General features: G+C 71.7%; 52 protein-coding genes (1 of these 52 cut by a window edge). 18 read left to right on the forward strand and 34 right to left on the reverse strand.

What is annotated here, in order from left to right; translation table 11 throughout:
* Positions 1 to 129 precede the first annotated feature (129 nt).
* The 3 genes from aspS to ABZ459_RS00015 are packed head-to-tail and all read right to left on the reverse strand — an operon-like array spanning position 130 to position 3799.
* Positions 130 to 1866, reverse strand: coding sequence for an aspartate--tRNA ligase (gene aspS / locus ABZ459_RS00005; RefSeq protein WP_357964073.1), 1737 nt, complete (start codon positions 1864 to 1866; stop codon positions 130 to 132).
* The gene (hisS, locus tag ABZ459_RS00010) at positions 1863 to 3122 is read right to left on the reverse strand and encodes a histidine--tRNA ligase (RefSeq protein ID WP_357964074.1); all 1260 of its coding nucleotides are present in this window, start codon (positions 3120 to 3122) and stop codon (positions 1863 to 1865) included. Before hisS ends, aspS begins: the two co-directional genes overlap by 4 nt.
* Positions 3122 to 3799 (reverse strand): MBL fold metallo-hydrolase, encoded by a 678-nt coding sequence (locus ABZ459_RS00015; RefSeq protein ID WP_357964075.1) that lies wholly within the window; start codon positions 3797 to 3799, stop codon positions 3122 to 3124. Before ABZ459_RS00015 ends, hisS begins: the two co-directional genes overlap by 1 nt.
* Before the next feature lie 123 nt (positions 3800 to 3922).
* On the opposite strand from ABZ459_RS00015, the gene ABZ459_RS00020 reads away from it, so the two are divergent.
* The 3 genes from ABZ459_RS00020 to ABZ459_RS00030 all read left to right on the forward strand — a co-directional run bounded on the left by ABZ459_RS00020 (position 3923) and on the right by ABZ459_RS00030 (position 7231).
* Positions 3923 to 4810 carry a peptidylprolyl isomerase gene (locus tag ABZ459_RS00020; RefSeq protein ID WP_357964076.1) on the forward strand — a complete coding sequence of 296 codons (888 nt, stop codon included), beginning with the start codon at positions 3923 to 3925 and terminating at the stop codon, positions 4808 to 4810.
* 62 nt (positions 4811 to 4872) lie between these two features.
* A complete protein-coding gene (locus ABZ459_RS00025) occupies positions 4873 to 6102 on the forward strand; it encodes a DUF349 domain-containing protein (RefSeq protein ID WP_357964077.1) in 1230 nt (409 codons plus the stop codon).
* A 40-nt stretch (positions 6103 to 6142) separates the two neighbouring features.
* Positions 6143 to 7231, forward strand: coding sequence for a cupin domain-containing protein (locus ABZ459_RS00030; RefSeq protein ID WP_357964078.1), 1089 nt, complete (start codon positions 6143 to 6145; stop codon positions 7229 to 7231).
* 19 nt (positions 7232 to 7250) lie between these two features.
* Here the strand turns inward: ABZ459_RS00030 and ABZ459_RS00035 are convergent, their stop codons facing one another.
* The 21 genes from ABZ459_RS00035 to pgsA all read right to left on the reverse strand — a co-directional run bounded on the left by ABZ459_RS00035 (position 7251) and on the right by pgsA (position 29521).
* Entirely contained in the window at positions 7251 to 9440 is a 2190-nt protein-coding gene (locus ABZ459_RS00035) for a bifunctional (p)ppGpp synthetase/guanosine-3',5'-bis(diphosphate) 3'-pyrophosphohydrolase (RefSeq protein WP_357703285.1), read from the reverse strand.
* A 172-nt stretch (positions 9441 to 9612) separates the two neighbouring features.
* Positions 9613 to 10131, reverse strand: coding sequence for an adenine phosphoribosyltransferase (locus ABZ459_RS00040; RefSeq protein ID WP_357964079.1), 519 nt, complete (start codon positions 10129 to 10131; stop codon positions 9613 to 9615).
* Between the two features lie 230 nt (positions 10132 to 10361).
* Positions 10362 to 11351, reverse strand: a complete 990-nt coding sequence (secF, locus tag ABZ459_RS00045) for a protein translocase subunit SecF (protein WP_357964080.1) — start codon at positions 11349 to 11351, stop codon at positions 10362 to 10364.
* A 1-nt stretch (position 11352) separates the two neighbouring features.
* Positions 11353 to 13149 (reverse strand): protein translocase subunit SecD, encoded by a 1797-nt coding sequence (gene secD / locus ABZ459_RS00050; protein ID WP_357964081.1) that lies wholly within the window; start codon positions 13147 to 13149, stop codon positions 11353 to 11355.
* Positions 13150 to 13192: 43 nt separating this feature from the next.
* Positions 13193 to 13579 carry a preprotein translocase subunit YajC gene (yajC, locus tag ABZ459_RS00055; protein WP_357964082.1) on the reverse strand — a complete coding sequence of 129 codons (387 nt, stop codon included), beginning with the start codon at positions 13577 to 13579 and terminating at the stop codon, positions 13193 to 13195.
* 212 nt (positions 13580 to 13791) lie between these two features.
* Positions 13792 to 14823, reverse strand: a complete 1032-nt coding sequence (ruvB, locus tag ABZ459_RS00060) for a Holliday junction branch migration DNA helicase RuvB (protein WP_357964083.1) — start codon at positions 14821 to 14823, stop codon at positions 13792 to 13794.
* A gap of 48 nt (positions 14824 to 14871) precedes the next feature.
* Positions 14872 to 15492: a Holliday junction branch migration protein RuvA gene (ruvA, locus tag ABZ459_RS00065; RefSeq protein ID WP_357964084.1), complete on the reverse strand. Its 621-nt coding sequence runs from the start codon at positions 15490 to 15492 to the stop codon at positions 14872 to 14874.
* A gap of 50 nt (positions 15493 to 15542) precedes the next feature.
* Positions 15543 to 16064: a crossover junction endodeoxyribonuclease RuvC gene (gene ruvC, locus ABZ459_RS00070; RefSeq protein ID WP_357965829.1), complete on the reverse strand. Its 522-nt coding sequence runs from the start codon at positions 16062 to 16064 to the stop codon at positions 15543 to 15545.
* 105 nt (positions 16065 to 16169) lie between these two features.
* Positions 16170 to 17321 (reverse strand): GNAT family N-acetyltransferase, encoded by a 1152-nt coding sequence (locus ABZ459_RS00075; protein ID WP_357964085.1) that lies wholly within the window; start codon positions 17319 to 17321, stop codon positions 16170 to 16172.
* A gap of 11 nt (positions 17322 to 17332) precedes the next feature.
* Entirely contained in the window at positions 17333 to 19006 is a 1674-nt protein-coding gene (locus tag ABZ459_RS00080) for a hypothetical protein (RefSeq protein WP_357964086.1), read from the reverse strand.
* Between the two features lie 166 nt (positions 19007 to 19172).
* Positions 19173 to 19922 carry a YebC/PmpR family DNA-binding transcriptional regulator gene (locus ABZ459_RS00085; protein WP_357964087.1) on the reverse strand — a complete coding sequence of 250 codons (750 nt, stop codon included), beginning with the start codon at positions 19920 to 19922 and terminating at the stop codon, positions 19173 to 19175.
* Between the two features lie 3 nt (positions 19923 to 19925).
* Positions 19926 to 20549, reverse strand: coding sequence for a pyridoxal 5'-phosphate synthase glutaminase subunit PdxT (gene pdxT, locus ABZ459_RS00090; RefSeq protein ID WP_357964088.1), 624 nt, complete (start codon positions 20547 to 20549; stop codon positions 19926 to 19928).
* A 47-nt stretch (positions 20550 to 20596) separates the two neighbouring features.
* A complete protein-coding gene (locus ABZ459_RS00095) occupies positions 20597 to 21793 on the reverse strand; it encodes an MFS transporter (RefSeq protein WP_357964089.1) in 1197 nt (398 codons plus the stop codon).
* A gap of 9 nt (positions 21794 to 21802) precedes the next feature.
* Positions 21803 to 22237, reverse strand: coding sequence for a MarR family transcriptional regulator (locus ABZ459_RS00100; protein ID WP_357964090.1), 435 nt, complete (start codon positions 22235 to 22237; stop codon positions 21803 to 21805).
* A gap of 87 nt (positions 22238 to 22324) precedes the next feature.
* Positions 22325 to 24007: an alkaline phosphatase D family protein gene (locus tag ABZ459_RS00105; protein WP_357964091.1), complete on the reverse strand. Its 1683-nt coding sequence runs from the start codon at positions 24005 to 24007 to the stop codon at positions 22325 to 22327.
* Positions 24008 to 24198: 191 nt separating this feature from the next.
* Entirely contained in the window at positions 24199 to 25104 is a 906-nt protein-coding gene (pdxS, locus tag ABZ459_RS00110) for a pyridoxal 5'-phosphate synthase lyase subunit PdxS (protein ID WP_357964093.1), read from the reverse strand.
* Between the two features lie 123 nt (positions 25105 to 25227).
* A complete protein-coding gene (locus ABZ459_RS00115; protein WP_357964095.1) occupies positions 25228 to 26232 on the reverse strand; it encodes a DUF3048 domain-containing protein in 1005 nt (334 codons plus the stop codon).
* A 79-nt stretch (positions 26233 to 26311) separates the two neighbouring features.
* Positions 26312 to 26854 (reverse strand): hypothetical protein, encoded by a 543-nt coding sequence (locus ABZ459_RS00120; protein WP_357964097.1) that lies wholly within the window; start codon positions 26852 to 26854, stop codon positions 26312 to 26314.
* 32 nt (positions 26855 to 26886) lie between these two features.
* A complete protein-coding gene (locus tag ABZ459_RS00125; protein WP_352361402.1) occupies positions 26887 to 28017 on the reverse strand; it encodes a glycosyltransferase family 4 protein in 1131 nt (376 codons plus the stop codon).
* On the reverse strand, positions 28014 to 28922 hold the full coding sequence (locus ABZ459_RS00130; RefSeq protein ID WP_357964099.1) for a phosphatidylinositol mannoside acyltransferase: 909 nt from the start codon (positions 28920 to 28922) through the stop codon (positions 28014 to 28016). Before ABZ459_RS00130 ends, ABZ459_RS00125 begins: the two co-directional genes overlap by 4 nt.
* Complete coding sequence (gene pgsA / locus ABZ459_RS00135) at positions 28919 to 29521, reverse strand: phosphatidylinositol phosphate synthase (RefSeq protein ID WP_357964100.1); 603 nt, start codon at positions 29519 to 29521, stop codon at positions 28919 to 28921. Before pgsA ends, ABZ459_RS00130 begins: the two co-directional genes overlap by 4 nt.
* 163 nt (positions 29522 to 29684) lie before the next feature.
* Between pgsA and ABZ459_RS00140 the strand changes: the two genes are divergently transcribed.
* Positions 29685 to 31835 carry an elongation factor G-like protein EF-G2 gene (locus ABZ459_RS00140; RefSeq protein ID WP_357964102.1) on the forward strand — a complete coding sequence of 717 codons (2151 nt, stop codon included), beginning with the start codon at positions 29685 to 29687 and terminating at the stop codon, positions 31833 to 31835.
* A gap of 190 nt (positions 31836 to 32025) precedes the next feature.
* Positions 32026 to 33549, forward strand: a complete 1524-nt coding sequence (locus ABZ459_RS00145) for a family 10 glycosylhydrolase (protein ID WP_357964104.1) — start codon at positions 32026 to 32028, stop codon at positions 33547 to 33549.
* Positions 33550 to 33627: 78 nt separating this feature from the next.
* Here the strand turns inward: ABZ459_RS00145 and ABZ459_RS00150 are convergent, their stop codons facing one another.
* Positions 33628 to 34953 (reverse strand): PLP-dependent aminotransferase family protein, encoded by a 1326-nt coding sequence (locus tag ABZ459_RS00150; protein ID WP_357964106.1) that lies wholly within the window; start codon positions 34951 to 34953, stop codon positions 33628 to 33630.
* A gap of 90 nt (positions 34954 to 35043) precedes the next feature.
* On the opposite strand from ABZ459_RS00150, the gene ABZ459_RS00155 reads away from it, so the two are divergent.
* The 3 genes from ABZ459_RS00155 to ABZ459_RS00165 all read left to right on the forward strand — a co-directional run bounded on the left by ABZ459_RS00155 (position 35044) and on the right by ABZ459_RS00165 (position 38796).
* Positions 35044 to 35943, forward strand: coding sequence for a branched-chain amino acid transaminase (locus ABZ459_RS00155; protein ID WP_357964108.1), 900 nt, complete (start codon positions 35044 to 35046; stop codon positions 35941 to 35943).
* Between the two features lie 107 nt (positions 35944 to 36050).
* Positions 36051 to 38126, forward strand: coding sequence for a hypothetical protein (locus tag ABZ459_RS00160; protein WP_357964109.1), 2076 nt, complete (start codon positions 36051 to 36053; stop codon positions 38124 to 38126).
* Between the two features lie 130 nt (positions 38127 to 38256).
* Entirely contained in the window at positions 38257 to 38796 is a 540-nt protein-coding gene (locus tag ABZ459_RS00165; RefSeq protein WP_357964110.1) for a GNAT family N-acetyltransferase, read from the forward strand.
* Between the two features lie 198 nt (positions 38797 to 38994).
* Here the strand turns inward: ABZ459_RS00165 and ABZ459_RS00170 are convergent, their stop codons facing one another.
* The gene (locus ABZ459_RS00170) at positions 38995 to 39624 is read right to left on the reverse strand and encodes an MFS transporter (RefSeq protein WP_357964112.1); all 630 of its coding nucleotides are present in this window, start codon (positions 39622 to 39624) and stop codon (positions 38995 to 38997) included.
* Between the two features lie 176 nt (positions 39625 to 39800).
* Positions 39801 to 40334, reverse strand: a complete 534-nt coding sequence (locus ABZ459_RS00175; protein ID WP_357964114.1) for an HIT domain-containing protein — start codon at positions 40332 to 40334, stop codon at positions 39801 to 39803.
* 83 nt (positions 40335 to 40417) lie between these two features.
* Here ABZ459_RS00175 and ABZ459_RS00180 point away from each other — a divergent pair, with 83 nt between their 5' ends.
* Positions 40418 to 41140 (forward strand): PIG-L deacetylase family protein, encoded by a 723-nt coding sequence (locus ABZ459_RS00180; RefSeq protein ID WP_357964116.1) that lies wholly within the window; start codon positions 40418 to 40420, stop codon positions 41138 to 41140.
* Positions 41141 to 41254: 114 nt separating this feature from the next.
* Here ABZ459_RS00180 and thrS read toward each other — a convergent pair whose 3' ends face one another.
* The 3 genes from thrS to ABZ459_RS00195 all read right to left on the reverse strand — a co-directional run bounded on the left by thrS (position 41255) and on the right by ABZ459_RS00195 (position 44816).
* Positions 41255 to 43216, reverse strand: coding sequence for a threonine--tRNA ligase (gene thrS / locus ABZ459_RS00185; RefSeq protein ID WP_357964118.1), 1962 nt, complete (start codon positions 43214 to 43216; stop codon positions 41255 to 41257).
* Positions 43217 to 43280: 64 nt separating this feature from the next.
* Complete coding sequence (locus tag ABZ459_RS00190) at positions 43281 to 43886, reverse strand: glycoside hydrolase family 25 protein (protein WP_357964120.1); 606 nt, start codon at positions 43884 to 43886, stop codon at positions 43281 to 43283.
* A 27-nt stretch (positions 43887 to 43913) separates the two neighbouring features.
* Positions 43914 to 44816 carry an LLM class F420-dependent oxidoreductase gene (locus tag ABZ459_RS00195; protein WP_357964122.1) on the reverse strand — a complete coding sequence of 301 codons (903 nt, stop codon included), beginning with the start codon at positions 44814 to 44816 and terminating at the stop codon, positions 43914 to 43916.
* 99 nt (positions 44817 to 44915) lie between these two features.
* Between ABZ459_RS00195 and pgm the strand changes: the two genes are divergently transcribed.
* A complete protein-coding gene (gene pgm, locus ABZ459_RS00200) occupies positions 44916 to 46544 on the forward strand; it encodes a phosphoglucomutase (alpha-D-glucose-1,6-bisphosphate-dependent) (RefSeq protein WP_357964124.1) in 1629 nt (542 codons plus the stop codon).
* Positions 46545 to 46557: 13 nt separating this feature from the next.
* On the opposite strand, the gene ABZ459_RS00205 is transcribed toward pgm, so the two are convergent.
* Complete coding sequence (locus ABZ459_RS00205; RefSeq protein WP_357964126.1) at positions 46558 to 47256, reverse strand: DUF2786 domain-containing protein; 699 nt, start codon at positions 47254 to 47256, stop codon at positions 46558 to 46560.
* Positions 47257 to 47267: 11 nt separating this feature from the next.
* Positions 47268 to 48503, reverse strand: a complete 1236-nt coding sequence (locus ABZ459_RS00210; RefSeq protein WP_357964128.1) for a hypothetical protein — start codon at positions 48501 to 48503, stop codon at positions 47268 to 47270.
* Positions 48504 to 48898: 395 nt separating this feature from the next.
* Here ABZ459_RS00210 and ABZ459_RS00215 point away from each other — a divergent pair, with 395 nt between their 5' ends.
* From ABZ459_RS00215 to ABZ459_RS00225, 3 genes are read left to right on the forward strand one after another with little or no spacing between them, the layout of a single operon-like run.
* Complete coding sequence (locus tag ABZ459_RS00215; protein WP_357964130.1) at positions 48899 to 50068, forward strand: cytochrome P450; 1170 nt, start codon at positions 48899 to 48901, stop codon at positions 50066 to 50068.
* A gap of 18 nt (positions 50069 to 50086) precedes the next feature.
* The gene (locus tag ABZ459_RS00220; protein ID WP_357964132.1) at positions 50087 to 50845 is read left to right on the forward strand and encodes an HAD family hydrolase; all 759 of its coding nucleotides are present in this window, start codon (positions 50087 to 50089) and stop codon (positions 50843 to 50845) included.
* A complete protein-coding gene (locus ABZ459_RS00225; RefSeq protein ID WP_357964134.1) occupies positions 50842 to 51111 on the forward strand; it encodes a DUF4031 domain-containing protein in 270 nt (89 codons plus the stop codon). Before ABZ459_RS00220 ends, ABZ459_RS00225 begins: the two co-directional genes overlap by 4 nt.
* A 6-nt stretch (positions 51112 to 51117) precedes the next feature.
* On the opposite strand, the gene ABZ459_RS00230 is transcribed toward ABZ459_RS00225, so the two are convergent.
* Complete coding sequence (locus tag ABZ459_RS00230) at positions 51118 to 51765, reverse strand: metal-dependent phosphohydrolase (RefSeq protein ID WP_357964136.1); 648 nt, start codon at positions 51763 to 51765, stop codon at positions 51118 to 51120.
* Between the two features lie 132 nt (positions 51766 to 51897).
* Between ABZ459_RS00230 and ABZ459_RS00235 the strand changes: the two genes are divergently transcribed.
* Both ABZ459_RS00235 and ABZ459_RS00240 read left to right on the forward strand, forming a co-directional pair.
* Positions 51898 to 52317: a hypothetical protein gene (locus ABZ459_RS00235; protein WP_357964138.1), complete on the forward strand. Its 420-nt coding sequence runs from the start codon at positions 51898 to 51900 to the stop codon at positions 52315 to 52317.
* Positions 52318 to 52564: 247 nt separating this feature from the next.
* Entirely contained in the window at positions 52565 to 53818 is a 1254-nt protein-coding gene (locus tag ABZ459_RS00240; protein ID WP_357964140.1) for a hypothetical protein, read from the forward strand.
* Between the two features lie 3 nt (positions 53819 to 53821).
* On the opposite strand, the gene ABZ459_RS00245 is transcribed toward ABZ459_RS00240, so the two are convergent.
* A complete protein-coding gene (locus ABZ459_RS00245; protein WP_357964142.1) occupies positions 53822 to 54388 on the reverse strand; it encodes a sigma-70 family RNA polymerase sigma factor in 567 nt (188 codons plus the stop codon).
* 188 nt (positions 54389 to 54576) lie between these two features.
* Here ABZ459_RS00245 and ABZ459_RS00250 point away from each other — a divergent pair, with 188 nt between their 5' ends.
* The 3 genes in view from ABZ459_RS00250 to ABZ459_RS00260 are tightly spaced (at most 22 nt apart) and all read left to right on the forward strand, a layout consistent with a single transcriptional unit that may run on beyond the window.
* Positions 54577 to 55293: a Crp/Fnr family transcriptional regulator gene (locus tag ABZ459_RS00250; protein ID WP_357964144.1), complete on the forward strand. Its 717-nt coding sequence runs from the start codon at positions 54577 to 54579 to the stop codon at positions 55291 to 55293.
* 22 nt (positions 55294 to 55315) lie between these two features.
* Positions 55316 to 56635, forward strand: a complete 1320-nt coding sequence (locus ABZ459_RS00255) for an oxygenase MpaB family protein (protein ID WP_357964146.1) — start codon at positions 55316 to 55318, stop codon at positions 56633 to 56635.
* On the forward strand, positions 56632 to 56947 hold the 5' end (the start) of the coding sequence (locus tag ABZ459_RS00260) for an AAA family ATPase (RefSeq protein WP_357964148.1). It continues 2903 nt past the right edge of the window; only the first 316 of its 3219 coding nucleotides appear in the window; its start codon is at positions 56632 to 56634; its stop codon lies off the right edge, out of view. Before ABZ459_RS00255 ends, ABZ459_RS00260 begins: the two co-directional genes overlap by 4 nt.

The raw sequence follows: 56947 nt of genomic DNA on the forward strand, positions 1-56947 counted from the left end.
CCCCGTGGGGGTGGGTGGCGCGCGCCCCCGGACTCTCAACCTTCAGATCATCCAGCCGCTTCGCGGTGGGGGGCCCCCCGGGGGGGGGGGGGGGCCCCCCCCCCGCGGGGGGCGCCCGCCGTCGTCGTGTCAGGCCTCGGACTTGGGCTGGGCGTCGACGCCCGCCTCCTTGCGCTGGTCGGCCGTGATCGGCGTCGGCGCGCCGGTCAGCGGGTCGAAGCCGGAGGCCGTCTTCGGGAACGCGATCACGTCGCGGATCGAGTCACCGCCGGACAGCAGCATGCAGATCCGGTCCCAGCCGTAGGCGATGCCGCCGTGCGGGGGCGGGCCGTACTTGAACGCCTCCAGCAGGAAGCCGAACTTGCTCTCGGCCTCCTCCTTGGAGATGCCGAGCACGTCGAAGACCCGTTGCTGCATCTCGGCCCGGTGGATACGGATCGAGCCGCCGCCGATCTCCATGCCGTTGCAGACCATGTCGTAGGCGTAGGCCAGGGCCTCGCCCGGATGGTCCTGGAAGTTGTCGGCCCACTCGGGCTTGGGGCCGGTGAACGGGTGGTGGACGGCCGTCCAGCCGCCCTCGCCGTCCTCCTCGAACATGGGGGCGTCGACCACCCACAGGAACGACCACTGCGACTCGTCGATCAGGCCGCAGCGGCGGCCGATCTCCAGGCGGGCCGCGCCCAGCAGGTCGCGGGAGGCCGAGCGGGCGCCGGCGGCGAAGAAGATCGCGTCGCCGGGGACGGCGCCGACCTTGGCGGCCAGGCCGGACAGCTCCTGCTCCGACAGGTTCTTGGCGACCGGGCCGCCGAGCGTGCCGTCCTCCTGGACCAGCACGTAGGCCAGGCCCTTGGCGCCGCGGCTGCGCGCCCACTCCTGCCAGCCGTCGAGCTCCTTGCGGGTCTGCGAGGCGCCGCCCGGCATGACGACCGCGCCGACGTAGTCGGCCTGGAAGACGCGGAAGGAGGTGGCCGAGAAGTAGTCGGTCATCTCGACGAGCTCCTGGCCGAAGCGCAGGTCGGGCTTGTCGGAGCCGTAGCGGGCCATGGCGTCGGCGTAGGTCATGCGCGGCAGCGGCATGGGGATCTCGTAGCCGAGGATCTCCCGCCACAGGCGGCCGACCAGCTTCTCGCCGACCTCGATGACGTCCTCCTGGTCGACGAAGGACATCTCGACGTCGATCTGGGTGAACTCGGGCTGGCGGTCGGCCCGCAGGTCTTCGTCGCGGTAGCACTTGGCGAGCTGGTAGTAGCGCTCCAGGCCGGCGACCTGCAGCAGCTGCTTGAACAGCTGGGGCGACTGCGGCAGGGCGTACCAGTTGCCGGGCTGCAGGCGGACCGGCACCAGGAAGTCGCGCGCGCCCTCGGGGGTCGAGCGGGTCAGCGTCGGGGTCTCGACGTAGACGAAGCCGAGCTCGTGCATCACCTCGTTGGCCAGGTAGGTGGCCTTGGAGCGGGTGCGCATGGCGTTGGCGACCTGGTGGCGGCGGATGTCGAGGTAGCGGTACTTGAGCCGGGCCTCCTCCGACACGCCGACGTTGCCCTCGATCGGGAACGGCAGCGGCGCGGACTCGCTCAGCACCTCGACCCGCTCGGCCACGACCTCGATCGCGCCGGTGGGCAGCTCGGGGTTCTCGTTGCCCTCCGGGCGCACCCTGACCTGGCCGACCACCTGCACGCAGTATTCGGCGCGCAGGTCGTGGGCGTGGTCCTCCTCGCGGAAGACCACCTGCGCCGAGCCGGAGGCGTCGCGCAGGTCGATGAAGACCACGCCGCCGTGGTCACGGCGGCGGGCCACCCATCCTGCGAGCGTCACCTGCTGCCCGGCATGCTCCTCACGGAGCGACCCGGCCGTATGCGTGCGGATCACTGCACTTTCCCTTTCAAAACGTCGGCGACCTGGGCCAGCGGCACCTGGGTCTGTTCAGCGGTGGTCAGGTCCTTCAGTTGCACGGCCTCGGCCGCGAGGTCTCGCTCGCCCAGGATCAGCGCGAAGCGGGCGCCGGATCTGTCGGCGCCCTTCATCGCTCCCTTGAGCCCCTTGCCGCCGAAGGCCATGTCGGCGCTGACGCCCGCCTCGCGCAGCTCGGAGACGAGCAGGAACATGCGGCGGCGCGCGTCGTCGCCCAGCGGGACACCGTACACCTGGACGCGGCCCGGCGCGGCCTCGCCGAGCAGACCCTCGGACTCCATGGCCAGGTAGGTGCGGTCGGCGCCGAGCGCCCAGCCGACACTGGGCAACGGCGGCCCGCCCAGCATCTCGCTGAGCCCGTCGTAGCGGCCGCCGCCGCCGACGGCCGACTGGGAGCCGAGCCCGCCGTGCACGAACTCGAACGTGGTGCGCGTGTAGTAGTCGAGCCCGCGCACCAGCCTGGGGTCGTCCTCGAAGGCCACGCCCGAGGCGGTCAGCAGCGAGCGGACCTCCTCGTGGTAGGCCTTGCAGGCGGCGCACAGGTGGTCGACGACCAGCGGCGCGCCGGTGAGCTGGGCCTGCACCTCGGGCCGCTTGTCGTCGAGCACCCGCAGCGGGTTGATGTCGATGCGGGCCCTGGTCTCCTCGTCGAGGTCGAGCCCGCGCAGGAAGTCCTGCAGCGCGGCCCGGTAGGCGGGCCGGCAGTTCTTGTCGCCGAGCGAGTTGACCAGCAGCCTGACCTGGCGCAGGCCGAGCGAGGCGAAGCCGCGCGCGCCGAGCACGATCAGCTCGGCGTCGAGCGCCGGGTCCTCCGAGCCGAGGGCCTCGGCCCCGACCTGCCAGAAGTGACGGTAGCGGCCCTTCTGGGCACGCTCGTAGCGGAACTGGCTGCCGGAGTACCACAGCTTGACCGGGAGCTGGCCGGTGTGCAGGTTGTGCTGGAGCACGGCGCGCACGACCGAGGCGGTGCCCTCGGGGCGCAGGGTCAGCGACCTGCCCGCCTTGTCGGGGAAGGTGTACATCTCCTTCGACACCACGTCGGTGGACTCGCCCACACCCCGCTTGAACAGCTCGGTGTCCTCGAAGACCGGGGTCTCGACGTAGCCGTAGCCCGCCCGCCTCAGGGGCGCGGCCAGCGCCTCGCGCACGGCCAGGATGGCCTCGGAGCTGGGCGGCAGCCAGTCGAAGGTGCCTTTGGGTGCTTGGAAGCTCATTAGATCCCTCGTGTGGGACCGGCCTGCGGCGCCGCTTCCTTCAGGTAAGGGTTGGTGGCGCGCTCGCGGCCGATCGTGGTCTGTGGTCCGTGGCCCGGCAGGACGACCGTATCGTCAGGCAGCGGCAGGCACTTGGTGGCCAGGCTGCTCAGGATGGTCGCGTAGTCGCCGCCGGGAAGATCGGTGCGGCCGATGGAGCCGGCGAACAACAGGTCGCCCGAGAACATGATCTCGTCGCCGGGCAGCCGGAAGCTCACCGACCCCCTGGTATGGCCGGGGGTGTGGTCGACCACGAGATCGAGGCCCGCCAGGCTGAGCTCCGCGCCGTCGGACAGCTCGCGCACGTCGTCGGGCTCGCTCAGCCTGATGTCGCCGAACAGCGAGACGCCGCCGCCCCAGCCGGCCGAGGGGTCGCTCAGCAGGTGGCGGTCGTCTGGGTGGATCCACGCGGGGACGTCGCGCGCGCCGCAGACCGGGGCGACCGACCACACGTGGTCGAGGTGGCCGTGCGTGAGCAGCACCGCGACCGGCTTGAGCCGGTGCTCGCGCAGCAGCTCGTCGACGCCTTCGGCCGCGTCCTGGCCCGGATCGACGATCACGCACTCCTCGCCGGCCGCGGGCGCGACGACGTAACAATTGGTCTGGAGGGCCCCTGCGGGGAAGCCTGCGATGAGCATCTGCCTCAGGTGATCTCGTCGAAAAGCCAATGGGAATGTAACCGAAGGGTACCGGTGCGGGTCGCCGGGCTGCGAATCATTACCCATTGGCCGATACGATTCGCCCACCTCAGTTGATTGACTATGGGAGGCAAAGCGGTGGCCACGGGCAAGGACCGGCAGAAGCAGCTGGCACGTGAGCACTACGAGCGGCAGATGCAGCGCCGCATCGAGCGCGAGCAGAAGGCCAAGCGCACCGCGATCATCGGCTCCACGGTCGGCGTGGTGGTCGTGGTGGGCGGCATCGTGGCCGCGGTCGCGCTGCTCGGCGGCGGCGACTCGACGACCGAGGCGTCCGCCTCACCCTCGGCCTCGGCCCCGCAGGACACCGCGTCGGCCGCGGCCAGCACGGGGCCGAAGCCGTACAACGCGGCGACCGGCACCTGCGACTACGTCAAGGAGGCCGCCGGCGGCCAGGTCAAGGACGTCGGCATGCCGCCGGCCAAGGTCAAGACCGAGCCGGCCAAGAAGACGATGACGCTCGACACGAACCTGGGCGACATCGTGGTCGAACTCGACAACGCCAAGGCGCCGTGCACGACCAACTCGCTGGCCTTCCTGGCCGGCAAGAAGTTCTACGACGGCAGCAAGTGCCACCGGCTCGGCAGCGACAAGTTCCCCATGCTGCAGTGCGGCGACCCGACGGCCAAGGCCGACGGCAAGAGCCAGGACGGCGCGGGCGGCCCCGGCTACGTGATGGCCGAGGAGAACCTCCAGGGGGCCACGTACAAGCGCGGCACGGTGGCGATGGCGAAGACCTCGGCGCCGGGCAGCACGGGAAGCCAGTTCTTCCTCGTTTACGGCGATCTCGGACTCACCCCGGATTACACGCCGGTGGGTACGATCACCAAGGGGCTCGACATCCTGGACAAGGTGAACAAAGCGGGCGTCATCGCTGACATGGGAGATGGGACCGGAGCACCGAAGCAAACCCTCGAAATCAAAGACGTGACAATCGCCGGCAAGAGCTGACGTAATACAAACTAGGGACGAAGTAGTCCCGAAGGGTCTGATGGATAGTGCGGGAGGACACGGTGAGCACCGACCCGTGGGGCCGGGTAGACGACGACGGCACCGTCTACGTGCGTACGGCTGAGGGAGAGCGGGCCGTCGGCTCCTGGCAGGCCGGTGAACCCGAAGAGGCACTGGCCTACTTCCATCGCAAGTACGACGAGCTGTCCGGCCAGGTGCAGCTCCTCGAACAGCGGGTCAAGGGCACCGACCTGGCGCCCGCGCAGGCCGAGGCGAGCATCGCCAAGCTGCGCGAGGCCGTCGCCGACGCCCACGCCGTGGGCGACCTGGCGGCGCTGACGGCCCGCCTCGACGGCCTGACCGAGCTGGTCGGCCATCGCCGCGAGGAGGTCAAGGCCGCCCGCGACCAGGCGCGTGCCGAGGCCAGGGCGGTCAAGGAGCGCATCGTCGCCGAGGCCGAGCGCATCGCCGACGAGACCACCCACTGGAAGACGGGCGGCGAACGGCTGCGCCAGCTCGTGGAGGAGTGGAAGGCCGCCGACCGGATCGACCGGGTCACCGAGGCCGCGTTGTGGAAGCGGCTGTCGGCCGCCCGGACGGCCTTCGCCAAGCGCCGCAAGCAGTACTTCGCGGGCCTGGACGAGCAGCGCGAGGGCGTCCGCTCGGCCAAGGAGCGCATCGTCGCCGAGGCCGAGGCCATCGCCGGCTCCACCGACTGGGGCACGACCGCGGCGATCTACCGCGAGCTGATGCAGCAGTGGAAGACCGCCGGGCGCGCCTCGCGCGAGGCCGAGGACGAGCTTTGGGGCCGCTTCAAGGCCGCCCAGGACCAGTTCTTCCAGGCCCGTTCGGCGGTCTTCGCCGAGCGCGACGCCTCGCTGGCGGCCAACGCCGAGGTCAAGGAGGAGCTGCTGGCCGAGGCCGAGAAGATCCTCCCCGTCACCGACGCGCGCACGGCCAGGGCGGCGCTGCGGCACGTCCTGGAGCGCTGGGAGGCCGCCGGACCGGTGCCGCGCGAGCAGCGCGACCGGCTCGAAGGCGGGCTGCGCAAGATCGACGAGGCCGTGCGCAAGGCCGAGGACGCCGAGTGGAAGCGGTCCAACCCCGAGGCCAGGGCCCGCGCCCAGAGCACGGTCGACCAGCTGCGCGCCTCCATCGAGCAGCTGGAGAAGCGGCTGTCCAAGGCGCAGGCCGCCGGCCGGGCGAAGGACGTCAAGGAGGCCGAGGAGGCGCTGGTCGCCCGCCGTTCGTGGCTGGAGGAGGCCGAGCGCACGCTGACCGAGTTCAGCTGAACCGATCTTCGGAAGGCGGCCGGGGTCCTACGCTGACGGCATGGACCCCGTCAGCGTCGCGCGCGCCCTCGTCGACGAGCTGTTCCCCGGCGCCCTGTACGCCTTCGTCGGCGGCAGCGTGCTCACCGAGCGCCGCACCAGCACCTCCGACCTCGACGTCGTGGTGGTGCTCGACGGGCTGGCCGTGCCCTACCGCGAATCCCTGCGCTGGCACGGCTGGCCCGTCGAGCTGTACGTCCACAGCGAGACCAGCCTCGACGCCTACGTCGACCGCGACCTGGCCGAGCGCAAGCCGGGCGTGGCCCGCATGTGCGCCGACGGCGCGGTGCTGGTCGACCGCACCGGCGGCCGGGCCAGCGACCTGCAGACGGCGCTCGGCGACCGGCTGGCCGCCGGGCCCGGCGGCCTGGCCGCGGCCCGCGCCGAGCAGGCCCGGTACGGCCTGTCCGACCTGCTCGACGACCTGGCCGGCGCGACCGATCCCGGCGAGCAGCTCTTCATCCGCTGGCAGGTGGTCCAGGAGACCGCCAGGCTGGCCCTCGACGTGGGCGGCAGGTGGCGGGGCAACGGCAAGTGGCTGCTGCGCGAGCTGCGCGAGCACGACCCGGCGCTGGCCGACGAGCTGCTGGCGGCCCACTCCGACCCGGCACTGCTGACCTCGGTGGCCTCAGGCGTGCTTGAACGGGCCGGAGGGCGCCTGTGGGAGGGCTACCGGGCCGAGGGCGACCCCTTCCACCTCCCGCTGCGTCACATCGCCTCAGACGCGCTGTCGGGCGACACGGCGCAGAGCGCCGGGATGCGCAGGCTGGCCGCCGTCAGCGGGGCCACGGCCGGCTCGTCGGCCCTGTGGATGGGCCAGACGCACGTCGCGCCCGCCACCCGCTCCTCCGACCACCACCACGGCGCCTCCGAGACCGCCATCTACGTCGTCAGCGGCGCCCCGCGCTTCGTCTTCCTCCAGGACGGCCGCGAGCGGCGCATCGAGGCCGCCCCCGGCGACTACGTCTACGTGCCGCCCTACACCCCGCACCGCGAGGAGAACCCCGACCCCGAGCGGGAGGCCGTCGTGGTGATCGCGCGCAGCACGCAGGAGGCGATCGTGGTCGACCTGCCGGACCTGAAGGGCTGAACCGCGAACGGCCGGCCGCTCAGCTGCCGGCGCCGCTCACCCGGTAGACGTCGAAGACGCCCTGGATGCTGCGCACGGCCTTGAGCACGTGGCCCAGGTGTTTCGGGTCGCCCATCTCGAAGGTGAACTTGCTGATCGCCACCCGGTCGCGCGAGGTCGTCACGGACGCGCTGAGGATGTTGACGTGCTGGTCGGACAGCGTGCGCGTGACGTCGGACAGCAGGCGCGGCCGGTCGAGCGCCTCGACCTGGATGGCCACCAGGAACACGCTGTCGTCGCCGGGCGACCAGCTCACCTCGACCAGCCGGTCGGGCTGCTCCCTGAGCTGCTGGACGTTGGTGCAGTCGGCGCGGTGCACGGACACGCCGTGGCCGCGGGTGACGAAGCCGACGATCTCGTCGCCGGGCACCGGCGTGCAGCACTTGGACAGGCGCACCCACACGTCGGCGTCGCCCGCCACGACCACGCCCGCGCCGCCGCCGCGCGGACGGCCGCGCAGCCGGGTCGGCAGGGACGTCTCGGCGATGTCCTCCTCGGCGCTCTCCACGCCGCCGATCGAGGCCACGAGCTTCTGCACGACCGCCTGCGCGGCGATGTGCCCCTCCCCCACGGCCGCGTAGAGCGCCGAGACGTCGGGGTAGCGCAGGTCGCGGGCGAGCGCCAGCAGCGCCTCGCCGGACATCAGGCGCTGCAGCGGCAGGCCCTGCTTGCGCATGGCGCGGCCGATGGCCTCCTTGCCCGCCTCGATCGCGGTCTCGCGGCGCTCCTTGGAGAACCACTGCCGGATCTTGTTGCGGGCCCGGCCGGACTTGACGAACTTCAGCCAGTCGCGCGACGGCCCGGCGTCGGGCGACTTGGAGGTGAAGATCTCGACCGTGTCGCCGTTGCCGAGCCGCGACTCCAGCGGCACCAGCCGCCCGTTGACGCGCGCGCCGATGCAGCGATGCCCGACCTCGGTGTGGACGGCGTAGGCGAAGTCGACCGGCGTGCCGCCCTCGGGCAGGGCGATGACCTGGCCCTTCGGGGTGAACACGTAGACCTCGGAGACCGACAGGTCGAAGCGCAGCGACTCCAGGAACTCGCCCGGGTCGGAGGTCTCCTTCTGCCAGTCGAGCAGCTGGCGCAGCCAGGCCATGTCGCTGCCCGGCTTGACCTTGCCGGTCGGCCCCGGCGCGCCGACCTCCTCCTTGTACTTCCAGTGGGCGGCCACGCCGTACTCGGCCCTGTGGTGCATCGCGTGGGTGCGGATCTGCAGCTCGACCGGCTTGCCCTCGGGACCGATCACCGTGGTGTGCAGCGACTGGTACATGTTGAACTTGGGCATCGCGATGTAGTCCTTGAACCGGCCGGGGACCGGGTTCCAGCGCGCGTGGATCGTGCCCAGCGCCGCGTAGCAGTCGCGCACGCTGTCGACCAGGACCCGGATGCCCACCAGGTCGTAGATGTCGTCGAAGGCGACGTCGCGGGCGATCATCTTCTGGTAGACGGAGTAGTAGTGCTTGGGCCGGCCCTTGACCACCGCGCGGATCTTGGCCTCGCGCAGGTCGCCGGAGACCTTCTCGATGACCTCCTGCAGGAACAGGTCGCGCCGCGGCGCGCGCTCGGACACCATGCGCGCGATCTCGTCGTAGCGCTTGGGGTAGAGCATGGCGAACGCGAGGTCCTCCAGCTCCCACTTGATCGTGTTCATGCCGAGCCGGTGGGCCAGCGGCGCGAAGATCTCCAGCGTCTCGCGGGACTTCTGGTGGCGCTTGTGCTCGGGCAGGTAGCGCATGGTGCGCATGTTGTGGAGCCGGTCGGCGAGCTTGATGATGAGCACGCGGATGTCGCGCGACATCGCCACGACCATCTTGCGCACGGTCTCGGCCTGCGCCGCGTCGCCGAACTTGACCTTGTCCAGCTTGGTGACGCCGTCGACCAGCGAGCCGATCGTGTCGCCGAAGTCGCCGCGCAGCTCGTCGAGGCTGTAGGCGGTGTCCTCGACGGTGTCGTGCAGCAGCGCGGCGCACAACGTCTCGTCGTCGGTGCCCAGCTCGGCCAGGATCGTCGCCACGGCGAGCGGGTGGGTGATGTACGGGTCGCCCGACTTCCGCTTCTGGTCGCGGTGGTGGTAGGCGGCCATGTCGTAGGCGCGTTCGATCAGGCGCAGATCGGCCTTGGGATGGGTGGCCCGGACCGTGCGGAACAGCGGCTCCAGCACCGGATTCATGGCCCCACCCCCAAACCGCCGTCGACGCACCGCAGGAACGCCGGGCGCGTCGGCATTACCAGCGTCGGTTACGTCGGGCGCGACCACATCACGGGGCACTCAGACTCCTCACGATCGAGTCCAGATCCCCCCAGTGTATCCAGGCTGTGAACCCCGACTCGCTCGGGCCGTCTCAGACGATCACCAGGGAGTGCAGGTCGACGGCCGGCAGGCGCTCGCGCCCCTTGAGAAACGCCAGCTCCATCAGCACCGCGATGCCGACGACGTGCGCCCCGGCCCGCTCGACGAGCTCGATGGTGGCCTTGGCCGTGCCGCCGGTCGCCAGCACGTCGTCGACGATGAGCACCCGGTCGCCGGGCGCGAAGGCGTCGCGGTGCACCTCGATGGTGGCCGAGCCGTACTCCAGGTCGTAGGACTCCTCCAGCGTCGCGGCCGGCAGCTTGCCCTTCTTGCGCACCGGGACGAACCCGGCCGCCGCCCGGTAGGCCACCGGCGCCGCCAGGATGAAGCCCCTGGCCTCGATGCCGACGATCTTGTCCACCTCGGCGAGGCCGGCCAGCTCGTCCACCACGGCCGCCATCGCGATCGGGTCGCCGAGCAGCGGGGTGATGTCCTTGAACAGCACGCCGGGCTTGGGATAGTCGGGGACGTCCCTGATCCGGTCCAGGATCAACTGGCTGAGCTCGCTCATCGTGCTTCCATCGCCTTCCTCGTGGGTGCCGCGCTCCATGATGGCCTACTCCGGACCCTCCTCGGACCGTCCACCGTCCCGGACGGCCTGTGACGTGCCTCAGGCGCCCGCCGGGGCCAGGTCCTGCCCCGGGGTGCCCCACGACCCCCTCCGGCGCCGCACGGCCCCCCTGAACGCGACGACGCCCCCGCCCTGACGGACGGGGGCGCCGGGACGAACCCGAAGCGGGCTCAGCCCTTCGCTACGGCTGCGCTTTTGGAACCCTTCGCCCCCTTGCCGGAGGTGGAGGCGAGCCGGCGCGCGATGGCCTGGTACTTCGGCTCCCGCTCCTTGAGCGTCACCAGCATCGGCGTGGCCACGCACAGGGACGAGTAGGTGCCGACGAGCATGCCGACGAACAGGGCCAGCGACAGGTCCTTCAGCGTGCCCGCGCCGAGCAGCGTGGTGCCGATGAACAGGATGGCCGCCACCGGCAGGATCGCGACCAGCGAGGTGTTCAGCGACCGGATCAGCGTGTGGTTGAGCGCGTTGTTGGCCGCCATGGAGTACGTCATCTTGGAGGTCGTGCCCAGCTTGGCCGTGACCTCCTTGATCATGTCGAACACCACGACCGCGTCGTAGAGCGAGTAACCGAGGATGGTCAGGAAGCCCAGCAGCGTCGCCGGCGTGACCTCGAAGCCCGACCAGGCGTAGACGCCGGCGGTGATGACGAGGTCGTGGATGAGCGCGACGATCGCCGACAACGCCATCTTCGGCTCGAACGCCATCGACAGGTACAGGATGATCGCGAGCATGAAGACGCCCAGGCCGATCCAGGCCTTCTGGGAGACCTCACCGCCCCAGGAGGCGCCGATCGACTGGACGCTGACGTCCTTGACCGGGACCTTGTAGTCCTTGGCGATCGTGGTCTGCATCTGGTTGAGCGTCGACTCCGACAGGGTCTCGGTGGTGACCCGCCAGTTGTCGCGGGCCCGCTGCACGATCACCTGGTGGGCGCCCTGCGCGCGGAAGTCCTCGCGGACCTCCTCGACGGTGCCGCTGCTGGCCGGGAACGTGAAGACCGTTCCGCCCTTGAACTCGACGCCCAGATTGAGCCCGTTGAACAGGATGCCGGCCAGGGAGACGACCAGCAGCAGGCCGGACAGGCTGTACCAGAGCTTCCACTGGCCGACGAAGTCGACATCGATCTCGCCGCGGTAGAGGCGACGCCCCAGTCCCATCTCAGGCCTCCTGCGGAGTGGTCGTGGCGGCCGGCTCGGTGCTCATGCGCTCTGCGTCGAGGCCGGACAGCGGGTGCCCCTTGGCGAAGAACTTCAGCCTCGCCAGCAGGGCGATGAACGGCTTGGTGAACATGAACACCACCACGATGTCGATCAGCGTGGTCAGGCCCATCGCGAAGGCGAACCCGGCCACACCGCCCACCGCCAGGAAGTACAGCACGATGGCGGCGATGAACATGACGGCGTCGGCGATCAGGATCGTGCGCCGGGCACGGACCCAGGCCACCTCGACGGCCGCGCGAAGCGTCCGCCGACCTTCCTTCATCTCATCACGTATGCGTTCGAAATACACGATGAAGGAGTCGGCGGTGATGCCGATCGAGACCACCAGGCCGATGATGTGCGGCAGCGAGAGCCGGAAACCGGCGTTGTGGCCGAGCACGACCACCGCCGTGTACGTCAGGATCGAGGCCACGACGAGGCTCAGCACGGCCACGATGCCGAGGCCGCGGTAGTACAGCAGCGAGTAGACGACGACCAGGGCGAGGCCGATGATGCCGGCGATCAGGCCGCCTTCGAGCTGGTCGGCGCCGAGCGTCGAGGACACGGTGTCGATCGAGCTGCGCTGGAACTTCAGCGGGAGGGCGCCGTACTTGAGCTGGTCGGCCAGGTTGGTGGCGCTGACCTGGTCGAAGCCGCCGGTGATCTCGGCGCGGCCGCCGGGGATCGGGCTGATGATGTTCGGGGCCGTGATGACCACGCCGTCGAGGACGACCGCCACCTTGTTGCGCGGCTCCTGGGCGTTGTAGGCGGTGGTGGTGAGCTTGCTCCACTCGCCCGCGCCCTTGCTCTTGAAGTCGAGCTGGACGATCCACTCCACGGTGCCCTGGCGCACGCCCGCCGAGGCGGTGTCGATGTCGGTGCCGACGACCTTGGCGACGTCGAGGACGTACTTGAAGCTGCCGTCGGTCTCGCAGGCCGCGTACTGCTTGTTCGGGTCGTCCTGGACGCCCTGGCCGCGGTTCTTGGGGTCGGCGCAGTCGAGCTTGTGGAACTGCTGCAGCACCGCCGGGTCGATGCCCTGGGTGTTGATGCCCGCGTTGGGGTCCTGGTTCGGCTGCGTGGGCGGCGTGCTCGGCGACGGCGTCGGCGTGGCGTTCCGGCCCTTGGTGTTCTGCTTCTGGCCCGTCTGGTCCTGGGCCGTCCGGTCGCGCCCGGTCTGCGTGGCCTCGGGCGTGGCGCCCGGCGTCGGCGCGGTCAGCGCGGACGACAGCGCCTTGCCCGTCGGGGACGCGCTCGGCGTGGTCGCCGACTGCGTGCCGGACGGCTTGCCCGACGGCCTGGCGGTCGAGGACGGCTTGGCAGAGGGCGAGGCGCCCGGCGTGGGCGCCTCGGTGGTCAGGTTCTGCGGGACCTGCGTGGCCTCCATGGCGAGCACCTGGCGGAAGCGCAGCTCCGCCGTGGTGGCGACCAGCTTGATGGCCTCGCTCTGTCCGACGCCCGGAATGGAGATGATGATGTTGTCGCCGGACTTGGCGACCTCCGCGTCGGAGATGCCGGTGCCGTTGACCCGGTCGCGGATGATGTTGACCGCGCGGTCGAGGATCTCTTCAGGCGGAGACTGACCGGACTGGGTCACGGGTGACAACGTCACCGTCGTTCCGCCGGCGAGGTCGAGTCCCAGCTTCGGCGTGAACGCCTTCTGCAGGAACATCGTCCCGCCCAGGGCGAGGATGAGCGCCAGCAGCACCAAGAGCGTGCGCCCTGGTCGGCTGTGGCGGCTGGTCGGTCGGGCCACTGGTCGTCGATTCTCTCAGATAGGGGTTTGTCGCAGAGCTTAGTCAGGACTGCTTGCTGCTGGAGCCCTGATCGCCGTTGGGCTCGACGGTCGCGTCGGACTCCTTGGCCTCACCGTCGGCGAGGTCGGTCGCGACCGGCTCGTCGGCCACCACCGGAGCGTCACCGGGCTGGACCACACGGCCGATGGCCGCCTTGACCCAGCGCGTCTCGATGCCGGGCGCGACCTCCAGCACGACGTCCTCGTTGTCCACCGCGACGACCGTGGCGAACAGGCCGGTCGTGGTCATGACGCGGGCGCCCGGGGTCAAGGAGTTCTGCATCTGCTGCGCTTCCTGCTGGCGCTTGCGCTGCGGACGGATCAGCAGGAAGTAGAACACCACCACCAGAAGGATCAGCGGCAGGATACTTCCGAGTTGTCCCATGTCCATAGGGGCGACCTTCCATAGTCGTTCAAGAATTTGACACCGGCCTCGCGCCGGAAATTCCGTTGCGTAGCTCTCGGGCCGCGCCGCTCAGCCCGTCAGCCTACACAGCCAGCCAAGCCACGGAGTGTAGGCGCTTGTTATGAAACGCGGCAACGAGGCAGCGATTCGGCGCGCGGGGAAGTTCCCGATTTGAAATGGTTGCAACCGTTTCGTGATCACGGTGAAACGGCGGCCCCGAACGCGTCCGGCGGTGGTGTCATACCCATGTGTGTCCAGGCGGAAGCGGTCGCGACCCGGCCGCGCGGGGTCCTGGCCAGCAGCCCCTGCCGGACGAGGAACGGCTCGGCCACCACTTCGACGGTCTCGGGCTCCTCCCCCACGGCCACGGCGAGCGTGGACAGGCCGACGGGACCGCCGCCGAACTTGCGCAGCAGCACCCCGAGCACCGCCCGGTCGAGCCGGTCGAGCCCTTCGGCGTCGACTTCGTAAAGGTTGAGCGCCGCCGAGGCGATGTCCCGATCGATCACGCCGTTGGCGCGCACGTCGGCGAAGTCGCGGACGCGGCGCAGCAGCCGGTTGGCGATGCGGGGCGTGCCGCGCGACCGCCGGGCGATCTCGTGGGCGGCCTCCTCGGGCAGGACGACGCCGAGCAGCCGCGCCGACCGGTGGAGCACCTGCTCCAGCTCGCCGACCTCGTAGAAGTCCATGTGGGCGGTGAACCCGAACCGGTCGCGCAGCGGCGCCGGCAGCAGCCCGGCCCGCGTGGTGGCGCCGACCAGCGTGAACGGTGCGATGTCGAGCGGGATCGCGGTCGCTCCCGGCCCCTTGCCCACGACGATGTCGACCCGGAAGTCCTCCATGGCCAGGTAGAGCATCTCCTCGGCGGGCCTGGCCATGCGATGGATCTCGTCGATGAACAGCACCTCGCCCTCCGTCAGCGTGGACAGGATGGCGGCGAGGTCGCCGGCCCGCTCCAGGGCGGGGCCGGAGGTGATGCGGAGCGGCATGTTGAGCTCGGCCGCGATGATCATGGCCAGCGTGGTCTTGCCCAGGCCCGGCGACCCGCTCATCAGCACGTGGTCGGGCGGACGCTGCCGGCGCATGGCGCTCTCCAGCACCAGGGACAACTGCTCGCGCACCCGGCCCTGGCCGATGAACTCGCCCAGCCGCTTGGGCCGCAGCGCCGCCTCGATCTGCAGCTCGTCGCCGCCGGCGTCGGCGGAGACCAGCTCGCGCTCATAGTCCATGGCCACCGCTCCCTCCCGCGCGCCGGGACGTCGTCTCGGACTTCATGATCATCTTACGCTGAGGGACCGGAGCGCGGCCTTCAGCAGCGCGGCCACCTGCGGCTGACGCCCGGCGGCGAGGTCGGCCTCGGCCTCGGGCGCGACCCCGGCCACGGCCTCGTCGGCGTCTTTGCCCGAATAGCCCAGGCCCACCAGGCCGGAGTGCACCTGCTCGCGCCACAGGGCGGCGCGCCGCTCACCGCCGATCGCCGCGTTGACGGCCTCCTCGGGGGTGCCGAGCCGGTCCTTCAGCTCCAGCACGATGCGCTGGGCGCCCTTCTGCCCGATGCCCGGCACCCGCGTGAGCGCCTTGAGGTCGGCGGCGGCCACGGCCACCCGCAGCGCGTTGGGCGTGTGGACGGCGAGCATCGCCAGCGCCAGCTTGGGGCCGACGCCGCTGGCCGTCTGCAGCATCTCGAAGACGGCCCGCTCGTCGTCACCGGCGAAGCCGTAGAGGGTCAGCGACTCCTCGCGCACCACCAGCGAGGTGGCCAGCCTGGCCTGCTCGCCCACGCGCAGCGTGGCCAGCGTGCCGGGGGTGCAGTGGGCGAGGATGCCGACGCCCCCGACCTCGATCACGGCTCCGTCGGGCGCGACCGACGCCACCCTGCCCGCCACCGACGCGATCACGACTCGATCTCCTTCTCCACGAAACGGTCAGCCCGCGATCTCCGCACGGGTCAGCGCCCCTTGCCGGCGCGGGCCATGGCCTCGGCCAGCCGGTGCTGGGCGCCGCCGCGCCAGATGTGGCAGATGGCCAGGGCCAGCGCGTCGGCGGCGTCGGCCGGCTTGGGCATCTCGGCCAGCCGCAGCAGCCGGGTGATCATCGTGCCGACCTGCTTCTTGTCGGCCGTGCCGCTGCCGGTGACGGCGGCCTTGACCTCCGAGGGCGTGTGCAGGGCGACGGGCAGCCCGCGCCGGGCCGCGCACAGCACGGCGATCCCGGCGGCCTGCGCGGTGCCCATGACCGTGCGGACGTTGTGCTGGGCGAAGACGCGCTCCACGGCCACGGCGTCGGGACGGACCTCGTCGAGCCAACGCTCGATGCCGGCCTCGATGCCGACCAGCCGGGCGCCGAGCTCCTCGTCGGCGCCCGTGCGCACCACCCCGACGGCCACCAGCGACAGCGGCGCGCCCGGCCGCCCCTCGACCGCGCCCAGGCCGCACCGGGTCAGCCCCGGATCGACGCCCATCACCCGCACCGGCTTGCCTCCCGCGCCGCCGAACATCTGTTCGGCACGAGACTCTACCCCGGCTGAGCTGGCCGCGCATCGTGAATCGCCCGCCGCGAACGGCGGGCGGGCCCGTCAGAAGTAGTCGAGCATGTACGGCTTGGCGGCGAAGGCCGTGTCGAGCAGCTCGTCGTGACGGTCGTCGCCGGACATGAGGCCGGTCCTGCGCAGCGTCGCGGTGGGCACCCCCGCGTACAGGGCGGAGAAGCCGCCCACGCTCAGCGCCGCGCCCCCGCCGGCGGCCGGGGCGTCCGGGACGGCCGTGCCGGCGCCGCCGGAGAACTCCAGCCGGAAGGAGCCGCCGCCGCGCAGCGGGTCGTCCACGGAGACCACGGCCCCGCCCGTCACGGCGGCGGGAAAGCCCCTGCGTTCGACGGCCGCGGCCACGTCGAGCACCCGGAACATCCAGCGCACCTGCGTGACGTGGTCGGTGGAGCGCTCACCGAGCAGCCACAGCACCGGGTCGTCGGGGGCGACCGGCGCGGTGACCTTCCTGGCGATGGACGACGAGCTGCCGACCATCGACCAGAACGCCCTGGCCGTCTCCCCGGACCCGGCGACCAGGTTCTCGACGTGCATGTCGTCGCCGTTCCAGCGGTAGACGAGGTAGCCGTCGGGGGCCAGGTAGAGGAAGTCGTCCTCGTTGGACAGCCAGACGCGCCAGGCGTTCTCGTCCCAGGCGACGGGGCCGCTGGAACGTGCCGCCTCGTGCGTCCGGTGGAGCAGGGAGACGACCTCGGCGGCGTCGCCGGGGCCCATCCGGCGCAGCTTCACCTCGCCCGACGGCCTGATGCGGCGCAGCGACTCGGCGGGCAGCGTGATCATGTGCCGGGCTCCGGCGTGCTCGTAGCCGAGCGAGCTGTACAGGGGCGTGGTGGCCGGGTAGAGCGCCGAGACGGCGTCGCCGTGGGCCGCGGCGCGGTCGATGACGGCGCGCATGATCGCGGTGCCGACGCCGTGGCCGCGGTCCTCCGGGTTGACGGTGACCCCCGCGACGCCGGCCATGGGCTGCGGACGTCCGTACCACCATTGGGTGAAGCCGCGCAGCCGGGCCGAGGCGGCGAGCCTGCCGCCCTCGAACGCGCCCAGGTAGCGGCCCTCGCCGAGCGTGGGCGTCACGGTGTGGCGCCACCGCTCGGCCTCCGCGCCGGAGATCGGGCCGAAGGAACGTTTACGCAGGTCGAGAACGTCGTCGAGGTCGTCGGGGGTGAGATCGCGAATTTCCACAACCCCTCAACCTACGGGCTGGTACGGGCGGGTCGCGAGCCGTTTACGCTGATGGCGAGCCTGTCGAGGTACAGCAGCTGGGCGGCCACGACGGCGGCCAGCGCGACCGCGACGACGAGCAGCGGGGTGCTCGCGCCGACGTCGGGGACGCCGTGGTAGCCGCCGAGCAGGCCCATCTGCGTGACGGGCACGGTGAACAGCTCCGGGCTCTGGGCCACGAGCAGCGGCCAGAGCACGTCCTGGGCGTTGACCAGCGTGACGGCGCCGGCCAGCACGCCCGCCATGGGCAGGGACGGCAGCAGGACGCCGCCGAAGAAGTCCCTGTCGTTCCGCTCGGCCAGCCCCTTGCACAGCAGCGTCAGCACCAGCAGCGCCGGGACGCTGACCAGCAGCGGCGGGAAGAGGGCGAAGAAGGTGTCCACGAGGCGCAGGTTGCGCATGTTCTGCCAGTCGGCCACGCCGAGGGGGCCGGTGCCGACGAACAGCCAGGGCGCGAACGGCAGCAGCAGCCACTCGCTGCGCGCGCCCAGGGGGCGCAGGCCCCCGATGCCGAGGGCGGCCAGGTAGGCGACGCCGACCGACACCAGCGCGCCGGCCACGGCGGGGACCCAGGTGTTGACCTGCGCCCGCAGCCCGCCGGATGCGGCGCCGTCGCCGCCCGCGAGCACGCCGGAGATCCACGGCCAGGCGCAGACCAGCCCGACGGCCACCACCAGCGCCAGCGCCACGGCCCCGACGACGACGCCCCCTCCGGCCCGCACCCGCCCGGCATCCGAGACCCGCCCGGAATCCGCGGCGGGGAACGCTCCACGCCGATTCCGCTTCGGGAGCACGGTGACACGGAGGCGGGCGGCCACGGCGACGACCACGGCGACGACGCCGAGCACGCCGAGAAGTACGCCTGTCAGAGCCGCGACGGCCGCGCCAGGGCCGAACTGGGCCATTCTGAAGGCGAAGTCGTACTGGAGGCCCGCGAGGGTCTGTGTGGCGCGCTCAGGGCCTCCCCGGGTGAGCGCCATGCCGATCGAGAACGCCTGCGCCCCCACGGCGACGGTGGCCAGCGCCACCAGCACCGCCACCACGACCGTGGCGCGCCCGGCGGTGCCGCCGCGCAGCGCGGGCAGGAACGCCGTCAGCGCCAGCGCGCACACCACCCCGAAGGTGGCGGCCACGACGACGAGCCGCAACGTCCCCGGGGCCGTGGCGGGGTCGCGCAGGCCCTCGGCCAGCGTGGCGATGCCCGGACCGTCGGGCATCGTCCCCCGCAGCCAGGCCGCCGCCATGCCGATCGGGGAGAACGTGACGATCGCCAGCGACAACACGACCAGGCCCGCGCGCCGCAGCAGGGGGCCGCCCAGGTCGAGCGCCAGCGCCAGCAGCGGCCCCACGACGACGGCCACCAGCAGCGGCCCGGCGGTCAGCGAGAGCGTGAAGCCGAGCGCCCGCCAGAACTCCTCCCCGCCCAGCACCTTGCCGTAGTTGTCCAGGCCCACGAACCTGCTCGGCTGCAGCACGCCGCCGCTGTGCAGGCTGAGCACGAGCGTCTGGACCGTCGGCAGGACCAGCGTGATCAGGGTGCCGAGCAGCGCGGGCACGGCCAGCAGCCAGCCCAGCGCGCGGTAGGACGCCGGGGGCCGGGCGGCCGGGGGCACGGGGACGGGGGTCGGTGGGATGGGGGAATTCACGTCGCCCGACCCTAGCCGCGTCAGGGCGCGGGCGCACGCGTAACGGCCGGGTGGGCATTTGGTGTCGAACGCCCCCGAGCCCGGCAAGTGCCAGGTCAAGGACGGAAACCGGCCCCGGGAAAGGGTGAGGGCCCGGGGTCGCCCCCGGGCCCTCGGTGGCGACGGGTCAGTCCAGGGCGGCCAGGACGTCGTCGGAGACGTCGAAGTTGGCCCAGACGTTCTGGACGTCGTCGCTGTCCTCGAGCGCGTCGATCAGGCGGAACACCTTCTTGGCGCCCTCCTCGTCGAGCGGCACGCTCATCGTCGGCAGGAAGCTCGACTCGGCGGAGTCGTAGTCGATGCCCGCCTCCTGGAGCGCCTTGCGGACCGGCACGAGGTCGCCGGCCTCGGAGACGACCTCGAAGGAGTCGCCCATGTCGTTGACCTCTTCGGCGCCCGCGTCGAGCACGGCCATCAGGACGGTGTCCTCGTCGAGGCCGTTCTTGGGCACGATCACGACGCCCTTGCGGTTGAACATGTACGACACCGAGCCCGGGTCGGCCAGCGAGCCGCCGTTGCGGGTCAGGGCGACGCGGACCTCGGAGGCGGCGCGGTTGCGGTTGTCGGTGAGGCACTCGATGAGCACCGCGACGCCGCCGGGCGCGTAGCCCTCGTACGTGATGGTCTGCCAGTCGGCGCCGCCGGCCTCCAGGCCGCCGCCGCGCTTGCGCGCCCGCTCGATGTTGTCGTTGGGCACGGAGTTCTTCTTGGCCTTGAAGATGGCGTCGAAGAGTGTGGGGTTGGCGTCCGGGTCAGGGCCACCGGTCCGTGCCGCCACCTCGATGTTCTTGATGAGCTTCGCGAACAGCTTGCCGCGCTTGGCGTCGAGCGCGGCCTTCTTGTGCTTCGTCGTCGCCCATTTGGAGTGGCCGGACATTACCTAGAGCTCCCTCACCATGTCTACGAAGTAACGGTGCACGCGCGTGTCCCCGGTCAGCTCGGGGTGGAACGACGTCGCGAGCAACGGCCCTTGACGGACCGCGACGATCCTATCCCCAGGCTCGGCCGTGCCCAGCACCTGAACGTCGGTGCCGACCGATTCCACCCACGGAGCACGGATGAACACAGCGTGTACGCGTTCGCCGGCGAAGTCCAGGTCCGACTCGAACGAGTCCACCTGGCGGCCGAAGGCGTTGCGCCTGACCACCATGTCGATGCCGCCCAGGGTCTGCTGGCCCTCGATGCCGTCCTCGATGCGGTCGGCCAGCATGATCATGCCGGCGCACGAGCCGTAGGCGGGCAGGCCCTCCTTGATCCGCATCCGCAGCGGTTCCAGCATGTCGAAGGTGTCGGCGAGCTTCCACATGGTGGTCGACTCGCCGCCGGGGATCACCAGGCCGTCGACCGCGTCGAGCTCGGCCGGGCGGCGCACGGCGACGGCCGACGCGCCGGCCTCCTGGAGCATGCGCGCATGCTCGCGCACGTCTCCCTGGAGAGCGAGTACACCGATCGTGGGCACAGCGATCCTTCCGTTAAGGTCCGGTTTCCGACAATTCAACACCATGATGGCCCGGCATCTTCCTACCAGAGCACTCTGGCGTAAAAGCGGGGTCAGGCGGCGGCCTGCACGGCGTCCACGCGGGCCAGGGCGCTCAGGTGGTGGCGACGGGCGTACAGGAAGGTCATGCCGATCGCGCAGCAGGCGGCGCCGACGACGTAGGGGACGGCGATGCCGATCTCCTCGCCGAGCTTGGTCGCGATGAACGGCGCCAGCGCGCCGCCCATCCAGCGCACGAAGTTGTACCCGGCCGAGGCGACGGGCCTCGGGGCGTCGGAGACCTCCATGGCCGACTCGGTGAAGACGGTGTTGTTCAGTCCGATCGGGATGCCGGACAGGACGGTGAACACGACGATCCCGGCGTGCGCCCCGGCCGTCCCCGACACGGCGATGCCGACCTGGAAGAGCGCGAGCAGGCCCAGGGCCAGGTGCAGCACGTTCACCGAGCCGATCCTGCGCTGCAGCGGCGGCGCGCCGAACACCGAGGCCAGCGCCACGCAGACGCCCCAGCCGAAGAACACCGCGCCGATGCCGTACGGCGACATGTGCAGGATGAACGGGGTGAAGGCGAGGATCGTGAAGAAGGCGAAGTTGTAGAACAGGGCGGTGAAGGCGGTCGTGGACAGCCCGCCGTGGGCCAGGGCCCGGATGGGGGCGCTGAGCCTGGTCTTCACCGCGGGCCTCGGCCCCGTCCTGAGCAGGGTGGCGATCAGCACGAATCCGGCGGCCATCAGCGTGGCGGTGCCGAAGAACGGGGCTCGCCAGTTCCAGTCGCCGAGCAGCGCGCCGACCAGGGGGCCGGCGGAGATGCCGAGACCGAGCGCGGCCTCGTACAGGATGATGGCCGACTCCGCGCCGCCGCTGGCCGCGCCGACGATGACGGCCAGCGCGGTGGCCACGAACAGGGCGTTGCCGAGGCCCCAGCCGGCGCGGAAGCCGACGAGCTCGGCGACGCTGCCGGAGGTGCCGGCCAGCGCGGCGAACAGCACGACCAGCGCCAGCCCGGCCAGCAGCGTGCGCTTGCCGCCGATGCGGCTGGAGACCCAGCCGGTGATCAGCATGGCCACGGCGGTGACCAGGAAGTAGCTGGTGAACAGCAGGGACACCTGGCTGGGCGTGGCGTGCAGCCCTTGGGCGATGGAGGGCAGGATGGGGTCGACGAGGCCGATGCCCATGAAGGCCACGACCGCGGCGAACGCGGTGGCCCAGACGGACATCGGCTGGCGCAGGATTCCGCCGCCGGTTTGCATGGTGTCCCCTTACTGGGTGGTTCTGTCGATGCCGAGCTTGGCCAGGACGGGCAGGGCCGCCGCGAGCACGTCGCGCTCGTCGTCGGTGAGCGCGGCCAGGTCCTGGGCGAGGCGGGCGATCCTGGCCCGGCGCACGGCGTACAGACGGTCGCGGCCCTCTCCGGTGAGCTCGACCGTCCTGACGCGGGCGTCGGCCGGGTCGGAGCCGCGCGCCACCAGGCCCGCGTACTCCAGCCGGTTGATCTGCACGGTCATGGTCGGCAGCTGGACGGCGTGCTCCTCGGCCAGCTCGGTCATCCGGCGCGGGCCGTGTTCGAGCGAGCCGAGCACGGCGTACTGCTGGGTGGTGACGGGCTGGCCGGCGCTGGAGCGCCGCAGCAGCAGGACCAGGTGGCGCAGCACCTTGGAGACCTGCTCGGCCATCTGGGTGGGATCGTCCCTCATGCTTAGCCCAACTAACTTAGCCTGGCTAATATTCCGGGCGAAGAAAAGGCGGCGTCCCATCCCCCGTGGACGCCGCCTGCCTCAGGGCTACGGGCGTTCGGTCTCCAGCCGGACGGTGTCCTCCACCGTCACCTGCTTCCTGGCGCCGATCGCCGGGTCCAGCGGCCGCAGGTACGTCTGCCGCACCCCCGGCACCCGGTCCTCCACCACGAACGTCGCCCGCGTGTACGCCTGCGCCCCAGGCTCGCGCACCTGCGGCACGACCTTGAAGTCGGCCGTGAGCAGGTCGCGCTCGATCTTCGTCAGCACGTAGCCGCGCTGGTTGTTGTAGAACTTCAGGTGCGGGTTGATCGTCAGGTACGGATGCGTCGCCGGATCGGAGTCCGCGCCGTCGCCGCCCGTGGTGATGGAGGTGGCCACGAGTTCGGAGCCCACGGTGGGCCCGGTCGGGTCGTCGTAGTCGAGCTTGAGGTCGCTGGCCCAGTGGGCGTGCACGTCGCCGGTCAGCACCACCGGGTTGCGGACCTCGGCGTCCACCCAGCCCTGGGTGATGCGCCGTCGGGAGGCGACGTAGCCGTCCCAGGCGTCCATCGAGGTGATCTTGGCGGGGCCGGCGTTGTTGTCGCGCTGGGCGAAGAACACCTGCTGGCCCAGGATGTCCCACTGGGCGCGCGAGCGGTGGAAGCCCTCGATCAGCCACTGCTCCTGCGCCGCGCCGGTGATCGAGCGCGCCGGGTCGATCGCGGCCGGGCAGTCGCGGTAGCCGTCGCCGCAGCCCTGGTCGTCGCGGTACTGGCGGGTGTCCATCATGTGGAAGGTGGCCATCCGGCCCCACTGGATCCGCCGGTAGAGCTGCATGTCGATGCCGCGCGGGATCGAGGTGCGGCGCAGCGGCATGTTCTCGTAGTAGGCGCGGAAGGCGGCGGCGCGGCGGGCCAGGAAGTCCGGCTGGGGCACCTCCGGCTTCTCCGGCACCTCGTCGGCCCAGTTGTTGTCCAGCTCGTGGTCGTCCCAGACGACCAGCCAGGGCGCGGCGGCGTGCGCGGCCTGCAGGTCGGGGTCGGCCTTGTACTGGGCGTGCCGCTGGCGGTAGCCGGCCAGGGTCTCGGTCTCGGGGCCCTCGTGGTCGCGGACGTTGCCGCCCGGGATGGTGTAGGTGTCCTTGGTGTACTCGTACTGGTAGTCGCCCAGGTGCAGGACCAGGTCCGGGTTCTCCTCGGCCAGCCTGCGGTAGGAGGTGAACCAGCCGTGCTCGTACTGGGCGCAGGAGACGAAGGCCATCGACAGCGCGCCGCCGTAGGACAGCGGGTGCGGGGCCGTGCGCGCCCGCCCCATGGGCGAGACGTACGGGCCGACGCGGAAGCGGTACCAGTAGTCCCGGTCCGAGCTCAGCCGGTCGACCTCGACGTGCACGCTGTGCCCCCACTCCGGCACGGCGACGGCCACCCCCGACCGGACGACGCGGCGCCCGCGCTCGTCGGCGTAGACCTGCCACTGCACCGGGAACGGGCGCTGCGGCATGCCGCCGAAACCGTCCTCGGCCAGCGGCCGCTGGGCCAGCCTGGTCCACAGCACGAATCCCTCGTGGTCGGGGTCGCCGCAGGCCACGCCGAGCGTGAACGGGTCGGTCGACAGCCCGCGCGAGGCCAGTGCCTGCGCGGTGTCTGCGGCGGGGTCGGGCTCGGCGCTCGCCGACGTGGCGGGGATCGCCGCGGCGGCGCCGGCCGCCAGGCCGGTGACCAGGAAATGCCGGCGGTTCAGCTTGGACACGGTGCGCTCCTCGGGACGATCAAGGGTGAGGGACGCCCGTAGCCTGACCGAGTCGCATGACAGGCCGGTGAACCGCGGACAACACGAAAGAGGCGACATCCTTCGCGAATGCCGCCTCTTACGAAGCTTTTCATCGTCACACGACGATCATGGACCTACGGCGGGCCGCCGACCTGCGGCGACGCGCCGGTTCACCAGCCGCGCTCGGCCAGCCGGTGCGGCTGCGGGATCTCGTCGACGTTGATGCCGACCATGGCCTCGCCGAGACCGCGCGAGACCTTGGCGACGACGTCGGCGTCGTCGTAGAACGTGGTGGCCTTGACGATGGCCGCGGCGCGCTTGGCCGGGTCGCCCGACTTGAAGATGCCCGAGCCGACGAACACGCCCTCGGCGCCGAGCTGCATCATCATGGCGGCGTCGGCCGGGGTGGCGATGCCGCCCGCGGTGAACAGCACGACCGGCAGCTTGCCGCTCCTGGCGACCTCGGCGACCAGCTCGTAGGGGGCCTGCAGCTCCTTGGCGGCCACGTAGAGCTCGTCCTCGGGCAGCGAGGTGAGGCGCTTGATCTCACCACGGATCGTGCGCATGTGGGTGACGGCGTTGGAGACGTCGCCGGTGCCGGCCTCGCCCTTGGAGCGGATCATGGCCGCGCCCTCGGTGATGCGGCGCAGGGCCTCGCCCAGGTTGGTGGCGCCACAGACGAAGGGCACGGTGAACTGCCACTTGTCGATGTGGTTGGCGTAGTCGGCCGGGGTGAGCACCTCGGACTCGTCGACGTAGTCGACGCCGAGCGACTGCAGGACCTTGGCCTCGGCGAAGTGGCCGATGCGGGCCTTGGCCATGACGGGGATCGACACGGCGGCGATGATGCCGTCGATCATGTCGGGGTCGCTCATCCTGGACACGCCGCCCTGGGCGCGGATGTCGGCGGGCACACGCTCAAGGGCCATGACGGCGACGGCGCCGGCATCCTCAGCGATCTTGGCCTGCTCCGGGGTGACGACGTCCATGATGACGCCACCCTTGAGCATCTCGGCCATGCCGCGCTTGACGCGGGCCGTTCCGGTGACGGGGGTGCTTTCAGGCGTGCTGGACACGGTCTTCCTCACGGGCTCTCAGGGCGGACGGTAAGTTATCAAACCCATCGTAGGTCCTGATGGACCCCTCCCCCGACATGCCACGATGTCAGGATTTGCCGCTCAAGTTATACAGAACGGTCATCAAGGGGTGACGGGCTTGCGGCTGGCGAGCGCGACCCAGACCTGGCCGGGGGCGAAGTTCATCGGCTCGCCGCTCTCAGTGGTGAACGTCGTACCGGTCTCCTCCGATTCCCGTTCCCAGTTGGCCGCGTAGGCTTTGCCGTCGCGCAGCACGACGGCCTTGCCCTTGCCGGTGGTGTGCACGAGCGGGGTGTAGCTCTGGTGGAAGTCGTGGAACTGCGAACGCTCGGTCTTGGTGTACTGCACGACGATCGTGGGCGCGCCGAGCTGGCCGCCCTCGGCCGCCATGTCCTTCTTGCCGTCCTGCCAGATCAGCCACTGCTTCTTGGCCTCCGACCAGGCGAAGGTGAAGCGCGCCGCGGGCCACCTGACGGTGTACGACTTCTTGTCCACGCCGCCCTCGGCGGGCGCGTCGCCGAAGGTGAAGCCGATGTCCTTGGCCTCGGTGGCCTTGGGGGCGCCAGACAGCAGCTTCTTGGTGTTGGCGAACAGGTTGTAGGGGGCGTAGCGGCCCGGCTGGCGGAAGTAGGCGCCGGGGTTGCGGGTGTCGCCCACGTCGTACAGCGGGGCCTTGGCGATGAACGGCAACATCTTGGTCTGCGCGCCGGAGTAGGCGAACGCCGGCTTGCCGAACTGCGGGACGATGTGCAGGTCGGAGATGCGGGCGCTGCGCACCGGGCCCACCTTGGCCGGGATCTTCGAGGAGAAGATCGCCATGAGCCGGGTCAGGCCGGCCTCGACCTGCTCGACGTAGACGACGTCCGCGCTCTTGAGCCCCATCTGGGGCTTGCCCGCGGCGGTGTTCTCGATCTTCACCGCGAGCACCGGCTTGAGCTCCTCGTAGGGCTGCCCGGTGAACGGGTGCCCCTCGGCCTGCTCGGTGGGCTCCTCGGAGGGGGCGGCGGTGGCCGCCTGCGGCGCCTTGCCGGACGCGGGGGGCTCGTCGGACGAGCAGGCCGCGACGGGCCCGAGCACGGCCGCCCCTGCCAGAGTCACCGAGATCATCCGGGATAGCCGCACCTTGCAACAACTCCTCGCCTTTGCCCAGAAATCGGGAGAAGCTTACCGGCCTCCCCACATTTGGTCATTCAGGCGACATAGTTGCGGGCGGATTGTCATCGATCTCGAAGAATTCCGGGAACTCGGTATGCCCGGCCAGCCGCAGCATCCGGGCCAGCCAGCGCCGCTGCGCCGTACGGGTGACCCCGACCGCGTTGTTGTAGAAGCGGCGCGAGTAGACGACCTTGGCCACCGCCGCGTCGAGCTCCTCCAGCAGGTCGCCGCCGCCGGGCGCCTCGGCCAGCTTCTCCCTGAAGCGCTCCTGGTCGGCCGCGGCCCGCAGGGCCCGCGACAGGTCGCTCTCGGCGTGCTCGCGCTCCTCGGGCCCGGCGATCCTGGCCTCGTGGGCGGCGGCGGCCAGCACCAGCGAGGTCGCGGGGTCGAGCAGCCGCGAGCCGGCCAGTTCGAGCACCACGGCCCGGCGCCGCATGAGCGCGGCGTCCAGTGCCTCGCGGGCCAGTTCGAGCCGGATGTGCAGGCGGTCGAGCCGGCCCGCACGCCAGGAGATGTAGACGGCCGTGAGCACGACGACGATGCCCACGATCAGCACGATCATGGTGGATGTCACAGCGGATCCCTACAGGAGCTCTCGGCAGACGGTCACAGGTCCTCCTCCACCCGGCCGGCGCCGCTGGTGGTCACCGTCTCGTAGACGCGCACCACGTCGCGGGCGACCGTGGACCAGTCGTACTTCCTGACCGCCACCAGCGCCTCGGCGGCCAGCTTGGCGCGCCGCTCGGGGGCGTCGAGCAGCGCGGCGGCCTCGCGGGCGAGGGAGGCGGCGTCGCCGTTGGCGAACAGCGCGCCGGCCTGCCCCTCGCCCAGCACCTTGCGGAAGGCCGGGATGTCACTGGCCAGCACCGTCGCCCCCGAGGCCATGGCCTCGGCCAGCACGATGCCGAAGCTCTCGCCCCGGGTGTTGGGGGCGCAGAACACGTCGACCGAGTGGTAGGCGCGGATCTTGTCGGCCTCGCTCACCATGCCGAGCACGGTCACCCGCTCGTGGAAGGGCTTGGGCACCTTGTCGTAGACGTCTTTGGCGTCGCCGGGCCCGGCGATGAGCAGCTTGAGGCCGGGACGCTCGGCGGCCAGCGCGTTGAAGGCGTCGAGCAGGATCGGCAGGCCCTTGCGCTCTTCGTCCATGCGGCCGAGGAAGCCGATCGTGGCGCCGTCGGGGCCCCAGCCGGGCAGCGGCTCGGCCTCGGTGTAGCGGGCCACGGTCACCCCGTTGGGGATCAGCACGGTGTCGCCGCCGAACTGCTCGACCAGGCTCTTGCGCGCCGCGTCGGAGACCGCGATGCGGCCGCTCAGCTTCTCCAGCGCGCTGCGCAGCAGCGGCTCGGCCACCGCGATGGCGCGCGAGCGGGTGAAGGAGGCGTGGAAGGTGGCCACGATCGGCCCCTTGGCCGCCCAGCAGGCCAGCACGCCGAGGCTCGGGATCAGCGGCTCGTGGATGTGCAGCACGTCGAAGTCGCCCGTACGCACCCAGCGCCGCACCCGCGCGGCCGACAGGAACCCGAACGACATCCGGGCCACCGACCCGTTGTAGGGCACCGGCACCGCCCGGCCGGCGCCCGTCACGTACGGGGGCAGCTCGTCGTCGTCGGCGGCGGGCGCGATGACCGAGACCTCGTGCCCCTGCGCCATGAGCGCCTGGGCCAGGTCGTCGATGTGCTGTTTGACCCCGCCGGGCATGTCCCAGGAGTAGGGGCAGACGATGCCGACCTTCATCTCGGCAGGTCCTCCAGCCAGAGCCGCTGCAACATGTGCCAGTCCTCCGGGTGCTCGGCGATGCCCTTCTCGAAGACGTCCGTCATGGCCTGGGCGACGGCCGCCACCTTCTCCTGCCGGGTGCCCTCGGCGGGCACCGGGATCTCCTCGTGGATGTGGATGCCCCAGTCGTCGCCCACGAAGTAGACGGTGGCCGGCAGCAGCGCGGCGCCGGTCTGGACGGCCAGCAGCGGCGGCCCGGCCGGCACCTTGGTGGTGGCGCCGAAGAAGCGCACCTCGATGCCGCTCTTGGTCAGGTCGCGCTCGGCGGGCAGGCAGACCACGCCGCCCTTGCGCACGCGGCCGGCGAGGGTGCCGAAGTTGTGGCCGTCGCCGCCGGTGAGCGGCAGCACCTCCATGCCGAGCCCCTCGCGGAAGGCGACGTAGCGGCGGAACAGCGACTCGGGCCGCAGCCGCTCGGCGACCGTGGTGAACGGGTGGCCGACGCCGACCAGCCAGGCGCCCGCCGCGTCCCAGTTGCCCATGTGCGGCAGGGCCAGCACCACGCCCCGGCCCGTGGCCAGGGTGTCGTGGATGTGCTCGGCCCCGATGACGTGGGTGCGCCGGACGATCTCCGGTCGCGGGATCGAGGGCAGGCGGAAGACCTCGTGGAAGTAGCGGAAGTAGGAGCGCATGCCGGCCCTGCTCAGCTCGCGCAGCTCCGCGCTGCCGGCGTCGATGCCGGTGACCCTGGCCAGGTTGGACTCCAGGCGGCGCACGGACTTGCCGCGCTTGCGCCACACCCGGTCGGCCAGGAGGCGGAAGACGGCCGCCGTGGGCCGCTCGGGCAGCAGCGGGACCAGCTTCCAGCCCGCCGCGAAGCCCGCCGCCACGATGCGGTCGCCGATGGAGGTCTTCTCGCTCATCGCTCCCTCGTCTGCCGGTGGACGTGCACGACCCGCTGCACGACGGTGATGGTGGAGGCCGCCGCCAGCAGCCACATCCCGAGCGGCAGCACGTACGGCACCCCGATCCCCGAGAAGAAGGTCGCGACCAGGGCCACGACCAGCCGCTCAGGACGCTCGGCCAGCCCCACGTCCGCCGTGAGCCCGAGGCCCTCGGCCCTGGCCTTGGCGTAGGAGACCAGGGACCCGGCGACGAGGCAGGCCAGCGTCACGCCGGCCATCAGCGTGTCGCCCGCGGCGACGAAGTAGAGGATCAGGCCGGCGAAGATGGCGGCGTCGGCCACCCGGTCGAGCGTGGAGTCGAGGAAGGCGCCCCAGACGGTGCCCCCCTTGCCGCCGAGCCGGGCCACGACGCCGTCGAGCAGGTCGAACAGCACGAAGACGGTGATGAGCAGCGCCCCCCAGGCCAGCCGGCCCAGCGGGAACAGGAGCAGGGCGGAGATCACCGTGCCGAGGGTGCCGATCGCCGTGACGGCGTTCGGGCCGATCCCGCGGCCGACGAGAGCCCTGCCCAGCGGGGTGAGTATCCGGGTCATGGCCGGTCGCAGGAGTTTGAGCATCGCGGTCCGATCGTAGGCCATCGCGTGAGCGGCCACTTTCTTTGCCCCGCACCCCTTGTGATATTCGCCACAGGGGTATTTGGTGAACACACCGCGTCCATGCGGTTCCTGACACCCTCCGCGCGGGCGCGGCGTTGGATGCACCGACGACGTGGGAGGCGAAGTGGCGGATAGGAACTCCGGCGGAGCCATGGGAGCCGCGGGCAGGGCACCCACGGCCGACAGGGCGGATGCGATACGCAACGTCGTGCTGGTCGGCCACTCAGGAGCGGGCAAGACCACCCTGGTCGAGCAGCTGCTCGCGGCGACGGGCATCGTCCAGCGGCCGGGCCGGGTGGAGGACGGCAACACGGTCAGCGACTTCGACGAGGTCGAGGTGCGCCAGCAGCGGTCGGTCAACCTGGCTCTGGCGCCGCTCGTGCACAACGGCATCAAGATCAACCTGCTCGACACCCCGGGTTACGCCGACTTCGTCGGCGACCTGCGCGCCGGGCTGCGCGCCGCCGACGCCGCCCTGTTCGTCGTGTCGGCCTCCGAGGGGATCGACGGGCTCACGCAGATGCTCTGGGAGGAGTGCGCCCAGGTCGCCATGCCCAGGGCGGTGGTGATCACCAAGATCGACCACCAGCGCGCCGACTTCGACGACGTGCTGGTCACCTGCCAAGACGTCTTCGGCGACGGCGTCGCGCCGCTCTACCTGCCGGTGATCACCAACGGGCACGTCAACGGCCTGATCGGGCTGCTGTCGCAGAAGTTCTACAACTACGCGACCGGCGCCCGCACCGAGAAGGAGCCGGGCGCCGAGTACGAGGCGCAGATCGAGGAGCGGCGCGGCGAGCTGATCGAGGGCATCATCCAGGAGAGCGAGGACGAGTCGCTAATGGAGCGCTACCTGGAGGGCGAGCCCATCGACACCAAGGTCCTGGTGGGCGACCTGGAGAAGGCGGTCGCGCGCGGCAGCTTCTTCCCGGTGTTGTGCAGCGGGCTGGGCAACGGCCACGCGGTGGGCATGACGGAGCTGCTGGAGCTGGTGACCCAGGGCTTCCCCTCGCCGCTGGAACACCCGATGCCCGAGATCACCGACCTGTCCGGCAAGCCGGTCGGCGGCATCGCGTGCGACCCCGACGGCCCGCTCGTGGCCGAGGTCGTCAAGACCACCAGCGACCCGTACGTGGGCCGCATCAGCCTCGTCCGGGTCTTCTCCGGCACGCTGCGCCCGGACATGACCGTGCACGTCTCCGGCCACGGTCTGGCCGACCGCGGGCACGAGGACCACGACGTCGACGAGCGCATCGGCACGCTGACCAGCCCGCTCGGCAAGACCCAGCGCCCGGCGGCCAAGGGCTCGGCCGGGGACATCGTGGCCGTGGCCAAGCTGTCGCGGGCCGAGACCGGCGACACGTTGTCGGAGGTCGACCGTCCGCTGCTGATGACGTCCTGGCAGATGCCCGATCCGCTGCTGCCGGTGGCGATCAGGGCGAAGTCGAAGGCCGACGAGGACAAACTGGCCCAGGCGCTCGGCCGGCTGGTGGCCGAGGACCCGACGCTGCGCCTGGAGAACAACGCCGAGACCAGGCAGCTCGTGCTGTGGTGCATGGGCGAGGCGCACACCGACGTGCTGCTCGACCGCCTGGCCAACCGGCACGGCGTCGAGGTCGAGCGGATCGAGCTGCGGGTGCCGCTGCGCGAGACGTTCGGCGGCAGGTGCCAGGCGATGGGCCGCAACGTCAAGCAGACCGGCGGCCACGGCCAGTACGCGATCTGCCACCTGGAGGTCGAGCCCCTGCCCTCGGGCGGCGGGTTCGAGTTCGTGGACAAGATCGTGGGCGGGGTGGTGCCCCGGCAGTTCATCCCGTCGGTGGAGAAGGGCGTGCGGGCCCAGATGGAGCGCGGCGTGGTGGCCGGCTACCCCATGGTGGACGTGCGCGTGACGCTCTACGACGGAAAGGCCCACTCGGTCGACTCCTCCGACATGGCCTTCCAGATCGCGGGGCAGCTCGCGCTGAAGGAGGCGGCCTCGAAGGTCCCGACCCTGCTGCTGGAGCCGGTGGACGAGCTGTCGGTGCTGGTGGCCGACGACTACGTGGGCTCGGTGATGTCCGACCTGTCCTCGCGGCGCGGGCGCGTGCTCGGCACCGAGCCGGTGGGCACCGGGCGCACGCTGGTCAAGGCCGAGGTGCCCGAGCTGGAGATCACCCGCTACGCCATCGACCTGCGCTCGATGTCGCACGGCACCGGCACGTTCACGCGCACGTTCCTGCGCTACGAGCCGCTGCCGCCGAACCTGGCGAGCAAGGTGGCGGCCACGGAGTGAGCGGCGCAGAGCCGGGAGGGCACCATGTCCCTCCCGGCCCGCACGTTTCATCACCACACCTACCGTTTCGTAACAGAAGCATCACGACTGCATTTCTTTTTTCAGGTCCGATCACGCGGGAGCAGCTGCCAGACTGGGTTGCACTATGCGAACTGGACGCCCACTCCTAGCCGCTGCAGCCCTCGCGGTCGTGACCACCAGCGCCGCCTACGTGTTCGGCCCCGGTGCGACCGAGAGCCCCGCGGCGACCAAGAAGACGACGACCACCGCCCCCGCCACCGCCGAGGCGACGGCGGCCTGCAAGCCCGACCCCCGCTACCCCAAGCGCCAGCTGCGCGGGGTGTGGATCGCGACGGTCAAGAACATCGACTGGCCCTCGCGCGCCGGCCTCGGCCAGGCCCGCCAGAAGGCCGAGTACGTCAAGATCCTCGACAGCGCGGTCAAGCGCAATCTCAACGCCGTCTTCGTCCAGGTCCGGCCCGCCTCCGACGCGCTCTACCGCTCCTCGCTGGAGCCCTGGTCGCAGTACCTGACGGGCACCGCGGGCAAGGACCCGGGCTGGGACCCGCTCCCGTTCCTCATCGAGGAGGCGCACAAGCGCAACCTGGAGTTCCACGCCTGGTTCAACCCCTACCGCGCGGCCGAGAGCGCCGACCTGTCCAAGCTCCCGGCCAACCACCCGGCCCGGCAGCACCGCGACTGGACGGTCAAGTACGGCGGCGGCCTCTACTACAACCCCGGCCTGCCGCAGGTGCGCGAGCACGTCACCAAGGTCATCACCGACGTGGTCAGCCGCTACGACGTCGACGGCGTGCACTTCGACGACTACTTCTACCCCTATCCGGGGGGCGGCGGCACGTTCGACGACAAGGCGGCCTTCGCCAAGTACGGCAAGGACCAGAAACTGGCCGACTGGCGCCGCCACAACGTGAACAAGCTGGTGGCCAAGGTCGACGCGGCCGTCCACGACACGAAGAACCACGTGAAGTTCGGCATCAGCCCGTTCGGCATCTGGCGCAACAAGTCCAACGACCCCGACGGGTCGGCCACGGCCGGCATGTCCGCCTACGACTCGATCTACGCCGACGCCCGCTCCTGGATCGAGGACGGCACGGTCGACTACGTCGCGCCGCAGCTCTACTGGCCGCGCGGCTTCAAGGCGGCCGACTACAAGACGCTGACGGCCTGGTGGGCGGGCGCGGTCGAGGGCACCGACGTCCAGCTCTACATCGGCCAGGCGCTCTACCAAGTCGGCACCAGGACCAACGCCGCCTGGGCCAACCCGGGCGAGCTGTCGGCGCACCTGACGGTGAACCGGCGCTACGAGCAGGTCGACGGCGACATCTACTTCAGCGCCAAGCAGCTCCTGACCAACCCGCTCGGCGCGATCGACCGGGTGGCCAAGGAGCACTACAGCCGTCCGGCGCTGCTGCCGATCATGGAGGACCGCGGCGGCGAGGCCCCCGGCAAGCCGGCCGACGTCAAGGTGAGCGGCTCCACCGTCTCCTGGACGCCGTCCGCGGGGGCGCGGGCCTACGCGGTGTACCGGGTGCCGGAGTCGGGCAAGGACTGCCACACCAGCGACGCCCGCAACCTGGCGGCCGTGGTGACGGCGGCGTCGTACCCGGCCAAGCCGGGCACGTACCTGATCACCTCGCTCGACCGGCAGCACCACGAGAGCAAGCCGGTGAAGGTGAAGGTGGGCAAGGGCTGAGTCCCGTCCCGCCACGCTCCTCCGTCGACGCCACGCCCGGGATCCGGGCGTGGCGTCGCCGTGTTCGCGGCGGGCAGCTCAGCGGCCGGTCCGCTCCCACGCGCGGGCCAGGGCGGCGACCGCCTGGTCGAGGAGGGCGGGCGGCAGGGCGAAGCTGAGGCGCAGGCGGTCGCGGTGGCGGCCGTCCGGGGAGAACAGTGAGCCAGGGGCGACGGCCACGCCCTGCTCGCGGGCGGTGGCGGCGAACCTGTCGGTGTCGGCGCCCGGCAGGCGGGCCCACACCGACAGGCCGCCCTGGGGGCGTGACCAGGTCCACGACGGCAGGCGCGCGGACAGCGCGGCGGTGAAGTGGTCGCGGCGGCGGGCCAGCTCGGCCAGCCAGGCCGGCACGGGGTCGCCGTCGAGGAGGTCGGCGGCCAGCCGCTGGGAGACGGCGCTGGTGGCCAGGTCGGCGTCGAGCTTGGCCTCCAGCAGCCGGGCCAGCAGCGGCTCGGGGGCGGTGAGCCAGCCCACCCGCAGGCCGCCCCACAACACCTTCGACAACGAGCCCACCGTCACCGTGCCGTGCGGATGGGCCAGGGCCAGCGGCCCGGGCGGCGTCCGGCCGTCGAACACCACGGGCGCGAGGGTCCGGTCCTCCACCAGCGGGACGTCCGCCGCGGCGGCCAGCTCGGCCACGTGCCGCAGATCGGCCACGCGGCCGGTCGGGTTGTCCACGGGCAGCGCGTACACGGCGGCCGGACGGTGGCGGGCCAGCGCGTCGCGCACGGCGTCGGGGTCGGTGAGGTCCACGGGCACGGCGTGGGCCCCGGCGCGCCGGAACACGCTGAGCGCGCCACCGTAGGCCGGGTCGCCGACCAGCACGCGGTCGCCGGGCCGCAGCAGCACCCGGGCCGCCAGGTCGATGCCCTGCTGGGCGCCCGAGGTCACCAGGATCTCGCGGTGCGGCCCGGCGTCCAGGGCGGCCAGCACGGCGCGCAGCCGCGAGTCGCCCATGGCGTCGTAGCCGTGGCCGCTCGGCGCGCGCATCAGGGCCGCGGCGTCCAGCGGGGGCACCGCCAGGTGCGAGGGGTCGGGGACGACCGAGGTCGACAGGTCGGCCAGCACCGCGCCGCCCTGGAGCAGGCCGCCGAACGTCGGGACGCCCAGCACGTACGTGCCGCTGCCGTGCCGGCGTTCGCACAGGCCCTCCTCGCACAGGGTGTTGAAGGCGGCGGCGACCGTCCCGCGGCTGAGCCCGACCGCCTGGGCCAGGTCGCGCTCGGAGGGCAGGCGGGTGCCCGGGGCGATGGCGCCGGTCTGGGCCAGGTCGGTCAGCGCGCCCGCGAGTCGCCGGCTGGCCGTGCCCTCGTGGAGCCGGAGCCGGTCGCGGACCAGGGTGACAAGGTTTTCTTCTCTTCCCACGCCACTATTATCCGGTTACTGTGCCACTTATCAATGAATTGGCCTACATCTTGTGATTGTTGGCGGCCATTTACGGAGAGGAGCGGCACGATGCGCGAAGCCGAGCACATCTGGATGGACGGCGAGCTGGTGCCCTGGGGCGAGGCCCGCGTGCACGTCCTGACGCACGCCCTGCACTACGGCACCGCCGTGCTGGAGGGCACCAGGGCCTTCGACACGCCCGAGGGCCCGGCGGTGTTCCGGCTGGACGAGCATCTGCGGCGGCTGGCGCGCAGCGCGCGGATCATCGGGATGCCGCTGCCGTACACGCTGGACGAGCTGCGCGCGGCCACGCTGGCCACGGTCGCGGCCAACGGCCAGTCCTCGTGCTACATCCGCCACCTGGCCCACCGCGGCTACGGAGAGATGGGCGTGGCGGCGCGCGGCTGCCCGACGGTGGTCTCGATCGCGTCGTGGGAGTGGGGCGCGCTGCTGGAGGCGGGCGTGCGGCTGATGACCAGCTCGTGGCAGCGCAACGACCACCGCGTGACGCCGACCGCGGCCAAGGCCACCGGCCCCTACCTGAACTCGGTGATGGCCAAGTCCGAGGCCATGCAGGCGGGCTTCGACGAGGCGGTGCTGCTGAACGCGGCCGGCAACGTCAGCGAGTGCACCGGCGCCAACGTCTTCGTCGTGCGCGACGGCGTCCTGACCACGCCTCCGCCGCACGCCGGCGCGCTGGAGGGCATCACGCAGGACACCGTCGCGCGGCTGGCCGTCGACCTCGGGCTGACGGTCACCAGGGAGGATCTGCTGCGCACCGACCTGTACACGGCCGACGAGATCTTCGTCTGCGGCACGGCGGCCGGGATCGTGCACGTCAGCGCGGTCGACCACTGCGAGTTCGGCGGCCCCGGGCCGGTCACCGGCAAGCTGGCCGACGCCTACGAGGCGGCCGTGCACGGGCGCGACGACCGTTACCGCCACTGGCTGACCCCCGTGCGCGGCTGACGGACCGCGCCCGCCGCCGCCCGTGAGAAGGTAGGGGAACCGGTGGCGCCGGATCGCGACGTGCTCTAGCGTGCCACGGACGTCATCGAACGCGGGAGGTCGTCGGGGTGAGGCGCGCGCTCGTGGTGCTGGCCGTTCTGGCCGGTTCCGTACTGCTCGGCCTGCAGGGCACGGCCACGGCCGGCGGCTCGGCTCCCGGCGCGGGCAGGGTGGCGCTCATCGGCGTCTCCGGTCTCGCCTGGGACGACGTCAACCAGGCCGACGCGCCCAACCTGTGGGAGCTGACGCGCGGCAGCGCGATCGGCTCGCTGTCGGTGCGCACGGTCAGCAACATCACCTGCCCCTACGACGGCTGGCTCACGGTGTCGGCCGGCACCAGATCGGCCGCCGGATACGCCTGCGGCGCCCCTCCCGCCCCCGAGACCCGGGGCGCGGGCGCGGCCATCCCCGACTACCGCTACCTCATCGACGTGGCCGGGCAGCGCAACGCCGGCACGCTGGGCGAGGCGCTGAAGGCGGCGGGCCGGTGCTCGATCGCGATCGGCCCGGGCGCCGCCCTCGGGCTGGCCGACCGGCAGGGCGCGGTGCAGCGCTACCACGCCTCCCCCCTCCAGGTCCGCACGGCCGACCTGGAGCAGTGCCCGCTGATCGCCATGGACGTCGACGACCTCGTCCACCCCTACCTGGCCAGCGGCAAGCTGCCCAAGGTGCCCGAGCAGCTCGGCCCCAAGGAGCGCCGCGACGCGCTGCGCCTGGCCGACGCCAAGGCCGGCGCGCTGCTGTCGATCCTGCCGCCCGGCACCACCGTGCTGCTCGCGGGCCTGTCCGACCATGGTTCTGTGCCCCACCTGCGGGTGGCCGCGCTGCGTGAGCCGGGGGCGCAGGGGCGCTTGCTGGGCGCGGCCTCCACCCGCCGTGCCGACATCTCGATCCTGCCCGACCTGACCGCGACCGTGCTCTCCCGGCTCGGCGTGCCGGCGCCGGCCACGGTCGTCGGGGTGCCGCTGCAGGTGGGCGAGGCCGGCGCGACGATCGACCGGCTGCGCCGGGCCGACTCGACCGCGCAGGCCATCCGGTCGGTCAAGGGCGTCTACTTCACCGTCGTGGCGGTGTTGCAGGTGCTGTTCTACGTGGTCGCGTTCCTGCTGCTGCGGCGGCGCAGGGGCCTGTCGCCGGTACGCCTGGCCGCGGTCGCGCTGGCCGCCCTGCCGGTGTCCAGCTACCTGGTCAACCTGCTGCCCTGGTCGACCCTGCCGCAACTGGTCGCCGGGGTGCTGGGCTGGGTCGTCGCGGTCACCGCGCTGGCCTTCGGCGGGCCCTGGCGGCGCCGTCCGCTCGGCCCGCTCGCCGTGGTGGCCGGCATCACCGCGCTCACGCTCGCCGGCGACCTGCTGACGGGCACGACGTTGCAACTCAACAGCGTCATGGGCTACAGCGCCGAGGTCGGGGCCCGCTACTACGGCCTGGGCAACATCCCGTTCGCGCTGCTGGCCACCGGCACGCTGCTGGCCACCACCGTGATCGCCCACCGCTGGCCGGGGCGGCTCGGGGTGGCCGCGATCGTGGTGCTCGGGGCGTTCGCGATGGTGCTGGGCGGCTCGGGCATGGGCAGCGACTTCGGCGGCGTGATCGCGTTCGTGCCGGGCATCGCGGTGACCGCGCTACTGGTGGCCGGCAAGCGGGTCTCGATCGTGAAGCTGGGGGCGTTCTGCGTGGCCGGGGCGGTGATCGTGATGACGTTCGCCGTGCTCAACTACCTGCGTCCGCCCGACGAGCAGACGCACCTGGGCAGGTTCGTGGGCCAGGTGCTCAGCGGCGAGGCGTTCGAGGTGATCTTCCGCAAGCTCCAGGCCATGCTGGCCACGCTGCTCAGCCCCAACCTCATGCCCATCGTGATCGCGGCCGTGGCCTTCCTCGTCTACGCGATCCTGCGGCCCGAGCAGGCCAGCGCGGGCGTGGTGCCCGCGGCGTTCCGCCACTCCCCCGCCCTGCGGGCCGGCCTGATCGGCACGATGGTCAGCGGGGTGATCGGGATGCTGGTCAACGACTCGGGCGCCGCGGTGTTGTCGATGGCTCTGGCGCTGGCCGTGCCGCTGCTGCTCGCGGCGGGCATCGGCGCGCTCGGCCGCGAACAGCCGGCCGAGGCACCCGCCACCGCCCACCTGGCCCGTACGGCCGACTAGCGCGCTGATCGCATACGTTCGCCGGATCGGTGGTCGCTCCGTTCGCCCTGGGAGCGCCCTGTGTTTCTGGGGGCGGTGTCATGCAAAAAACGATTGCCTGGGAGCCCAGAGCTCATGTTGGCTGACCCGCATGGCTGAACTGCGTACCGATCGTCTCGTCCTGCGCCGATGGCGTGACTCCGACCTTGAACCGTGGGCGGCCATGAACGCCGATCCCGAGGTACGGGAGCACTTGGGCGGCCTGCTCACCCGCGAACAGAGCGATGCCTCCGTGTCGCGCTTTCAGGCCGAGTTCGACCAGCGAGGCTACGGGTGGTGGGCGGTCGAGGTGGAGGCCACGGGCGAGTTCATCGGCTTCGCAGGCTTGGACGAAGTGGACGACCACATGCCGTTCACGGGAGTGGAGATCGGCTGGCGGCTCGCCCGCTCGGCCTGGGGCCATGGCTACGCCACCGAGGCTGCGCTGACAGTCCTGGCCCACGGCTTCGACGCTCTTGAGCTTCCCGAGATCCTCGCTGTCACGACCGCCACCAACCTTCGTTCCCAGGCGGTGATGCGCCGGATCGGCATGACCCGGGACCCGGCCGACGACTTCGACGACCCCACCGAGCCCGAAGGGCCACTGCGTCCGAACGTGCTGTACCGCATCGCCCGAAGTGCGAGCATCTGACGTTCTCCACCAGGGTCGTCCGATCAGGCTGCGGCGGAGAGGGGGCGTCTCCTTGTCAGCCCGCACCAGCTGGGCGATCACCGGAACATGGTTCCGGCCGGCCGAGGCCGGCAGCGTCATCGCGCGCCGAACCCGTGTTGCCCCGCCGCACGATCCGCGGCAGCTTCATGCGGTCAGAGCACCGCGGCGGGCGCCGGGTCAGCGTCCGGCCTGCAGGTGACGCCGCAGCACCATGAGAACGACCAGCGCGGCGGGCACGGCCAGCGCGAAGCCGGTGACCATGCCGACGCCGAGCCCGACGGCCTCCTGGAGCCAGCCCAGAGCCGCGTACAGCGCTCCCGCCGCAGCGGCGGACACCCCGAGAACCATCCCCGCGGCGCTCGCCGGCTCGCCAGGCGCCAGATCCTGCGCGATGACGACGGTGACCGGGCTGCCGACGTACAGCAGGGCGCCGGCCAGCGCGGCGGCGAGGAAGTAGGGAACGCCGCCCGGTTCGAGCGTCACGATCGCGATCAGCGGCACCGGCGCGGCGGCGAGCGAGCCGATCAGCGCGCGCCGGCGGCCGACCCGCGGCGCGAGCACGCCACCGAGCAGCGCGCCAAGCCCCGCGGCCAGCGAGAACACGGCGAGCGTCCAGCCGAGCAGCCCGGCGTCTGCCGCCACACCGTGCTCACGGACCAGCCAGAGGGGCATCGAGCTGGTGAAGGTCACGAAGGCCAGGCTCGCCAGGGTCGTGGCCAGGGTGAGCCCACCGATGGGACCGCGCAGCAGCCCGAACCGGAAGAGCGTCCGCAGGGGACGGCGGCCGTGCGGCTCCCAGTCAGGCATTAGCAGGAAGACCAGGGGGCACGCCTCAAGCCGGACGCGCTCGCGGCACGCCTCAAGCCCGACGCACTCGCGGCACGCCTCAAGCCCGACGCGCTCGGAGCCGGGCACGCTCGGAGCCCGGCGAGGTCAGCGCTCGTCGGGGCGGTGCCGGGTGGTGGCTGCGCCTAGAACACGACCTAGTCCGTCCAGGCGTCGGCCAGGAGTTGCCGGGTGTCGTGCAGGAGCTGGGGCAGCACCTTCGTCTGCGCCACGACCGGCATGAAGTTCGTGTCGCCGCCCCACCTCGGCACCACGTGCTGGTGCAGGTGGGCGGCGATGCCGGCGCCCGCGACCTGGCCCAGGTTCATGCCCACGTTGAAGCCCTGCGCGCCGCTGGCCTTGCGCAGCGCGCGCAGCGACCGCTGGGTGAAGTCGCCCAGCTCGGCGACCTCGGCCGGGGTCAGCTCGTCGTAGCCGGACACATGCCGGAAGGGCACGACCATCAGGTGGCCGGAGTTGTACGGGTAGAGGTTGAGGACGGCGTAGACGACCTCTCCCCTGGCCACGATCAGGCCGTCCTCGTCGCTCATCCGGGGGATCTCGTCGAACGGGCAGCCGTCGCCCGGCCCGGTGCCCGTCGGCTTGTTCTCGCCCTTGATGTAGGCCATGCGATGCGGGGTCCACAGTCGCTGGAAGTTGTCGGGTGCCCCGGCCCCTGCCTGATCGTGCATACCAAGCAGCATAGGACCCCGCGCGGAGGGCCCGCTCTTCCGGCGTGATCCCCGGCCCTCGACGGCGGGCCTAGGGTGTGGGCATGGCACAGCGACTCGAACCCATGCCCGCCGACTGGCAGCGCGCCCTGGCCGTCGTGGCCCACCCCGACGACCTGGAGTACGGCTGCGCCGCCGCCGTCGCCACCTGGACCGACGCCGGGCGCGAGGTCTCCTACCTGATCGCCACCCGCGGCGAGGCGGGCATCGACACCCTCGACCCCGCCGCGTGCGGGCCGGTGCGCGAGCGCGAGGAGCAGGCCAGCGCCGCCGTGGTGGGGGTGACCACCGTGGAGTTCCTCGACCACGCCGACGGGGTCGTCGAGTACGGGACGGCGCTCAGGAGGGACATCGCCGCCGCCATCCGCAGGCACCGCCCGGAGCTGGTGATCACCCTCAATCCCGACGACACGTGGGGCGGCACGTTCTGGAACACGCCCGACCACCGGGCCGTGGGCCGGGCGGTGCTGGACGCCGCCGGAGACGCCGGAAATCGCTGGATATTTCCTGACACCGACGCCGCGCCCTGGAACGGCGTGCGCTGGGTCGCCGTCGCCGGCTCCAACTCCCCCACCCACGCCGTGGACGTCACCGACGGGCTGGAGCGGGGCGTGCGGTCGCTGCTGGAGCACCGCGCCTACATCGAGGCCCTCACCGACCAGGCCCCGGAGGTCTACGCCCGCGAGCTGATCGAGGGCTCCGCGCGGGAGGCCGGCGAACGCTTCGGCGGCCGTCCGGCAGTAGCCTTCCGCCTGTTCCCCCGCTGACCTCCGGCCGGGGCCCGAGCCGCCCGGAGAACAGCTCAGGCCGGGAAGGCTTCCGGCCCGGCCGGAGACGGCGGGTCAGGGAACACCGGTCCCGGCCGGGCCGGGACCGGCGGGTCACACCTGGACGCGGCGCTCCACGGCGTTGACGATCTCGGCGATGGCCTCCTCGACGGGCACGCCGTTCTTCTGCTCGCCGTTGCGGTAACGGAAGGACACCGCGCCGTTGGCGATGTCGTCGTCACCGGCCAGCAGCATGTACGGGACCTTCGCCTTCTGCGCGTTGCGGATCTTCTTCTGCATGCGGTCGTCGGCCGCGTCGACCTCGACCCTGATGCCCCGCTCGCGCAGCCGCTTGGCGACGTCCTGGAGGTAGGGCACGTGGGCGTCGGCGATCGGGATGCCGACCACCTGCACCGGCGCCAGCCACGCGGGGAACGCCCCGGCGTAGTGCTCGACCAGGACACCGAAGAAGCGCTCGACCGAGCCGAACAGCGCCCGGTGGATCATGACCGGCTGCTGCCGGGAGCCGTCGGCCGCCTGGTACTGCAGGTCGAACAGCTCGGGCAGGTTGAAGTCGAGCTGGATGGTGGACATCTGCCAGGTGCGGCCGATGGCGTCGCGCACCTGGACGGAGATCTTCGGCCCGTAGAAGGCCGCGCCGCCCGGGTCCATCACCAGATGGAGGTTCTCGGCCTCGGCCACCTCGCGCAGCGTCGTGGTGGCCTCCTCCCACACCTCGTCGGAGCCGACGAACTTCTCCGGGTCCTTGGTGGACAGCTCGAGGTAGAAGTCCTCCAGGCCGTAGTCGCGCAGCAGGTCGAGGACGAAGCGCAGCAGCGAGGTCAGCTCGTCGCGCATCTGCTCGCGGCTGCAGTAGATGTGGGCGTCGTCCTGGGTCAGGCCGCGCACCCGGGTCAGGCCGTGGACCACGCCGGACTTCTCGTAGCGGTAGACCGTGCCGAACTCGAACAGCCGCAGCGGCAGCTCGCGGTAGGACCGCCCGCGCGCCCTGAAGATCAGGTTGTGCATCGGGCAGTTCATCGGCTTGAGGTAGTAGCGGGCGCCCTCCAGCTCCATGGGCGGGAACATCCCGTCCTTGTACCAGTCGAGGTGGCCCGAGACCTGGTAGAGGCTCTCCTTGGTGATGTGCGGGGTGTTGACGAACTCGTAGCCGGCCTCCTCGTGCCTGCGCCGCGAGTAGTCCTCCATCACCTTGCGGATCACGCCGCCCTTGGGGTGGAAGACCGCCAGGCCAGAGCCCAGCTCGTCGGGGAAGGAGAACAGGTCGAGCTCGGCGCCGAGCCTGCGGTGGTCGCGCCGCTCGGCCTCCTCCAGCCTCTTCAGGTATTCGTCCTGCTTGTCGCGGGACTCCCAGGCGGTGCCGTAGATGCGCTGGAGCTGCGGGTTCTTCTCGCTGCCGCGCCAGTAGGCGCCGCCGGAGCGCATGAGCTTGAACGCCGGGATCGACCGGGTGGAGGGCACGTGCGGCCCCCGGCACAGGTCTTTCCAGCACAGCTCGCCGCTCTTGGGGTCGAGGTTGTCGTAGATCGTCAGCTGCCCGGCCCCGACCTCGACGCTCTCCTCGTCGGCCGCGCCGCCCTTGAGCCCGATCAGCTCCAGCTTGTACGGCTCGCCGGCCAGCTCCTCGCGCGCCTGCTCGTCGCTGACGGCCCGGCGGGAGAACAGCTGCCCCTGCTTGACGATCTCCCGCATGCGCTTCTCGACGCGCTTGAGGTCGTCGGGGTTGAACGCCTGCTTGACGTCGAAGTCGTAGTAGAAGCCGTTCTCCACGGGCGGGCCGATGCCCAGCTTGGCCTCGGGGAACAGCTCCTGCACCGCCTGGGCCATGACGTGCGCGGTGGAGTGGCGGACGATGGCCCGGCCGTCCTCGCTGGAGACCTCGATCGGTTCGACCACGTCGTCCTGGGCCAGCGGGTGGGCGAGGTCGCGCGGCTCGCCGTTGACCCGGGCCGCGATGACGGTGCGGCCGTCGGCCTCCAGTGCCTCACCGGCCGTCGTGCCGGCCGCGACCACACGCTCGGCTCCGGCGAGGGTGATGCGTAGCTCGGCTGACACGGTGTCTCCCTTGGATCGCGCTCGATGCCCGGCACCGAGGCTGGTTCGATGGTGAACACCGATGCTATCGCGGGTGAAACCCCAGCCTTGTCAGGTCCTGGCGGGTGCCGTGGAAGAGGTTCCGGTCGAGCGGACTGCTGGCATATTGGTGAATTGTCCAGTCGCGCCACGGCGGCGGCACGAGGGGTTCGCCGCGCGGCCTCTCCGGGGAGGCGATCCACAGCGGGTAGTCGGCCAGGCCGGCGCAGTTCCCCGAGCGGGCGAACCAGTGGAAGGTGTAGATGAAGGGCCGCAGGCCGGCGTGCCGCTCGACGTGGTGGCACCAGCGGCGCGCGTACCTGGCGACCTGCTCCGGGCGCTGCCCGTCGCCGGTCTCCAGGTCGAGCGCCACCAGATCGCCCCTGCGCAGGCCGCCCGCCGACCTGAGCACCGCCAGGAAGTGCCGGGCGTGCTCGATCGGGTCGCCCTTGGGCCTGGCGAAGTGGTACGCGCCGCACACCAGCCAGCTCTCCCGCATTCCCGACCAGTTGCGGGCGAACCACCGGTCGGTCCAGTCGCCGCCCTCGGTGGCCTTGGCGAAGGCGAAGGAGACCCCGGCCTCGGCATGACCGGCCCAGTCGACGGAGCCCTGCCAGTTCGACACGTCTATGCCATGCAGCAAGCGCTTCATCTTGCGGGAGTTTATTGAGATGTCCCCCTATGAACCCTTCGACGCGCCGATGAGCAGCTCACGGGTGCGTTCCCGCTCGGCGAAGGTCGCGCCGACGAAGTCGGTCACCCCGGCCTGGCGCAGCCGTTCGAGCTGGGCGAGCACCGACTCCTCGTCGCCGACGACCGCGACGTTCCCGGGCCCGGCGGCGCCCTCGCGGTCGAGCATGGCCCGGTAGGAGGGCAGCGTGCCGTAGACGGCGAAGATCTCGTTGGCGCGCTCGACCGCGGCGGCGGGGTCGTCGGTGACGCAGACGGGCAGCGCGCAGACGATCCGCGGCGCCGGGCGGCCCGCCTCCGCGGCGGCGGCGGTGATGGTCGGGGCGACGTGCTCGGCCACCGTCTTCGGGCCGGTCATCCACAACACCGTGCCGTCGGCCACCGTGCCGGCCAGCTTCAGCATGCGCGGGCCGAGGGCGGCGATGAGCACCGGGAAGCCCGCGCCCGGCGTGGTGAGCCGCACGTCGGCCCTGATCGTCTCGCCCGCCGCCTTGACCTGCTCGCCCCGGCTGGCCGGGAGCAGCACGTCGAGGTACTCCTTCATGTGGCGGTAGGGACGCTCGAAGCTGAGGCCGAACATGTGCTCGATGACGACCTGGTGCGACAGACCGATGCCGAGCGCCAGGCGGCCGCCGAGCGCGGCGTTGGCCGTCATCGCCTGCTGGGCCAGGGCCGCCGGGTGCCGCGGGTAGGTGGGCACGACGGAGGTGCCGAGCTCGATGCCGGGCACCTGGGCGCCGGCCACGGCCAGCGCGGTGAGGGCGTCGAGGCCGAAGATGTGGGACAGCCAGGCGGAGGCGAAGCCGTCCTCGGCCGCCTGGGCGATCTCGTCGCGCAGCGCGCCGAGCGGGTCGGGCCCTTGCCGTTCATTCAGGAAATATCCGAAACGCATGGAAACAGAACTCCATTCTGGAGGCAGACGCGCCTGTATCTTCCCACGCTCCCGGGCGCGCTCACCCGTACGAAGGGGGCGGATTTGTAAAGTGGCCTCATGACGCACGATCGCGCAGGACAGCCCGCCCAGCCCGCCGACCTGGTCGACGTCGCCCGGCTGGTGACCTCCTACTACGCCCTGCACCCCGACCCCGCCGAGGTGGCGCAGCGGGTGGCGTTCGGCACGTCGGGCCACCGCGGGTCCTCGCTGCGGACGGCCTTCAACGAGGACCACATCCTGGCCACCAGCCAGGCCATCTGCGAATACCGCGCCTCCCAGGGCACCGACGGGCCGCTGTTCCTGGGCATCGACACGCACGCGCTGTCCGAGCCCGCCCGCGTGTCGGCGCTGGAGGTGTTCGCGGCCAACGGGGTCGAGGTGCTGATCGACTCCCGCGACGGCTACACGCCGACCCCCGCCGTCTCGCACGCCGTCCTGCGGCACAACCGGGGCCGCGCGTCCGGGCTCGCCGACGGCGTGGTGGTGACGCCCTCGCACAACCCGCCCTCCGACGGCGGCTTCAAGTACAACCCGCCGCACGGCGGCCCCGCCGACACCGACGCCACCTCCTGGATCCAGGACCGCGCCAACCAGCTGCTGGCCGACGGCATGAAGGGGGTGTCCCGGATCTCCTACGCCAAGGCCCTCGACGCGGCCGGCCGCTACGACTTCCTCGGCACGTACGTCGACGACCTGCCGTCCGTGGTCGACCTCGACGCGATCAGGTCGGCCGGGGTGCGCATCGGGGCCGATCCGCTGGGCGGGGCGAGCGTGGCCTACTGGGGCGAGATCGCCGAGCGCCACCGCCTCGACCTGACCGTGGTCAACCCGCTGGTCGACCCCACCTGGCGGTTCATGACGCTCGACTGGGACGGCAAGATCCGCATGGACTGCTCGTCGCCGTACGCGATGGCGTCGCTGATCGCGCAGCGCGACAAGTACGACATCGCCACCGGCAACGACGCCGACGCCGACCGCCACGGCGTCGTCACCCCCGACGGCCTGATGAACCCCAACCACTACCTGGCCGTCGCCATCTCCTACCTGTACGCCCACCGCGAAGGCTGGCCCGCCGCGGCGGGGGTCGGCAAGACGATGGTGAGCAGCGGCGTCATCGACCGGGTCGCCGCCTCGCTCGGGCGCCGCCTCTACGAGGTGCCGGTCGGTTTCAAGTGGTTCGTCCCCGGGCTGCTCGACGGCTCGCTCGGGTTCGGCGGCGAGGAGAGCGCGGGGGCCTCGTTCCTGCGGCGCGACGGCTCCCCCTGGTCCACCGACAAGGACGGCCTCATCCTCGCCCTGCTGGCCTCGGAGATCCTGGCGGTCACCGGCGAGTCGCCGAGCGCGCACTACCGCCGCCTGACCGAGCGGTTCGGCGAGCCCGCCTACGCCCGGGTCGACGCGCCCGCCACCCGCGAGGAGAAGGCGGTGCTGGCCAAGCTGTCGGCCGACCAGGTGACGGCGTCGTCACTGGCCGGCGAGCCGATCACGGCGGTGCAGACCGCGGCCCCCGGCAACGGCGCGGCGCTCGGCGGTGTGAAGGTCTCGACGGACAACGCCTGGTTCGCCGCCCGCCCGTCGGGCACCGAGGACGTCTACAAGATCTACGCCGAGTCCTTCAAGGGCCCCGACCACCTGGCCAAGGTGCAGGAGGAGGCCCGCTCGCTGGTCTCGGCCGCGCTGGGCTGAGCGGCCGGGCGCCTCAGCGGGGCAGCTCGCGGGCGGTGGCGGCGGACATGCCGGTGCGTCCGAGGTCGGCGTGCCGGCCCGCCAGCGCGCCCGCGCGGTAGCCCGTGCCGCTGGTCGTCGGGACCGACATGCGGATGCGCGGATAGTGGGCGGCCACCGCCAGGTCGACCTCGGCCCGGCGGTCGGCCAGCACCAGCGCGGTGCCGGCCCCGGCCGCCTCGGCCTCGGTCGCGGCGCGCGACTCGGCCTCGCGCAGCAGCCGGTACACCTCGTCGGTGAAGCCCAGCAGCCACGAGCGCCGGTAGGCCCGCGCGATGGCGAGCTCGCCCGGCGGCCGTACGCGGGCCAGGCCGGAGGCCATCTGCAGCAGCAGCGACGTGGCCAGCACGTCGGCGCGTTCGAGGTCGGCGGCGAAGCCGAACACGTGCACCCGCTGGCCGCCGTCGCCGCGGCCGATCAGCAGCGGACGGCAGCGGACGGCCTGGGCGACCAGGCTGACCAGGCGGGCCTTCTCCCTGGCCCACGGGGCGGGCAGGGTGACGATCCGGTCGCCGGGGGTCTGGCGGGTGCCGGGCGGCGGGAGGGTGTCGATGCCGTACTTGGCCATCAGGGCGGAGGCGGCCGCCAGGAAGGTGGCCCGCTCGTGCTCGTTGTCCGTGCGTTCGGCCTTGGCCAGGAGTTTCCTGACGCGTTCGAGCGTGCGCTCCCGCAACCGAGCTCCCCCTACTTGGCCAGCACCCGCCCGTCGTCGGCGATGGCCGGGAAGGCGCCGGTGTCGACGATGCCGTGCTGCTGGTACAGAGCCTCGATCAGGGCGTGCGCCTGCGGCTCCAGCTTCCACAGGGCACGATACTCGCGCGCGGTGGCCAGCGAGATGCCGATCTCCTGGGCGATGTCCACCGAGCGCGGCACGATGCGCTTGGCGATCTGCCGGTCCCAGAACTCGCGGGCGGCCCTGATCTGGGCGGCGCGCTGGGCGGTGTCGACGACCTGGGGGGTGGCGTCGAACACCTCGACGTCCTCGTCCTCGTCCTCGACGAGCTGGGCCAGCGCGGGCGGCAGCGCCGGGCGGGCGGGCACGGGACGGTGGTCGGCCTCGGGCTCCCACGGCACGCGCGGGTCGGCGTCGATGAGCGCGGTGGTGTTGTACAGGGCGGCGATCTGGGCCAGCAGCGCCTCCTGGCGCGACTGGTCGACGGCCAGCCCGGTGTGCTCGACGGCCTGGTCCATGGCCTTGTCGAGCTTGGCCAGCGCGCCGCGCATCTTGCGCTCGGAGGCGCCGCTGTCGCGCAGCGCCTTGGCGCGCTTGGCGGCCAGGGCGACGCGGGTGAGCCGGCGGTGGGCGTCGACCTCGGAGGCGGTGCGGTCGCTGACCTCGGCCAGGCCCATGCGGACGAGCAGGCGTTCGGGGGTCAGGCGCCAGTTGATGCGGCCGGTGCCGCGGATGCGGTGGCGTTCGATGGCCATGCCGCGTTCCCAGAGCCAGGCGGCGACCAGCGGGGCGGCCAGGCGGAAGACGGCCTCGGGGAGGCTGCGGGCGTCCATGCTGGACAGGACGGCGGTCAGGCAGGTCAGCGCCCAGACCGCGATGCCGTCGATGCCGGCGGAGAAGTTCTCCCGCATGTTGCGGCGGGCGCGGACGGCCGAGGTGATGATGGCGACCTCGATGAAGGCGAACAGCAGCAGCCGGAGCGGCCCGTCCAGGCCCAGCACGTCTCCGGAGAAGCGCCACATGCCCTGGGCGGACACGCCGGTGGCGATGGAGGCGGCGACGACGGTGAGCACGTCCTCGACGGGACGGGGGGCGACGTAGCGGGCGAATAACCAGGTGCCCGCGCGCCAGGCCATCCTGAGCACCAGGAACGCCAGCACGAGCCCGGCCAGGCCCAGCAGGGCGATGACGGCGGTGGCGAACGGCTTCTCGGCGACGAAGGCTGCTATTTCCTCAAATGTCGGCATCAGTCACTATCCGCGAGGCTCAACTCCAGCTTGTCTTGCGACGAGATCATCGCAGACTGTCGCCCCCTTGTACGCCAAACGCCACCGATTTCCCCTGTCTCCCACCGGTTCCTGTGACACACGCCGTACCAGAAGGGAGTTGTGGCTAGTCGGCGGCCCGCGACCCGGCGCACAATGAGGCGCACCCCGGCCTCCCCGCACGGCCTCCCCATGGGCTCACGGACGGGCGGCCGGACGGGCGGCCAGATGGACGATCGGGCGGGTGGCCAGGTGGGACGTGAGGGTGAGCGGCAATTTCGTCCTTTCGGAGGGCACCAGCCGCCTGTCCGGATGGGACCATCTACCGAGGGATTTATCCCAACATAGTGCGATGTATCCCAGCAGGACGGATATCCATGTCTGACTCAGAGTTCCCCTTCGTCCAGTTCATGCGCGAGGACTTCGACCCGGTCGCCGAGCTCGGCCGCATCCGGGCCGAGCACGCCGTCTTCCCCATGAAGATCCCCGGCGACCAGACCGTGCACCTGGTCACGCGCTGGGAGGACGTACGCGGTGTCCTCGGCGACCACGAGCGCTTCAGCAACGACTTCGCCGGCATCTCCGGCCTGGGCTCCAACCAGGAGGACCCCGGCGGCCTCGGCTTCCGCGACCCGCCCGAGCACACGCGGCTGCGCAAGTACCTGACCCCCGAGTTCACCATGCGCCGCCTGCGCCGGCTGGAGCCACGCATCGAGGCGATGGTCGAGGAGCACCTGGACCGCATCGAGGCCAAGGGCCCGCCCGCGGACCTGGTCGAGGACTTCGCGCTGCCGATCCCGTCGCTGGTGGTGTGCGAGCTGCTCGGCGTCCCGTACGAGGAGCGCGCCGACTTCGTCAAGATCAGCAAGGACCGGTTCGACCTGTCGGCCGGCCCCGAGGCGTCGCTGCAGGCGATCAACGACGCGATGGCGTACCTGGTGGACCTGGTCGCCCGCGAGCGGCACAACCCCGGCGAGGGCCTGCTCGGCCAGCTCCTGCGCGAGCACGGCGACGACCTCGACGACCGCACGCTGGCCAGCATGTCCGACGGCCTGCTCACCGGCGGGCACGACACCAGCACCAGCATGCTCGCGCTCGGCGCGCTCTGGCTCATGCGCCACCCCGAGCAGGCCGCCAAGGTGCGCGAGGTGGACGGCTACGTCAACGACGTCGTCGAGGAGCTGCTGCGCTACATGACGGTCGTGCAGGTGGCCTTCCCGCGCTTCGCCCGCGAGGACCTGGAGCTGCACGGCGTGCCGATCAAGAAGGGTGAGATGGTGCTGTGCTCGCTGACCGGCGCCAACCGCGACCCCTCGCTGGGCCCGGACATGGACGAGGTGCACCCCGGCCGCGAGACCGCCGGCTCGCACCTGGCCTTCGGCCACGGCATCCACCGCTGCATCGGCGCGCCGCTCGCCCAGATGGAGATGCGCATCGCCTTCCCCGCCCTGCTGCGCCGCTTCCCGGACCTGCACGTCTCGGGCGAGGTGCCGTTCAGGGAGCTGGCCATCGTGTACGGGGTCAAGGAGCTACCCGTCGCCTGGTAGAGCGGTTACGTTCACAGTGTGAACGAGCCCGTCATCGATCTGGCCTCGATCGGCGCCGTCGTGTTCGACACCGACGGCGTGGTCACCGACACCGCCCGGGTGCACGCGGCCGCCTGGAAACACGTCTTCGACGCCTTCCTGCGCGGCCGCTGCGACCCGTTTGACATCCGTGACGACTACCTCCGGCACGTCGACGGCCGGCCACGGCTCGACGGCGTGCGCACCTTCCTCACCGCGCGCGGCCTCACCCTGCCCGAGGGCGGTCCCGACGACGAGCCGGGCGCGCCCACCGTGCACGGGCTCGGCCTGGCCAAGGACCAGATTTTCATCGCGCAGGTGGACAAGTACGGCGTGGCCGCCTTCCCCGCCACCGTGGCCCTGCTGCACGAGCTGCGCCACCGGGGCGCCCGCACGGCCGCCGTCTCGGCCAGCCTGCACGGCCGCCGGCTGGTGACCGCCGCGGGCGTGGCGCACCTGTTCGACCTGGTCGTGGACGGCGGCGACGCGGCCCTGATGAACCTGCCGGGCAAGCCGGACCCCGCCCTGTTCCTGGAGACCGTGCGCCGCCTGGCGCTGCCCGCCGGACGGGCCGCCGTGGTGGACGCGGCGCTGCCCGGCGTCCAGGCGGGCGGCAGGGGCGGCTTCGGGCTGGTCGTGGCGGTCACCCGGGACGGTCCGGGCGACGCCGCCGCGCTGGCCGGGCACGGCGCGCACGTCGTGGTGCCCGATCTGGGCGAGCTCGGCGTGCGCGGCAGGGTCCTACCCTTGAGGGCGTGACGGTTCTGATCGATCCCCCCGACTGGCCGGGGCCGCGCGGCCTGATGTGGTCGCACCTGGTGAGCGACAGCTCGCTGGAGGAGCTCCACGCGTTCGCGGCCCGGCTCGGGGTGCCGGGCCGCGCCTTCGACCGGGACCACTACGACGTCCCCGAGACCGTGCACGCGCGGGCGGTGTCGCTGGGCGCCGAGCCGGTCAGCTCGCGCGAGCTGCTGCGCCGCCTGATCGCCGCCGGTCTGCGCCGCCGCAAGCGCCACACGCCCTAGCCCGCCTCAGCCTTCCGCCAGGCGGTCCAGCTCGGCGGTCATGTTGGCGCGGGCGGGTTCCTCCCACAGCTGCCGGGCCCGGTCCGTACGGTAGAGCCGCGGCGCGGCCAGCAGCCTGCGCAGCACCTGCGCGCGGCCCCGCCGGAACAGGTCGTCGGGCACGTGCGCGTACTCGCGGCGGATGTCGGCGGCGTAGGCGTCGTAGCCGGGGCGGCCCAGCACGGCCAGGTCGGCGTCGCACAGCACGGCCCCGTCGCGGTCGCCGGCGGCCACCGTGTCGTGGGCGGCGGTCAGGCGGACCAGCCGGGCGGTCGCGGCGACCCGGCCGGGCGGCACCCCGCAGCGCGGCAGGCGCGCCTGGGCGAGCTGGGCGCTGCGCTCCTCGTCCCAGCCGGGCCTGCCGTCGTAGACGGCGTCGTGGAACCAGGCGGCCAGGCGCACCGCGGCGGGGTCGGCGGCCTCTCCGGCCAGGTCGTCGACGGCGGCCAGCACGGCGGCGAGGTGGCCGAGGGTGTGGTAGCGGCGGTGGGGCTCGGCCCAGCGGGCGATCAGCTCGGCGCCGGCGGCCCGCGCGGCCGGGGAACCGCCCGCGAGCGCGAGCCAGGCGGCGGCGAGCCGGGCCCTCGACGCGGGGGCCGGGCGGTCGTCGATCATGCCTCCACCGTAGTGGCCAGGGCGGTGCGTCCCGGCTTTGTGTCCTTGAATACACCCGGTATTTACCCGGCTGTCCCGCTGCTCTGCCTCTCCGTACGGGGACCTGGTTCCCCCCGGAAAGGAGACAGCGACATGGCGACCGGTGAGTTCCAGGTGATGAAGGTTCCGGCCGAGCAGTTGAGCGGCGTGCTGCACGGTCAGGTTGTCGACCCGGGCGCCCAGCCCACGAACGTCGTGAGATGCGGCGAGGGCTGGACCGTTGACGTGAGCTGGGAGGTCGCCGGCGAGCTGGTCGACTGGCTGGCCGGACGGTGGCATGTGGAGATCATCGCCGACCTGCTGGGAGGTGGTGAGACCCGTCATCCCTCGCCTCCCGTGGAGATGACGTTCACCCCTGGATCGGGACGGTACACCGCGTCGGTCCCGATGCGCGGCCAGCTCGGCCCGGGCACCTATGACCTGGTGGTCAACCTCACCACGACGACGGCCGCCGGCTCCGCGGGGGCGCTCGGCGGCTTCGTCGTGATCAGCAAGATATCGGTGAAGGAATGACGGCCGCCGCCCCGGGCCCCTCCCGGGGCGGCGGGCGAACCGGGAGGGGCCCGGATCGCCCTGCAACCACACCGCAAGTCACCCGCCCTACGCTCCGGGCGGCGGTCACGGGGAAAGCGAGACCGCCACCCTGTATCTCACGTCACCGGACGCGCTCTGACCCGGTGAGGATCGACGGTCCCAGGGGGGACCACTGACGGGAGACCTCATGTCCGAAGTGGAACAAGCGCTTGCGCCAGGCGCTCCGATGACGGCGGACGACGTGCTCCGCATCGCCGCCTGCAAGGACAGGAACCCTGCACTTGAGGCCATGGTCATCGCCCATGGCTACCACCGTGTCGCCGGGGACCTCGCCCAGCACCTGGGCCAGGACGCGACCAACTGGTACTGCTACGCCAAATGGACCTCCAAGGCGGTCGCCGAGAGCCTCGACCTGACCCCGGGCTCGCCCTTCCTGACCGGTTTCGGCGACCGGCTGCACGTGCCCGCGCGCCTGCGCCGCCTGTTCCGCGCCATGTTGCTGACCCTGCTCGGCCCCAGCTACCAGCTCGGGCTGGCGCTGGCCAACCGGGCGATCTTCCTGGAGACCGCGAGCCTGGCGGCCAACCTGTGGAACGGCACGCCCGACTGCTACGTCAAGGTGAGCCCGGAGTCGGAGAACACGCCGATGCCGCCGGAGTTCCTGTCCGGGCTGCTGGAGGAGGCCGACGAGCGCTACCTGCGGGACGCCGCCCTGCTGCTGAGGCAGGCGCACGCGGCCACCGACCCGGACGAGCGGGCCGAGCTGATGTTCGGGGCGAGCGTGGCGCTGTCGGCGTACGAGCAGAAGCGCGCGCAGAAGGCTCTGGAGCTGGTGCTGTACCGGCCGGTGCGGTGGCTGACCCGGATGTCGTGGCGGTCGCTGCGCTCGCTGGTGACCCGGCGGCCCTACCCCCGCTTCCCGCTGTTCAGCGCCCGGCACGAGGACCAGCCGTGGCTGACGCGCGTGCTGGAGGCCAAATGGTCCTCGCTCTACACCCGTCACCTGTTCGCCGTGCGCACGCCGCTCAGCGACGTCAAGGTCGGCCGGCCGCTCGCCCCGCCGCCGGGCGTGGACATGGCGCTCGCCTGGCGGCCGATCAGGAACGAGAAGGTGCGCAAGCTCGCCGAGGAGTTCATCCCGGACGACGTCGAGCAGGCCACGGCCGGCGTGACCGACTGGGTGTCCTACCCCGACCGGATGCGCTTCATCGTCGGCTACTTCCGCACCTACCAGCGGGTGGGCGCGCTCTACGACCCGCCGTTCGGGCCGGAGCTCACCGCGGCCCTGGAGGCGGAGACGGCCCGCGGCACGCTGCCGGAGCCGGTCCCCGATGCTCCGCAGGCCGACCGGCTGCTCCCCGGGATGCGGCGCAAGGTCTACGCCTTCCCCGAGGAGACCGATCCCGACGCCTACGAGATGGCGCGCTTCGACTTCGAGCCCTTCCTGGAGGCGATCCCTCTTGACCGGTCAGGAAACTAGGACTCAGTCCAGGAAGTCCCTGGTGATCTCGCGGTCCTGCAGGAGCCCGCGCAGCTTGGCGAAGCAGCGGGCGCGGGTGGGGCCGATGCTGCCGACCGGCCGGCCCAGCCGGCGGGCGACGTCCACGTAGTGCGGCTCGGAGGTTTCCGTGAGTGCTCGAAACAGCACGCGCTGGGCCGCGGGCAGCTCCTCGACCAGCTCCTCCAGCGTGCCGGCCAGCCAGATCCTGGCCAGTTCCCTGTCCACGTCGTCCGTGCTGCCGAGCGTGTCGAGGTCGGGCGTGCAGATCTCCCGGGTGCGCCTGGTCAGCTTCAGGCACTCGCGGAAGGCGATCGTGGCCAGCCAGCCGGGCATGCGCTGGGGGTCCGCGACGCTCTTGAGGTTCTGCCAGGCCAGCAACCAGGTGGTCTGGAGCACGTCCTGGGCGTCCTCGTGGCCGAGCCGGAAGCGCCGGATCCTCGACCGCAGCATCGGCGTGAACTCCTCGACCAGCCGCTCCCACGCCTGGGCGTCGCCCTCCTGGGCGTCCGACACGAGGGTGGCGGTGTCGCGGCGCTCCAACGTATCCAACTGCATCATCGTCTCCCCGCCGGCCGGGGTCCATGGGGGTCAACCTCGTTCGACCGGCCCCCCAACGGTGCTCCCGGCGGCCTTCGCACACTGTCGCGGACGACACAGTGCGGGTGTGGCGCTCGTCACATTCGGGAGATCGCTTACCACTTACTGCCCGATCGGCGTTCGCGTCCTAAAGTTCTTCCATGAGCGCCAGCAGCGGGGCGGTTCCACACGACGTCCAGGCGGTCGCCGCCGTGCTGGCGGAGGTCCCGCTGTTCCGCGTGCTCGGAGAGGCCGGGATCACCAGCACCGTGCGCGCCGGGGTGGCGCGCCGATACCGCAACGGGCAGATCATCCTGCACCAGGGCGATCCGGGCGAGTCCCTGTACGTGCTGCTCGACGGCCTGGTGAAGGTCGTCTTCACCACCGAGCACGGCGACGAGATCGTGCTCAACATGCTGGGCCGCGCGGACACCTTCGGCGAGATGGCGCTGCTGGACGACTCACCGCGGTCGGCGTCGATCATCGCCGTGCGCCCCTGCTGGATCTTCGCGCTGCCCAGGGCGCGGCTGCTGGAGCTGATGCGGGAGCATCCCGGGCTCGCCGACGAGTTCCTGCGCATGCTCGGGCAGATGGTGCGCAGGCTCACCGGGCAGGCCGCCGACCTGGCCTTCCTCGACCTGGGCGGGCGCCTGGCCAAGCTGCTGCTGCAACTGTCGGTCAAGCGCGGCCAGACCCAGGGCCCGGTCGTGGACATGCCGGGGCTGACCCAGTCGGACCTCGCCGCGCTGATCGGCGCGTCCCGCCCGGCGGTCAACCGGGCCCTGCAGTCGCTCGCCGCCCGCGGCCTCATCGCCATGAAGGGGCGGACCATCACGTTGCTGGACGTCGAGGCGCTGCGCAAACGCGGGGGCCTCTGACCGGATCTGGAGTACGGGGAACATGAACGAGCACGACAACGCCCCCGCCGAGCGCTGGCCGGCGGAACGGTTCCGGCAGTTACGGCAGCAGGCCGACCCGGACATCGACAAGATCGTGGCCGGCTACCTGGAGACCATGCCCGCAGGCGAGAACGCCCTGTCCCTGCTGCGCGCGGTCGTGGTGGAGCTCGGCCGGGCCAAGCGGGAGGCGCGGGCGCCCTCGGGCGAGACCGGCCCCTCGGCCATCTTCGACGCCATCGACTTCAACAAGGACCTGCCCGAGTGGGGCGGCGACGCCGACCTGCTGGCCCGCGGCCAGGCCGTCTTCTCCGACTACGGGCTGTACCAGTCGGTCGCGCTGTTCTGCAAGTGCCTGCCCATGGCCTACGTCGAGATCTCCAGCGCCAAGGTGCTGGCCGGCGTGTCCGACCTGGCCACGCACAGCCTCACCCGCCGGGTCGCCGAGACCGGCCAGATGCTGGTGGACGTCATGGGCCTGAAGGCCACCGACAGCCTGACGCCGGGCCGTCCGGGGCACACGACGGCGATCGGGCTGCGCATCCTGCACTCGTTCGTGCGCGCGCTGGCCACCGAGCACTTCGGCGACGACTGGGACACCGCCAGGTTCGGCCCGCCGGTCAACCAGGAACTGCTGCTGGCCACCATCTTCGACTTCTCGGTCGTCACGTGGGAGGCTCTGGAGAGCATGGGGGTGCGCCTCAGCGACGACGACAAGGCCGCCCACCTGTACACGTGGAGCGTCTTCGGCCACCTCATGGGCGTCGAGGCGTGCCGCGACCGGCCGCTCACCCTCGACGACGTGCCGCCGGTCAGCGAACGGCTCGGCCGCCTGTACGAGTCGAGCGAAGAGGGCCGCAGGCTGATGGCCGTGCTGCTGGCGGAGATGGAGGAGTTCATGCACCTGGGCTGGCGCAAGCTGCCGCGCAGCCTGGTGCACTGGGTCTTCCGCGACGCCCGCTACAACGCCGCCCAGGTCCCGGCGCTGCTCGACGTGCCGCCGCCGGCGTGGTGGTTCAACGCGCTGTTCGCCGCGGCCAGGGCCGGCAACCGGTACGGCCGCCTGATGGGCCCGGTCGACGCGGTGGTGCGCTGGCTGGTGCGCCGGGCGGGCAAGCACATCGTCATCGCCATGATCGACCGCTACTCGGGCGGCCACGCCGCCTTCCAGATCCCCGAGGAGCTGGCCTCCCAGTGGCGCGTCCGGCAGTCGAAGACGGCGCGCCGCACGCGCAGGCTCCGCCACAGCGTCCGCAAGGGCGTGCGGAAGGGCGTGGGCAAGGCCGCCAGGGCCCCCGTCCGGAAGGAGGGACCACCGGCGTGAGCACCCCGCACGAGCCGGGCACGCTGACCACGGCGACCATCCTGTTCACCGACGTGGTCAGCTCCACAGCCATGCGGATCAGGCTCGGCGAGGAACGCGCCAACGTCGTCTTCCGCCGGCTCTACCAGCTGTTGCACTCGGTGGTGACGGCCAGCGGCTCGACGTTCACCAAGAGCCTGGGCGACGGGCTGATGGCGGTGTTCGGCTCGGCCACGGCCGGGCTCGACGCGGTCATCGCCGTCGAGCAGGCCGTCGCGGCCGAGAACGAGCGGGCGCTGGAGAAGATCTCGATCAGGGCCGCGCTGGCGGCGG

Source organism: Nonomuraea sp. NPDC005692, assembly GCF_040631115.1.
GTDB lineage: Bacteria > Actinomycetota > Actinomycetes > Streptosporangiales > Streptosporangiaceae > Nonomuraea.

Excerpts from the sequence above, each read along its gene's own strand:
- hisS (WP_357964074.1), bottom strand. The coding sequence starts at position 3,122 with ATGAGCTTCCAAGCACCCAAAGGCACCTTCGACTGGCTGCCGCCCAGC.
- ABZ459_RS00015 (WP_357964075.1), bottom strand. The coding sequence starts at position 3,799 with ATGCTCATCGCAGGCTTCCCCGCAGGGGCCCTCCAGACCAATTGTTAC.
- ABZ459_RS00020 (WP_357964076.1), top strand. The coding sequence starts at position 3,923 with ATGGGAGGCAAAGCGGTGGCCACGGGCAAGGACCGGCAGAAGCAGCTG.
- ABZ459_RS00030 (WP_357964078.1), top strand. The coding sequence starts at position 6,143 with ATGGACCCCGTCAGCGTCGCGCGCGCCCTCGTCGACGAGCTGTTCCCC.
- ABZ459_RS00035 (WP_357703285.1), bottom strand. The coding sequence starts at position 9,440 with ATGAATCCGGTGCTGGAGCCGCTGTTCCGCACGGTCCGGGCCACCCAT.
- ABZ459_RS00040 (WP_357964079.1), bottom strand. The coding sequence starts at position 10,131 with ATGAGCGAGCTCAGCCAGTTGATCCTGGACCGGATCAGGGACGTCCCC.
- secF (WP_357964080.1), bottom strand. The coding sequence starts at position 11,351 with ATGGGACTGGGGCGTCGCCTCTACCGCGGCGAGATCGATGTCGACTTC.
- yajC (WP_357964082.1), bottom strand. The coding sequence starts at position 13,579 with ATGGACATGGGACAACTCGGAAGTATCCTGCCGCTGATCCTTCTGGTG.
- ruvB (WP_357964083.1), bottom strand. The coding sequence starts at position 14,823 with ATGGACTATGAGCGCGAGCTGGTCTCCGCCGACGCCGGCGGCGACGAG.
- ABZ459_RS00085 (WP_357964087.1), bottom strand. The coding sequence starts at position 19,922 with ATGTCCGGCCACTCCAAATGGGCGACGACGAAGCACAAGAAGGCCGCG.
- pdxT (WP_357964088.1), bottom strand. The coding sequence starts at position 20,549 with ATGGTGTTGAATTGTCGGAAACCGGACCTTAACGGAAGGATCGCTGTG.
- ABZ459_RS00095 (WP_357964089.1), bottom strand. The coding sequence starts at position 21,793 with ATGCAAACCGGCGGCGGAATCCTGCGCCAGCCGATGTCCGTCTGGGCC.
- ABZ459_RS00100 (WP_357964090.1), bottom strand. The coding sequence starts at position 22,237 with ATGAGGGACGATCCCACCCAGATGGCCGAGCAGGTCTCCAAGGTGCTG.
- ABZ459_RS00115 (WP_357964095.1), bottom strand. The coding sequence starts at position 26,232 with ATGATCTCGGTGACTCTGGCAGGGGCGGCCGTGCTCGGGCCCGTCGCG.
- ABZ459_RS00125 (WP_352361402.1), bottom strand. The coding sequence starts at position 28,017 with ATGAAGGTCGGCATCGTCTGCCCCTACTCCTGGGACATGCCCGGCGGG.
- ABZ459_RS00130 (WP_357964099.1), bottom strand. The coding sequence starts at position 28,922 with ATGAGCGAGAAGACCTCCATCGGCGACCGCATCGTGGCGGCGGGCTTC.
- pgsA (WP_357964100.1), bottom strand. The coding sequence starts at position 29,521 with ATGCTCAAACTCCTGCGACCGGCCATGACCCGGATACTCACCCCGCTG.
- ABZ459_RS00155 (WP_357964108.1), top strand. The coding sequence starts at position 35,044 with ATGCGCGAAGCCGAGCACATCTGGATGGACGGCGAGCTGGTGCCCTGG.
- ABZ459_RS00165 (WP_357964110.1), top strand. The coding sequence starts at position 38,257 with ATGGCTGAACTGCGTACCGATCGTCTCGTCCTGCGCCGATGGCGTGAC.
- ABZ459_RS00170 (WP_357964112.1), bottom strand. The coding sequence starts at position 39,624 with ATGCCTGACTGGGAGCCGCACGGCCGCCGTCCCCTGCGGACGCTCTTC.
- ABZ459_RS00175 (WP_357964114.1), bottom strand. The coding sequence starts at position 40,334 with ATGCACGATCAGGCAGGGGCCGGGGCACCCGACAACTTCCAGCGACTG.
- ABZ459_RS00180 (WP_357964116.1), top strand. The coding sequence starts at position 40,418 with ATGGCACAGCGACTCGAACCCATGCCCGCCGACTGGCAGCGCGCCCTG.
- ABZ459_RS00190 (WP_357964120.1), bottom strand. The coding sequence starts at position 43,886 with ATGAAGCGCTTGCTGCATGGCATAGACGTGTCGAACTGGCAGGGCTCC.
- ABZ459_RS00195 (WP_357964122.1), bottom strand. The coding sequence starts at position 44,816 with ATGCGTTTCGGATATTTCCTGAATGAACGGCAAGGGCCCGACCCGCTC.
- pgm (WP_357964124.1), top strand. The coding sequence starts at position 44,916 with ATGACGCACGATCGCGCAGGACAGCCCGCCCAGCCCGCCGACCTGGTC.
- ABZ459_RS00210 (WP_357964128.1), bottom strand. The coding sequence starts at position 48,503 with ATGCCGACATTTGAGGAAATAGCAGCCTTCGTCGCCGAGAAGCCGTTC.
- ABZ459_RS00215 (WP_357964130.1), top strand. The coding sequence starts at position 48,899 with ATGTCTGACTCAGAGTTCCCCTTCGTCCAGTTCATGCGCGAGGACTTC.
- ABZ459_RS00230 (WP_357964136.1), bottom strand. The coding sequence starts at position 51,765 with ATGATCGACGACCGCCCGGCCCCCGCGTCGAGGGCCCGGCTCGCCGCC.
- ABZ459_RS00235 (WP_357964138.1), top strand. The coding sequence starts at position 51,898 with ATGGCGACCGGTGAGTTCCAGGTGATGAAGGTTCCGGCCGAGCAGTTG.
- ABZ459_RS00240 (WP_357964140.1), top strand. The coding sequence starts at position 52,565 with ATGACGGCGGACGACGTGCTCCGCATCGCCGCCTGCAAGGACAGGAAC.
- ABZ459_RS00250 (WP_357964144.1), top strand. The coding sequence starts at position 54,577 with ATGAGCGCCAGCAGCGGGGCGGTTCCACACGACGTCCAGGCGGTCGCC.
- ABZ459_RS00255 (WP_357964146.1), top strand. The coding sequence starts at position 55,316 with ATGAACGAGCACGACAACGCCCCCGCCGAGCGCTGGCCGGCGGAACGG.